Consider the following 56,291-nt stretch of genomic DNA (forward strand, 5'->3'; position numbering starts at 1 on the left):
TGGTAAGGAACTCAAACGCTGCATCCATTTTGTCTTTAGCACGCTCAACCGGGTCAGATTTTTTGTTCCATTCAAAAATGTGTGTAGGCTCACCAAACGGATCGGCACCATTGCCCACAAACGAATGCCAGTAAGCGCCTGCAAAGCGCAAGTGATCTTTCATTGGTTTACCCGCAATCACTCTGTCGGCATCATACCAACGAAAAGCCAGCGGATTATCGGATTCTAAACCCTCGTATTTTATTTGATCTATTCCTTTAAAAAATTCTGTGTCGCCTTTTAATACTTTCATGATTTAAGTTTTATTTTTTTTGATAATGACCGGGCTCGTCAAGACGCGTCAATCATCTGGTAATTAACTGGTTTATATTAATTATTTAGCTGGTTTATTAACAGGTTCAACTAAGATAAGTTATAGGCCGAAATTAAATTTATTTTTTGATTTGCGCAATCGATTGCCAAATAAAATTGTAAATTTTTTGGTATCATTACTTTTAAAATGGATTTGAAGAAGAAAAGAGTAACTATTTACGACATTGCCCGGGCGCTAAACCTCACGGCTTCCACGGTGTCGCGCTCGTTAAATAATAACTCGCGTATTAATGAAGACACCCGCAAACTGGTGATTGCCAAAGCGCGGGAGATGAACTATCGCGCCAACAGTTTGGCATCAAACCTGCGTAAAGGCAAATCTCAAACCATTGGCATTGTGGTACCCCGTATTAATCAGAATTTCTTCTCTAATGTTATTGCAGGCATAGAAAGCATCACCAACGAAAAAAACTATAACCTGATTATTTGCCAGTCGAACGAATCGCATGAAAAAGAGATCAAGTGTGTAAATACCTTGATCAATCAGCATGTAGATTGCATTGTTATTTCTGTATCTGCCGAAGGCGACGATTATACGCACCTGCAAAATGTTATTGATCATCAGATCCAACTAATTCAGTTTGACCGTGTGGTTGAAAAAATAGAATCGCTTAAAGTAACCAACAATAACGAAGAGGCATCGCGCGAAGCGGTTGAACATTTAATTGCCTCTGGTTACCGTCGTATTGCTTTATTAGCGGGGCCGCAGAACCTGGATATTTTCCGGGATAGAAAAGCCGGGTACCTGAAAGCGTTAAGAGCCAATAAAATTACTATTGCAGACGAATTGATTCTGGATGCTGACACCAATAATGAGCATGATGCAGAACTTATCCGTCGCCTGTTTGCTTTACCTAACCCGCCCGACGCAATCTTTGCTTCGAGGGATGATTTTTTAGCACTGGGTGTATTGGAGGCTGCCAATGATCTGAATCTGAAAGTGCCGGAGCAGCTAGGTATCTGCGGTTACTCGAACGAACGGTTTACCCGTATTACATCGCCATCAATAACCACTATCGACCAGTTTGGCGTAGATATGGGTAAAACCATAGCCCAAACTTATTTTGACGAATTAGACGGTAAAGATGAGGAGACTGCTGTCGCTACAAAAACCATCAGCATCAAACCCAAGTTAATTGTAAGGTCGTCTACACAAAGAGGTAAATAATTATTAATTCAGCTCAACTATTGCTTTGATTACCCCATTTGCCGCGTCTGTCCAGTTGTGAAATAGTTGGTGCAAGAAATACCGCGATATTCAATAACAAAGGGAATATCCTGATGATCCCTATCCATTTACCCCAAGATCGCTAATCTGGCTATTCGTGCTCTTTTAGCTTCATCATCTTAAATAGCTGTCTGGCCGTCAAAATGAACGGGAACCTGGCTACCAGTATAATAAATGCCGCTATCGGGAAAAAGAATGAAAGCGCTAACGAAATAAGCGAATTGATCATAGCTACATTACAAGCACGGCGGTAAAATATAATGATACGCTCCTCCAGACCGGGCTTCAAAAACTCCGGCCGCTCTGACGCATAATCCCAAATATTATTTTGAAAAATATTAATAAAAAACACATTTAAACAGTACACCATCATTGCCGCAGGGTCTCTAAAGTGTGTAGCAATGAGTGTAGTACTAAATGGCAGCAGCACTATAAAAAGCAACCAGGCCACATTATTCCATAGCAGTGTATCATTAACGGCCCTGATGTAAAAAAAGAACTGATGATGCACTTTCCAGAAAAGTGCGATAATAAAGAAAGACAGTAAAAACGCTAAAAATTTGGGCCAGGCCTGCAGCAAATTGCTAAACAGGAGATGTTTGCCTTCATCGCCTGTAATTTTCAAGTTAAATACCAATATGGTGATGGCGATAGCCACAATGGCATCGCTAAAGAATACCAGGCGTTCCAGTTCAAGGTTTTTTTCTTTCATGACAGGATATCAGTTTATAAAAATAACATTTTCAAGTTGGATACCTACTGTCCAGTGAGTTCGCTTTTAACATGTAAGGCGATAAAAATATTGCGTCGCCATTAAATGTCTCCAATTATTTTAAAACTATTTGTTTATGAATATTTTTTACGACCTTATTCAAAATTTAAACGGATTTCGAGCTTATTTTTGAGTTAAACACAAACTATGGCCCGACGATTACGTTACAATTATTGATCTATTAATATAAGTGACTAATTATATACGATTTAGCAGGAAATTATTACTGAGCTGTGTGTGCCTGCTCTTGTCAAAATTTTGTTTTGCACAGCAAACCACAGTTAAGGGCAGGGTTAGCGACGCGGCAACCGGGCAACCGCTGCTGAAGTGCAGCGTGTTTTTCTTGAATACCCATACCGGGACCAGCACAGACAGCCTTGGCAAATTTACATTGACCGGCAACGGCACCTTCTCTAAGATTGTTATTTCGGCAATCGGCTATCAGTCCCTCACCCGGAACATTGTCCCCGGGACGCAGAACAAGCTGGATCTTAAATTAGGGAAAAGCACCACGCAACTTAAAGAAGTGGCTATCTCTGCACGCCGACGTTACCGCAATAAGGGCAATCCGGCTGTCGAGCTTATTAGGCAAGTGATAGCGCATAAGGATGATAACCGCCCGCAAAGCGCAAATTATGTACAGTACGACCAGTACGAAAGGATTGGATTGACCCTTTTTAGCATCCCCCCTCCACTGGTTAATAACTTTTTGTTCAAGCCTTACAAGTTTATGCTGGACACCGCTGCCGATGGGAAGCTTTCTGCTGAAGTGTATCTTGCCGAAAAAAAATACAAGCAATATTCGCGCAGGGACCCTGAAAAATCAATCAGCGTATTGCAGGCCCAAAAAGAAAGTAACATAATTAAATTTGTTGATACCGCCGGCGTGAATATTTATGTAAACCGTATCTATGGCGACAAAATAGACATCTACGAGAACAATATTTTCATTATCAGAAATCAGCTATTAAGCCCCATAGCCGACCACGCGCCTGATTTTTATAAATTTTTTATCAAGGATACTATCCGGACAGCAAAAGATACCATGGTTGAGCTAAGCTTTACGCCCCGCAATAAAACTGACCTGCTTTTTGAAGGACATTTAATGGTTTCTTTAAACGGATCATATGCCGTTACAGCTTGCGAGCTAAATGTAAATAACCAGATTAATATTAATTTTTTACGTAACCTTAACGTCAACTTAGATTTTCAAAAGCAGGCTAATGGCCGCTATTTCCTGGTGAAAAGCGATGCAAAGGCTGATTTTGGCATATTAAAAAACAAAGGTTTCGGTGTGAAAGGCGAACGAACCATCTACTATTCTAACTACTTGGTAGATAAGCCACTTGCCCCTACCTTTTATCAAGGCAAAGACGAGCAAGTTTTACCGGATTTTAACCAGGCAGACAGTAGTTATTGGGCCATGGGCCGACCAGATACCTTGTCGCAAACAGATGCCCGCTTTTACCACAAAGTTGGCCGGCTTGAAAACATGAAGTCGTTTAAAAGAGCAACCTGGCTAGCCACCACCTTTACAGGCGGCTTTGCCGATGCTGGCGCTTTTCAGTTTGATTTGGGTCAACTTGCTGCTTACAGCCCATTAGAAGGCCTACGTTTAGGCCTTGGCGGGCGCACTACTCCTAAATTCAACAAGACGATTTATTTGGAGGGCTATGTTGCTGAAGGAACACGCGATCATCAATTTAAGCATCAGGCCACCGCTTATTATTCTTTTAACAACACACCGCAATACCGTTATCCAAATAACTATTTAAAGCTTACCCAGAAATACGACATTGGTTTGCCGGGCGATGATCAGGCAGGCAGGAACTTCCATACGCCGGTATCTTCCTTTCAGACAGGCTCAAGCCGATACTATTTTTATACGCACATAGTTAGGATAGATTACGTAAAAGAGTACGATAACCATTTTTCTTTTGACATTGGATTTTACAATCGGAATCAGAGTGCAGCCGGCACATTAAAATATACATTGAATGATCTGCAACAAACAGTAGTAAATCATATCACCTCCAGCGTATTAAGCGTATCATTACGCTATGCGCCGCATGAGCAGATTTACCAGAATAACTTCGGTCGTAATACTATAAAATACAAATACCCAATTTTCACCCTGGTATATAATCAGGGTATTAAAGATGTGTTCAACAGCACCAATAATTACAGCTCAATTACCGCGTCAATAACGAAGCGCTTTTACCTGTCGCAACTTGGGCGTATGGACTTCACCCTGACTAGCGGCGAAATTCTGGGTAAAGTTCCTTACCCTTTGTTAAATGTAAGTGCTGCTAACCAGTCTGTTGTATATGAGCCTGATGCTTATAATCAAATGCATTATTTAGAATTTGTAAATGATCATTATGCCGGGCTTAATATCACTCAAAACTTTAATGGCTTCTTCCTGAACAAAGTACCGCTGATCAAATACCTGAAATGGCGCGAATACTTAACGTTTAAAGTGTTATATGGCGGTTTACGTGCCGAAAACAACCCGGCGCTGAGCAGCAACTTGTATAATTTCCCCGCCCCGGCAGCCAGCGGCTCCGGAACTTATGCATTAGGCAATACACCCTATACCGAAGCTGGTGTGGGTATAGGCAATATATTCAAAGTGCTAAGGATAGATGGTATAGAACGCTTCACTTACCTTGACCACCCCGGGATTTCTAAATATGGCGTAAAGTTTACCGTTAATATTGATCTGTAGTAATAAAGTATAAAAAAAGCCCACCTCTCGGTGAGCTTTATGGATAATATCGGAGTCGAACCGATGACCTCTTGCATGCCATGGGGCTTTCAATGTAACTTCAGATAAACCGGGGATCAGCAAAAGGGGAATAATAAAAGTAGCGTAGAAGCTAATAGACACCGGGTGTTCAAGCTCTTTCAATAAAACAGACGAGTTTCGTTTGAATTTAATTATAAAAGCAATAGAAAGAATGATGAATAATATTATGGCTATTCAACCAATAATTTTACTGATCTTAAAATCTAAATGCCAAAGTTCATTAGCCAGCCGCCATGCGAAACTAAGGCCTGAAAGGCCCATTACCGCACCGAAGATACTGACCAGTAAAAATTCCAAAGCGGGGTTCGATTATTATTTTCCATAATGATTTGTATTAAATGATGCTTTATTATTTAGGGAGCTTTGCCATAAATTTTAAAATATCCTGCCCAATCTCTTTGCCATGTGTTTCCAGGGCAAAGTGGCCGGTATCATAAAATTTTACGGTCGTATTGGGGTCATCTTTTTTAAATCCTTCGGCACCCGGAGGAGAAAAATAAGGATCTTTGTCTCCCCATACCGCCAATATCGGCGGCTTACGGTCACGGAAATATTTCTGGAAGACCGGGTACAATTTGATGTTGGTACGGTAATCCAGTAAAAGGTCCAGCTGCTTTTCTACATTGCCGGGGCGGTCCATTAATTGCTGGTCCTGGAAGATTCCGTCAGGAGACACCAATGATTTATCAGTTACGCCCTCATGATACTGGAAATTAGTACCTTCAGGTGTAAAGAATGCTCTCACTTTATCACGGTTTTCCTGCGTGTCATGTTCCCAATAAGCTTTGACCAAGCCGTGGCTCCAGTCCAGCAAGCCCTGCTCGTAAGCATTACCATTTTGCGTAATGATACCCGTGATCCGGTCAGGATTTTTCACGGCAAGTCTTAAACCTACGGGCGCGCCGTAGTCGAAGATGTAAATCGTGAAACGTTTCAGGGTCAGCTCATCGATAAAGCCCTGCATGGTATTGGCAATATTGTCAAATGTGTATGCGTAATTCTCTCGTGCAGGTGCATCCGAAAAGCCAAAACCAGGCATGTCTGGTGCGATCACATGATATTTTTTACTCAAAACAGGGATCAGGTTCCTGAACATAAAAGAGGATGTAGGATACCCGTGCATGAGTAAAATTACAGGCGCATCTTTAGGGCCTGCTTCGCGGTAAAAGATGTTAATACCTTTGACCTTAATGTTGCGGTAATGAACTGCTTCGTCGTTTTTCATGATGGTTGGTTTTTTAAAGTAATAAGTGATTTCCGCCCTTAGTGGGTGAAAAAATAGCAGGAGTACGATGACCAGTATTTCCGGCAGGTGTTTGATTGTTTTCATTGATTTATGGTTAAAGCTTTTTCGATTATTGGCGTGAGATCCAGGCTGGTTACCAGTTTTGAAGACAGTGTATACCTGTTTTGAATATAAACCGGATCATTAAAAGCTATCCGCACGATTTGATCTTCATCTTTCCAGGCTAATATTTTCAAGGGAAGGTCAAGCGCAGCCATCGGGTTCGCCGCCATGATCGCCCCGCCGGTGGCTGGGTTACCGAACAGTATGAACTCCATTGGCAGGATTTCCCGGCCCGAATGGCGAACTTCATTTTGTTGATCGATCCGGCTGTAAATGGTTGCCCCGTTCTTTTCCAGGAAAATGACCAACCGGTCTATTGTTTCCTTAACCCCAAATGGACTTGTGCGGGTGATAATTCCTTGTGTATTCATCGTTATTTTAGTTTAGTGGTTCTGCCAGTGGGAAGTCGATCGGAACGTTGGTCAGCGCAAACACATAATTGGTAAATAACCTTACCATCACTAGTCCGATCAGTTCCATCACAGCGCCTTCATCAAAACCGGCATCATAAAATGCAGTCAAGTATTCGTCGGCAGATTTCCCCTTTGTTTCTGCAATTGTTTTGGCCAGTTGAATGATGCTGTTTAACCTCGCATCTGCTACTTTGCCTCTTCTGATATCATGCGTTTCTTCTTTCGTGAAGCCCCGCTTTATGGCCAGTATGGTGTGGGCTGCCAGGCAGTATTCGCAGGAATTTACTTCTGAAACTACCAAGGCAATCGCTTCCCTTTCCTTTGCGCTAAAGACACCGCCGTTAAGCGTTTCTTCCAGGTTCATAAAACCTTTAAGGGCGAATGCGGAGTGGCCCATGGTGGCATACAGATTAGGAACTTTGCCTGCACGCTTTTGCAGAACATCGAACAATAATTGAGATTCAGGACTTACCTGATCGCGGGTTGGGACAGTTATTTTTCTCATAGCGGATTATTGGTTTTTACGTTTTAAATAAAGTGTGGCTGTTTCACTCATGGTGATAATTGCGCCGCCCAGAATAACAATGTCTTTGATGACCAGGCGGCCACGGCCGGATAGAAAGGGAAAGCCCCAGTTTTGGTCATTTAGGTGTGGCACCCAGCTTTCCGGTGTTGTTACAAGAAAAGACAGCGTGCCCAGCGTCATGATAAAAATGAGGATGCTGGCAATCATACTAGGTATTGGAAATACTTTATATAAGGCGATAAATACCGCGAAGGTTACCAGCATGATGCCAAGCGCGGTTGAAAAGCCGTAGGTGTTGTTCGCTTCCTGCCATAGGTGATTGGCAGGGATAAGTTCACCTTCGCGATTTATATGTTTTTTATATTCTTCCGGATGGCTATAGTAAAAAGACATAAAAGGACTGTTGGCTACAAAGGGTACAATACCGTCAGCTTCATAAGTAAAGAATTTGAGGCCGCCGATCCAAAGAAAGACAACGATTATACCAAAACGGACGGCATTTTTACCAAATTGGTCGAGCCCGGCAATAAACTGAATAAAGGAATTTTTCATGATCTGATTTTATTTTTGTGTTAAGCAAAAATACCCCGGATCAAGACGCGGTTTTGTTAACGCACTGCTAACGAGTGTTAACTATTCTTAACTGCAATCAGGAAGGAGAGAGAAAACGGGAATTTTAGTTATGATGTACCCTATCGGCTATAACAGGGATTTTGGTTTTTTGGAAAGCGTTGTCCGCTGCCTTTTGAAGCGTCGCGGGCATTTGTTTATCGGCAGTGCTAAAACCGTCATAAGGTTTCACCTCATTATCTTTTTCCCGTGGTTTAATAACCGCCCCGGGAGGGAGTTGTGCCGCCTGGTCTGTGGTAATCACGCCCGCCTGAAATTCATCCGTCCGCTCTACGGCATAGCCGTCTGCTTCTGTGACCGAATTAAACTTGACTGCATCTAAAGCCCATTGGTTTCCATATTTCCGGTATTGTATAAACGAGGTGAGCTTGTTGAGGTCTATGGCACTGTTGATCTTTACATTATATTTAGTATTCAGTACGCGCACAAATGCATATGTCGCGGTGTCAATATACAGGATGCCGGCATTGGCATCTTTTCCATTAGAATAAAAGTTTACCACGTAAGTTTTTCTGCCATCGATCAGTTCTTTTCTGTTCAGCTTATACTTAAATCTGGCAGGGTTCCCCCTGAGCGGAACGGCATTCAAATGTACATCATCATGGGTCAGTGCGAGCGAATAACCGTTGATAAAGGCGACCTTGCGAGCCTTCGGGTTACTTTTTATTCTTTCGTCCTTTTCCATTAAACCAACCTGCGTCACTGCCGGTGTATCTGCATAGGCCGACATATAAATTTTGACTTTGGCGTTGTTGACATAGTAATATTGATAACCAAAGGTATCACGTACGCTATGGATCATGTTTTGCGTGCCGGTAATGTTAAACCCTTTATTCAAATAGTTTTGCGCGATCTGCCGGTAGGCCTTCTGCACAATAAATTCCGCGCCGAGGGGAATATTTACTTCCGCCAACTCTTGTATAGCCGGTTTCAGGGTCACATTAAAATTATCGGAGAAATCCGAGATATGAATGGTTTGGTAACCTATGCTGCTGATCGTAATGCCGGACGCTTCGGCAACGGATTGCTGCACATAAAACACGAAGTTGCCGTTACCATCGGCAGACGTCCCGAAAGAACCCGAAAGGATCGAGGCGGCCGGCACAGCTGCACCTGTTTTCGCATTAGTCACTTTGCCTTTTAAGGTCACGATCTGCGCGGTTGCGGTAACGCTGACAGCAAGTATAAACAGGCTTAAATAAAGTTTGATGCTCATCAATTCCGGTGCTCAATTAATCGGTATCCTAGCCCCCGGACATTTTGAATTTCAACGTTTGGGTCTTCGGAAAAATACTTGCGCAGCCGGGTGATATACACATCCATACTCCGCCCGTTAAATATATTGTCATCATTCCATATTTTCAAGAGCGCGGTGCGTCTGTCCAGCAGGTCGTTTTTGTGTTGCAGCAGCAGGTCCAGTAATTCGGCTTCCCGCTGTGACAGATAGGCTGTTTTCTGATCATGCGTCAGCTCCAGCCTGGAATAGGTGAAATGATAGGTGCCGATCGTAGTGATCTTTTGCGCCGCGATATGTTCTTTAGAAGCCTCGGGAAGTTTGCGGCGGATCAGGCTTTTTAACCGGTACACCAGTTCTTCCATACTGAAAGGCTTTTTCATATAATCGTCAGCGCCCATTTCAAAGCCTTTCAAAACATCTTCGTTCTGCGTTTTTGCGGTCAAAAAAATAATGGGGACCTGCCCGTCGATCTGCCGGATATCATGCACCAACGAAAACCCGTCTTTGCGGGGCATCATCACATCGATTACACAAAGATCCGGTTTGATCTGATGATAAAGGGTCCAGCCCTCTACGCCATTGCCGGCCAGGGTGATCAGAAAATCACGGGTTTCCAGCGCTTCTTTGATGATCGACGCCAAAACCTGTTCATCTTCAACCAGCAGTACCTTAATTTTATTCATGTGCCGGAAATTTAATGATAAACTCCGTACCTGCGCCTAATTTGCTTTTGGCGCTGATACTGCCATTCAACGAAGTTACTAATTGCTTCACATAACTTAAGCCTAAGCCGTAACCTTTTACATTGTGCAGGTTACCTGACCCGACCCGGTAAAATTTATCGAAAATATAGGGAATATTCTGGTCACTAATGCCTATGCCGTTGTCAATAACCTGCAATTGCCAGCCATCGCCGGATAAGGAAGAGGTGATGATGCTTATTTCAGGAGGTCGTTCGGCATATTTGATCGCATTGTCTACCAGGTTGCTGATCACCGTATCGATGATGTAAGCATCCGTGGTGACCAGCTTATTTGTCAATTCGGATTGATAGTGAACGGCCAGTTCATTGTTAATACTGAACCTCCCCAGGATACCCTCAATGAGCTGGTCGATATGGATCAACTCATAATTGATTGATTTAATGCCGTGTTCATAGCGGGTAATATCCAGTATCCGGTCCACATTTTTATCGAGCTTATCCAGGATATCTAGATTGATGTTTAAGTGGCGAATGGTTTTTTCCGTGTCCTTCAGATCCCCGAATTTTAACAGCGACTCGCTGGAGGACCTGAGAATGGCAATGGGGGTACGCAATTCATGGGTAATGTTATTAATAAAATCGTTTTTCAGTCCATCCAGCTGCATCTGCCTGTTGATGATCAGTCCCATGTAGATCAGGCTGCCGCCGGATAAAATGATCAATAATAGTGATACCAGGGCAGGCATAATATTTTGCGACAGTAAAAATTGGAAAGTATGCGCCATTTCCACTGCTACCAACCTATCGTCCTTTGTAAATGGGACATTTGATGCTATTTGCCTAGGTGAAGCATGTTCATGAGGTTTCAAGAGGGTAAGTTTGAATGGCAGCTTGATTTCTTTTTCCAGCAGCTCTTTTTTAAAGAGTCTCGTCAATGTATCCAATATGATCGGTTTCCCATCCTGTTCGGTGAGCAACTGGGCGACCAATTGTTGGACGGCTAATAGATTATCCGAAGAAACCGGTAGCAGCGAAACGCTGTTGCCGCTGAATACCTGGTCACTCTTTTTTACCGTAACAGCGTCTCCGGTTATACTTTTATATTTTGATGCAGCCGGGTTTGACTGGTGGATCAGATTGATCAGTGGCAGATACGGCGTCTTTGATTGCAAGCCATAGGGTAGCTTACTTACCGACAGGGGGTATTTATCTATGCTCTTATATAAGGCATTTAAAACGGTGGTATTAAAATTCCGTTCGCCGGTTTTATAAGTGTTATAGACCCAGTACACCTGAAAGACCAGGATACCGAGTACGGTGACTGCGGCTAACCAGGCTATTATTTTAAATCTTCTTTTCATTTTATTTCCTTGATCTACCCTTTTTGGATGCTTCACAAAGCATTTTAACCGGGTTTCATTGTACGAAGATAGCCATATCTGCAAAGGCTGTCTATACAGTTAACACTAGTTAACAATCCATTTCAAGAGTGCTTTCCGCTGTTACAGCGCGATTCCGCTTCAAAAACAGCTTAAATACCTGAATCCGAATTAAGTTTAGTTAACACTCATTAGCAATCAGTTAACGAAACCGGGGCTGTTTTCGAGGCAAATTTGCTCAACGAAAAAACAAAAACTATCAAAACTTTAGAAATCATGAAGACAACACTTTTAACAATCGCAACACTATTATTAATGCTCACTGCAGCCAACAATTCATTTGCAGCCAATTCAGGAAACCACCAGGAATACACCGAACTAACCTGGATCAATCATTTCTATAAGATCGAGGTACATGGTAATGTCCAGCTGCATCTATTATCCGGCGAAAAAAACAGGGTGGAAATGAACAGCACTTATTATGATCACAACGCCCTGGTACAGGTAGAGAACGGTGTGCTGCGCATTACCTGCTACAGAACGGAAAGACTCCAGGTCTGGGTAACAGTAGACGACCTGCGCGCACTGTCTGCTTATGATAACGTACTGGTGCAAACGGAAGGCAGATTTTCGACCCTGGAAATAGATGTCGAATTATTCAATAAAGCAAAAGCGGATCTGAACCTGGATTGCTTTGCCACCAACATCAAACTGAATAACCAGTCAATGGCAAATATCAGTGGCACAGCTATTGAAAGTGAATTAATCAGCAACTACGCCGCCACACTTAATGCAGCAAATTTCACTGCCGATGAAACAGTCATGAAACGTATCGCGCCGATATGGGAAACACGAATTGCTTTTGTTGACCCTGACCCTGACCCCTTAACCGATATGGCCGGCACCAAAGAGCTGCGCCTTTTTTCCAATGCAGCAAACCCTATAAAACTCGATATCCCTGCCGGAGTAAATACCCTTTACATCACTCAAAACCTGATCAACTAATTAACTAATCACTGTTCCCGGACGCTAAGCTTAAAATTAAAAAATGGAAACGTACCTGTTCTATGCCACGCACCTGATCATGACGGCGTGCATTGCAGTCGTTATCTCGGCATCGCTGCCGGAAAACGGAATCGCTTACATGAAAAGAATATTTGACCTGACAAACGGCCTGTTCTCATTCGAGAATTTGAAAGAGCGGTTGGTTTTCAAATCGCTGATCATCAACATATTGACTATCGGCTTGCAAATAGCTACCCAATTATTAAGATAATGGAAAAAATAATCTTCAACTCCAATGGTACGCTCAGGTTAACCGAGCTGTTTTTTGAACTGTTGGAAAAACAGTTCCCCGTTAGTTCACCCTACAGTAAGATGAATTGCAGATATCCGGTGGATTTCGCAGCAGCGCTTTCCATACATGTGAATCACCTGAACAGGTGCTTAAAAGATAGCACCGGTAAAACGACCTCTCAGCACATCGCCGACAGGATCACCCGGGAAGCCGGTAGGCTATTACACAGTTCCCTGTGGAATGTCTGTGAGATCGGCTACTGCTTCGGTTTTGAAGAAGGCCCTCATTTTATCAATTTTTTTAGGAAACATACCCAAATGAGCCCGAATGCTTACCGCAAAATGACCAGGTCTATGCTGGCTGCTTAAAACAACTCCTATGAAAACAAAACGCAAATTTACACTGGCTTTGATAACCTTACTGGCGGTTGCAATAGCCATTCAGTTTAAGCATCCGGTTATCATCAACTCCCGGCCGGTAGCTGAAATTCAAGTACCGACTGCGGTAAAAGCTATTTTTAAAAGGGCCTGTTATGATTGTCATTCCGATGAAACGAACCTTCGGTGGTACGATCAGATCGCGCCGGTTTACTGGCAGGTTGCGGCGCATGTCAAAGAAGGACGGGAAGGACTCAATTTTTCCACTATGGAAAAGATGATGCCCGCCGAGCGGAATGCGAAATTCTGGGAAGCAATCAACCAGGTTGCTGCCGGAGCGATGCCTTTGAAAAGCTATGCGTTTGTTCATCGCGACGCCAAAGTTTCCACACATGACCTGGCTATTTTAAAAGCTTATATGTCGAGCCTGGTTCCCAAAAACAAAGCCGGAGATACCGCGAAAATAAATGCTTTAGCAACACAGCTCAAAAATAAGCAAGCGCCGCTAAACCAATTACCTGTTGCCTTAAACGGTATTAACTATATGCCTGACTATAAAAACTGGCAGGTGATCAGCACCACGGACCGGTTTGACAACGGCACCATGCGCGTAATCTTCGCTAACGATATCGCGGTTAAAGCCATTCAGCAAAACCATATCCGTCCCTGGCCGAACGGAACCATATTGGCGAAAGTTGCCTGGGATCAACTGGAAGACAAGGACGGGAATATAAAAACCGGTGCCTTTAAACAGGTTGAATATATGATTAAGAATGACGGGAAATATGCAGCCACGAAAGGCTGGGGCTTCGCGCGGTTCAAAACTGCCAATTTAGTACCCTACGGTAAAACCGCCCTGTTTGCTAATGAATGTCTGAATTGCCACCGCCCACAGAAAAAGGAAGACTTCGTTTTTACACAACCGGTAGGATTCAATGATTCGCATCTGAAAATGATGGCCTCTTTTATCAATAAAAAGTCAAGTACGATGTCGGTCCTATACACCAACGGCAATACCCGGACTTTAGTCACCTGGAAACAGAAAAGCGATGAAAACTGGTTTGGGGCCAACGTTCCCGGGAAACTTCAATCCATTAAGTTGATTAATAAGCCGAACGCCCTGCAACCTTCATTTATGCCATAAAAAAACACGCTATGAAAACTAATAAAGAACTCATTAAACAAGCTTTCGCCGGATGGGTGAATCAATAATTCACATACATATATTCATTAACACTAAATTAAATTATTATGCCTTTTGTAAATGTAAAACTGGTTGACGGTGTCTTCACCACTGAAGAAAAACACGCACTTGCAGCCGCACTGACCGATGTGATGGTGAAAATTTGAAGGATATGAAGCTTTCCGCGAGGTAGTTTGGGTGCTGATAGAAGAAATTGCACACGGATGGCTGGCATATGGGTGGCCCGGCTTTTGCAGGCCCGAAATCGCTGGAGGGAAGCTTGAGACGTTCAAAAGAAATTGTTTAAACACTTAACGGACACACGATAACTCGTTCTGAATGGGGCCAGGCCGTTCCTGTTAAAGCTTAACTTCTTTAAAACTGCACTTTCAAACCAGGCAATCGGCTGGTTTTATTTATGGTCGAAAATATGGTGGTTAGGGCATTCAGAACGCATCGTTTATCCATAAAAAAGCCGCTGTAAAGTACAGCGGCTTTCATCAATTAAATTATTGATCTTAACCAAGATTGATAATTACTTTCCCTTTCGCTTTTCCCGATGCTACCGCCTGATAGGCTTCTTCGATATTTTCAAAGGTGTAATGTGAAGGATCAATGATCGGCTTCAATTGACCCGCTTCAATAATCGCGGTGGCTTCGCGAAGAATCTCGCCATGATGTGCCCGGTGTTTTCCGGTGATAAGCGGCAGCAAGGTAAACACACCTGAGTAGGTAGCACCCCGAAAAGATAAGGGAGCGATGCTGTGCGTTCCCCAACCCAAAATACTCACCACATGACCATGGTAGGTTTTAGCTGCCTTAAAGGAATCGTCCAATACTGCGCCACCTACGGTGTCAAAAACAATATCAAAACCTTCCCCGTCTGTGTGTTTAGTCATATAGTCCTCAATTGAACTGGACGTGTAATCTATGGAAGTCGCGCCAAAAGCTTCTGCCAGTTCTTTTTTTGCCGGGCTATCTGTTGTAAATACTTTTGCACCTTTGGCAACGGCGATCTGCGTCGCCATGTGGCCTACGCCACCGGTGCCGCCATGGATCAGCACCGTTTTACCTTTTTCTATTTTTGCGCGGTCTACTAAACCTTCCCAGGCAGTGATAAATCCAAGCGGGATAGCTGCGGCTTTGCCCATGATCAGGTTTTTGGGTTTCAAAGCCAACAGATCGGCATCAACTGCAGCGTATTCGGCAAGCGATCCCTGTACACCCGCTATTCCGCCGGTCATTCCATAAACCTCATCACCTGCTTTGAAGTTTTTCACATCTTTACCCACTTCGACAACTATCCCGGCCATATCAATACCGAGGATAGCAGGTAGCTTGGTTTTTGCATGGCCGGCATTGCCGGTCTTTATTTTGGTATCCAGTGGATTAACGCTGGCGGCTTTGATCTGTACCAATACTTCGCCGTCTTTCGGGACCGGGCGTTCAATTTCTTTTATTACAAATGGAGAACCATAGTTCTCTAAAACAAGTGCTTTCATATTTTCTTTTTTTTGATTAGTTAATAAACTTTATTTTATACACAAAAGATGCCCGACAGCTTGTTGCCGGCATCTTCTGCTTTTCTATTTATTTCTTATCCATTTGATCAGCTAAAACCGAATTGGGTAAAACCAGGTCTTTTAAATCGGCAAATGGAATAACCAATTGTGTGGTGCCGGCAGCGAAAGGTTTTATCTCATAATAATCATAAAAGAATAGCAAACCCTGATCGGTAATCGTAAAATTGGCCGGCAAATTGAATTGATCATCTTTAAAGAAATACCCATCTAGTTCCTGCGTTGAAGCCAGTCCCTCATTTTTACGAAAGATGCGCTCGGCGATCACTTTTAACTCATTTTGCATATTTGGTTTAAACTGTGAATTTAATGTGATTAACTGGTGATTACGATTATCGTAATTAAGGTAAATGTGATCATACAGATCATGCAGGCCACCCGTAAAGTAATCTTTCTCACATAACAGGGCGGTATAATCTTGTTTTTCTGCGAGTACTTTAACATGGATGTCCGCATACCAATAAGCTTTAAAATCATCTTGTGAGGCTTGGGCTTCAAATTGCTGTAGAAAATTATGACCCAGCTCTGGGTAACCTGCAGCGCCAGTGTTAATTGCGTCCATATTAGAAAGTGTCGGATGTTCTGCTGCAAGCGTATTTTGAAAATCATATTTTACTTTCAAGGGCGAAAGCACGGCACTTGTGATGATATTGTTTAGTTTATTATCCCGGAAAATGGGATAGACAACGCGAGCAAAAGCCTCCGCAGCACCCGGGGCCGGATGATCGAACTTATAAGTACTCGTCAATTTAACCGAGCCATAGTGATAGGATGCTGGAGTATCCGCTGTGTTACCACTTTTGAATGACAATAAACCGAAAGAAAGCGTTAAGCCTAAACCGGCTGCGATGCTTAAAAATAATTTATTTTCCATGATTGCTTAAAGATTGCGTAAGACATTAATTGATTTGAATAAGCAAAATTAATAAGGCAGGGGCGCAGGAGATTGCGGAAATCAAACCAAAAGATGCGGAAATCAAACGTTTGATATATGCAACTTATCCTTTGATTTTTGCATGTTAGGTTGCAGCAGGTGCATTTAGCTTTGTACCAGAGTTAATCAAACAAAACAGATCATGAAAACACTATTTATTACTTCGGCTATAGCTATATCAGCCTTATTGTTCTCCTTTAAACCTATCGCCCCGGGTAACTGGACTGTTGATAAAAACCATGCTAAGGTTGGTTTCAGCATCACGCATAATATGACCAGCGATGTGGAAGGTTCATTCAAATCTTTCGATGCCACCATTACAACGCCAGGCGAAGATTTTTCGGGCGCAACTTTTGATTTTAGCGCTGATGCGGCAAGCATCAACACGGATAACGAGCACCGGGATAAAAATATCAGAAACGCAGATTTTTTAAACGTAGACAAATTCCCAAAAGTGGTTTTCAAAAGTACATCCGTAATCAGGAAGAATGCTTCCGCTTATCAAATTAAAGGCAATCTAACACTGCACGGCGTTAGCAAATCTATCGTTTTAGATGCGCTGGTGCGCATCCCTCCGGCAGCGGCAGGCTTGACGAAGACTGTAGCAGGGTTTAAGGTTAGCGGCGTTATTAAGCGTGCTGATTTTAATATCGGGGCAGGTTTTGCGGATATCATGCTTGGCGATGAGATCACTTTGAATGTTAACGGCGAATTTTTCAAGAATTGATCAGCATTCCCATTATTTTTGCGCCATGGACTTCTCAGCTCAGTTTCCTGTACTGGACAATTACGCTTACCTAAATACGGCTAATTCCGGCATAATCTCCCGTGACCTGGCCGCCTGGCGCAATGCGCATGATCAGGTATTTCTGCAAAATAAAGGATGTAAACTGAATAGATCATAAAAAAAGCCCACCTTTTGGTGGGCTTTGTGGAGAATATCGGAGTCGAACCGATGACCTCTTGCATGCCATGCCGCACACCAAGTATTTAAAATGACCCCCAATAAGTTATAAAACCCTTTAATAAGGGGCCTTTTGGCAGTTTCAAATCCGATGAAAAGTCATTTTTAACTAACTTAAACCATGTTTGGAGGTTACTGGGAGGTTACTGTGGTTCCAAGAGTAGGCGTTGCACGCAATTTTCACATTTATTAATATTTGTATTCAGGCCTTTGACTTAAGACAATTCTTCGCTGAAATTTTCCATAATGGAGTTAAATTCCATTTCATACGATTTTATCAATGACTTTCCATCTTCCGAAGTATTGTCGACAATAAAAGATCCATTTAAATCACTACCAGGAAATTCATGTTTAGGTTTTAAAAGTCCGAAATGAAGTTTGCAATTATCAATAATCATAAAATGTAGAATGCTGTCAAAAGGATAAGCATAAATATGTAGCTTATTTATTTTTCCTTGTTCCAGCAAAGACTTCCAGCCTTTTACTAATTGTTTTGAATTATTGGCAAAATCCATTTTTCCGGTTTCGGATGTTGGAAACTGTATTGACTTAGCGTCACGAAAATCCCTTATCAACAAATAAACAGAGTCAATCCTTATATTGCTTTCCGAAATAGCGTTGAAATATTTATAACTGCTATTTGCAAATATCTTTACCTCGTGAAGATTTGGCGTATTGAACAGAGAAAGAACATCCGTTGTAAATCTTTCAACTGCTTTTAGTCCTGTTTTTTGTGCAAACGAAATATTCTTATCTAGGTATCTAAAAATTGAAAGAAGGATTAATGAGATTAATAGCAAACTGCCGTGTGCATCCATGAAATCTGCCAACCCTTTCATGAAAACTGAAAGCAGTTCTGTCGCTATAAAAACTACAAGAATAAAATAGATTACTCCTTTTTCAGCTTTTTCCCAAATCTCATTGATCCTCATGTGATTTTTTGAATTTAATTAGAACATTATTTAACCATTTCTTTGTTATTTCTTTCTCGCTATCTACCGATAGAGAGCCCTGCCAGTTATTTCGATTAGGGCGTCTTACCGTTTCCGCTATTGTTTTTCGCAAGAATTGCTTTATTCCCCAGTTATCAGCCCATTTATATGTTCTCCCGCTAATCTCAAAAGAGAGATAGCTTTCGTTTTCGACGAATAGGTCAGAACCATCATTTATTTTATCCACCTTTAATTGCAACTGCCTAATTTCTTTTTTTTCTAACGGCAAACAATGTAAATGCGCATGATTTATACATGCTGATCCGGTTATGTTACATGATCCATGCTCAAAAAATATTACTTCTTTATCGGGCATATCAAGATAAAGATTCTTAATGAACTCCCTGGCATCAGCTATATATATATCCGAATCTATCGGAATTTCTGAAATGGATTGATAATGAAGCTTTGGAATTATTAAAACATGATATTCCACAATTGGACTGATGTCTGGGATAATGACAAAATACTCATTTTCATAAAGTATTATACGATTAAATGATATTAAATCTTTTGGGATGGCATTTATCCAGCGAAAAATCTTTTTTTCCGTCGTAATGTCACAAAAGGGACATAAGGGGTCATTATACATCAGATTCTTTAATTCCTTCTAAAATTAGTTTCTTATTAAAAGAGCCATTTGTTTTGGCTTTTTCTTCTTTTATGGCAGAAATCGATTTAGAATCGTAATTATATTCTCCGACGATAGCATCAAGTATTTCATAAATATCGGCCAATTCTTCTTCCGAGGGGGCGCTTAAAAACTCATTAACCTCCTCCAGTAATTTTTCATTTAATAATTGCCTTATTTCATGCTCGTTAGCAAGGTGAAATAATGGTATCTTCCCTGACCTACTTATAATTTCGGGTATATTATCTCTAACGAGTTTCATTGGAATTAATAATTAAATACTTTAAAAGCTTTTATCAAATAGGTGAAAGAAAATCATTTTTTAAATACTCTTTATATGCGTCTAATCCATTGCTGAAATAGGAATTAGAATTAAATCTTTTACTCCCGAAATCCTTTATTGTATAATCCACATCTTCTTTATGAATTCTCACATGACCATCGCCGGCAATAACTTTTCCTAAAATATGGTACGGATTTTCCTTGAACACTTTTTGAAACTCTGGCAACATATTTGGAGAAATCGTGGTCACTAACTGCCATTCTCCCCAACTTAAGGCTATATTGACGAGATGATTAATTCCATAATGTTTTGCTGAATCAATAACACGCTGATCCAAGGATTCCAAAATCAGGGAAAAATCAAGATAAAAATCAACCCCACTTTGCCCGGCAATTTCATAAAAACAACTGATTAAACCATCAGAACTGTCCATTCCACAGGATGTCAATCGGTTTTCAACGAGTAACAATCCTTCTTCGACTCTAGGTATCGGGCGATTTATTATTTTGTAAATTTCGTTATCACTAAAATACAACCTATCATTATAGTCTAATATTGCTGACCAGAAAAGCCCCATTGTGCCTATAACAATTATATAATCTCCATCGTGTGCCTGATTCCTCAACAATAGTTTATGTTTGCTCGTTTCACCGAAAATTGTTCCTGTAGATAGAAATCGACTGCCATCTTTCACATTTCCACCAATTATGGGACAGCTAAAGAGTTCCGATATCTCTTTTACACCGGATAAAAATTTCTCAAATTCGATAATGTGCATATCCTCGGGCATTTCCACAGATAATTGTATACCTATTGGCGCAGCCCCCATTGATGCCAAATCGCTTAAGTTGATTAATACTGAATACCAGCCATAGATTGAGAAATCAAGGTCTCCTAGTAGCCAAGCAACAGGAAGCGGGCAGGGATCAGTAGATGCTATTACTAAATTGCTATCCTCTCTCAAGGAAAATGCAGAACAATCATCGCCTTTGTCAATATATATCTGGGGAAACTTGTCATTTTTAAACGCTGGAAAAATATATTTCCTTACTATGCTCGTTTCGCCAATCTCGTTCAGCTTCTTAGATATTTCCGTATTTGATCCATATTCATTGCACAAAAAAATCAATGAGCTAACTAGGCCTCTTTTATCCACCTCTTCAAAGTTAGAAACGCCTAATAACCCCGTAGTCATTAGAATAACCGATCTCAAATATTCTGATTGAAATTTGCTTTCAGATATTGGAAGTTTTAATTTTTTGCAGGCGGACATATATTCTTCAAGCGCCAAAGCTCTGATATTTGATATTTGAATATAAAGTTCTTTGATTCTACGGTATTTAAATGGAGGGTTTGGAAGGTGGTTATTTAAACATTTTTCAAAAGTAAATATTTCATTATCTACCATTAGTGAAGTCAAATATTGAAATTTAATCGAGCACTCCAGAAGAGCATAATCTACAAGAAAATGCATATCACCTTTAGTCCATTCAAAATCTATGATCCAAGGTTGCTCTACATGGTCTTTTCCGTTTAATAGAATATTTCTTTGATGTAAATCTCCATGTATTACCCGTGTTATAAAATCGTTAGTCTCTGATTTTATTTTCGTTATAACATTTACCGGATTATGGAATTTCCGTTCATTGTAAAAAACATATTCCTGATCTTCATTTTCGCAATTTAGAATAGATAATATTCTTTTTTTTGATCTTTCCCACCTCAAATACCAATCGTATTGAGAATTCCAGTCGGTTGAAATAATTTGATAATCATTCATCCACTTTTTCAAATTCACTTTATAAACAGCGGTAATTACTGTTTTTATCTCATTATAAATCTTTTCTTCTGCATCGGGCACTCCCGAATTTTCCTCAATAAACGCCTGTTGGAAAAGTTCGTGGAGATTTAAAGTGTTGGCCTCTGCAAAAGATTTATATGGATAAGCTATCCCGGCATAAGCGGAATTTTCGTAAAATTCGATTGCTGTAGGTGCATGATCCAACGTATTATAAACATATTCTTTATAGCTTGCTTCTTCATTAGTCAATTTATCAATTAACTTACTCCCCCCTTTTCTTCGAGCTATTTTAAAAATTACTTTTTTCTTCTTTGCTCCAGTTGCGGTAGTTAAATAATCGATGATATAAATGCTAACACCAGAATACCCAACCCTACTGAGTTTGTTATATGTAATCTCATTGATTGCTCCTAATTTACTTTTGAATTTTTTATTTAAAAATTCTTCGACAAATAGAAGATCATCATTGTCTACAGGTATAATTACTCCCATAAAGGTTATGTTTTGATAATGTCTTTAATAATTTCCTGAATAGGTCTTTGATCAAATTTGACTCCAGGTAATGGACAGGAAGTTCCATATCGATCAATCATTATATTTTCACCCAAATTATTTACCTCTCCGATAACTATTAGTTTCGAGCCTATTTCACTAAATAGTCTCTCACATAATTCTTTATTTTCTTTGGCTATAGTAAATGTCAACTCGAAGTCAACGGATGCACTTATCGCTATTGTTACCGGATTGATATTTAGAAATTCGGCAAGCCTTCTTGTTGCCGATTCGATGGGAATATTATTTTCGAATATAGTGAAGTATTTGCCACTTGCTTTGGAAAGCTGATCAATTGTCCCTTTCAGTCCATCGGATACATCCTGACAGGCGTTACCGATACTATTATCTGCCAATATCAGCCCTTCCTTAATTCTAGGTTCCGGACGCTTCCAGGATTGAAGAATAATCTCCTCTTCTTCTTTAGTCAACGTTAGTCCTAGTTGCCGAATTTCTTTGAAGTAAAGTAAAGCAGTAATAGGTTTACCAACAGTTCCGGTTAAACATAACAAATCACCATCTCTCACATTTTTTCGCAACAATGCTTTTGCAGTATCTACAATACCCATAGCAGTGGCTGCAAAAACATCTGCTTTATAACTCCCTATGTCTCCTCCAATAATCTGCACATCAAATCTATCGGCCGAGTCTTTCATTCCCTGAAAGACGGCCCTAAAATCTTCATCGTCCATGTCGGCATATCGCACTATCGTAGTTAGTCCAATAGGCTTTGCACCAACGGAGGCCAGATCACTTAAATTTGCGGAGATAAGATAGTAGCCAACGTCATAGTAATTCATATGACCTAAATGGAAGAGTGTAAAACCCGAACCCCGAACAAAATCACTAGAAACAGCCATTGATCGCTCTGAGTCGATTTTAATTAGTGCACAATCGTCCATGCTTTCAACACCTACAGGTAATAATTGAGATTTAGGGTAAGAGATAATTTGACCTATTATTTTAAATAAAGCTTCTTCGTTAGAAATGGATTTCATGTGATGTAAACTTAATCAATTATATACATTTTTCTAAATGAGTAAATTAATAATAAAAAAAATTCCCGCCATATAAAAAGGTGTTTGTCACGCAACATCGTATGTCACTATTCTCTTGATAAGTGAGTATGCTAACTCGGGAGTGTCATAAATCCTTTCCATTTCACCATCTAAAATGGCGACAAATTCTGTTTTGACACACAGATAATTCTCATCAAGTTCCGACTACGTAATTTCCCTGATCTTTGGCATTGTCACATAAGAATTTTCTACCGCTTTTAATGCCTCTTAATCGTTAATGATCTCGCAATGAAAGGCTTTTAAATCGATCTTTTCGCTTAGATCGTGAGTAACACCACTTACAAATTTCCCGGAAGATAGCAAAGCTATCCTTTGATGGAGGTATGGCTATAGGAGGTTACTGGAAATTACGCCTCGGTGGCCACTCAGTCGTTTATTAAACCGTCAAACACCCTCGAATCGGCATAAATACTTATAAATACAAATATCAAAGGTTTGGAAATCACAGCTTTTTTCCCTTGCTTTTTCCTTTGTTTTTTTTGGATGGTAATTTCAAAAGCGCCCGGTTTACTTCATCGGCCACCGGCTTGTCGTCCAGATCGTCCAGATATACATTGGTCTGCTGTTCGATTTCATGACCCAGTGCTTCTTTAATAATCGAGATATCGACACCGTTGTTTCTTAGATGCGTGGCAAATCCATGCCTTAACGAATAGCTGGTGAATTTTCTTTGCCATCCAACTGCTTCCGCCATTTCCTTGAGATCCTCATTAAAATCCTGTAACGCTGATTCTACGCGTTGGTCTATCTTTCTGGGCGTATTGTGGATAGCAAAAAGAAAAGGGAAAACATACCCCGCATCGCTTTTTACGGGGTATTCTTTCAGGAAGTAATTAACGACTTCCATAGCCTGCGGATGCAATATATAATCGTATTCCCGATGGTTTTTTGAACGGGTATAATGGATAGTTCCGTTGCCAATGTCTTCCTTCTTCAGCTTGCACAGGTCGCCGAAGTTAATACCCCTGGCATAATAGGTAAACTGAAGAAGCTGATGGGAACGGAATTTACGGGTGTGAGGTTCAAAATCCAGCTCCAGTATCTTTTCCAGATAATCTTCTTTAATAGAACGCTTTTTGGTTCTTATCCGTTTGTACGGCTGGTATTTGATAAAATTGGAAGGATGATGTTTATCCCGCGTGCAGTAGCCGTCTTTGATAGCCATGTTCCATATCCGGTAGTAGGTTCTTAGATACAGGCTCTTTGTCGATTCGGTAGTGCCATCTGATATGAGCCATTCATATCTTTGGTGATCTTCTTTAGTGAAGCTGAGAAAAGATTTGTCCTTTTCTTTTTCGCGCTCTTCTTTGGAGATGAATTTACCGTTATTTAAAATCTTGCTCACTTTCGATCTCGTGCTATCGAATACATCCGCATAACCCGGATTGCCGGCCTCTTCCAGTCCGTTGATCACTTTATCAAAGTATTCCAGTATTTTTAACTGGCCGCGCTGCGTTAAAGGTACGTTCTCGCTGTGCGTTACTTTACGTTTGATGTCAAGGCAGTTCGGGTAATGTCCGGCTTTTTCAGCCACTTTCAGCTCAAATTGTATATCCTCCAGGTACTTGTTAATCTTGGCTGTTAACTCCCTGTAGTAGGGATGCGACGGATGAGGCAGCCTCAGCGTTTCATTCCAATTTTCAGGAGTTGAACTGTACCCAAGCGGTACGAATTCCTTTTCCTTCAATTGGGAAAGGCGTATTCGAACTTCGTATTCGCCTTCCTTAAATCGCAGTCCTGTTTTCTTTACAACGCGATATGTAAAAAGCATTGGGGTTACTTCCATGATCGGTATTCGTTGTGAACTCGCGCTTCACTTATAGTTGGTTTAAGGCATTTTCTATTTCTTCGATGTTATAATAGCAGACTCCTCCAAGTTTGCGATATGGAATAATGCCTTTGTTCCTGAGCGTCTGCAAGGTGACTTCCGACATATCGAGCAATTCCATAACTTCGTGCGTTTTCAGCCATTTTTTTGGCTTATTTGTTCCTATAAGTTTTTCGATGTCTCTCAGCATTTTCAGACGGAAATCTTCAAGGTCCGCCACCGTCAGTATTTCTATTCCCATGATGTTAAAGTTTAATTGATGAACTGATTCGTTCTTCCGCCAGCTGTATATAGCCAGGGTTGATCTCAAATCCGATATATTGCCGGTTGAGCCTGGTGGCAGCCAATGCCGTCGTTCCGGCGCCCATAAAAGGATCGAGAACAATGTCACCTTCACGGCTTCCAGCTTTGAGGCATAGTTCGGGTAGCTCAGGCGGGAAAGCTGCAGAATGAGCGCCTTTAAACGGTACGGTAATGATGCTCCAGACCGATCTGCGGTTGGCGGTATCGTAAGGTCCTCGTTCTTTGCGGAAGCAGTTGACCAGCTTATTTTCCGGTGCTTTCCTGGCCATGCGGGAGGTTCTGTCTGCAATTGTTTTTCCTTTCGCCGGAGTTTTAATAGCGGTGTGATCGAAGTAATACTTTGGGCTTTTGGAGAACAGGAAAACATATTCGTGTGCTTTTGTGCAGCGATCGGTCACGCTTTCGGGCATATGGTTCGGTTTATGCCAGATGATGTCCTGCCGGAGATACCAGCCTTGTTTCCGCAAAGCAAAGGCGACCATCCAGGGCAGGCCGATCAGGTCTTTGTTCTTGATCTCGGCATGTTTGCCGGTGGTGGGCTGGCCAAACCGCGCGATGTTTTTAGATGATTTGCCAAACTCCCGGTGTTTGGCCTGGTACGCCGAGTTTTTACCTGCCTTGCCGGAGCCCCAATAGGCATCCCCGAGGTTTAGCCAAAGGGTGCCCTCGGGTTTTAAGACCCGCTTGACCTCGCTAAATATTTCTGTTAACGCTTTTATGTATTCTTCCGGAGTATCTTCGGAGCCCAGTTGTCCGGCAACGCCGTAGTCGCGCAGCCGCCAGTAAGGCGGGCTGGTGATACAGCATTGCACAAAGTCATCCGGCAGGGATCTTAACCCCGTCAAACAGTCCGAATGGTATATTTGGTTTACTGCAATCATTCTCTCTCACTTTAATCTTTGCTCCATTGCAGCGGCAGATCACCGCAATCCTTTGCCGCGTCTTTTTATTTGTGTTTTTTTCTTCGGCAGACTATGATGATAGCCTTTCGATATGATGGACGCGACCTGTCTGTACGCTTCCTTCTTCGCTTTATCTTTCTCGTTCATTACATGGTTCCGGATGATCTCGCGGCAAAACTTCCCGATAAACGCATCATCTTCGATCCGGAATTTATTGCCATCGGCAGGATCGCGTAACAGCAGGGCGAGGATCAGTTTACCATCCTGCTCACGGTGTACCAGTTTCTGCTGCACGATCTCGACCGTTTTCAAACTCCCGTCACCGGCGCCATTGTAGATGCCGGGGTCAATTTTTACCGGCAATCCCCTGTTATAATCAGAGCGGCCAATATCTCCGAGAGGCAGTTTGTCTTCGTCCGGAAAGGGGAAGCGGAAACAAAAGCCCGAATCCGGCCGTGCATATTCTGCCGGTGCTGAGCTACCGTCCAGTTTGGACAGCAGCCCTGCTGCTAAGGCCCTGGAATATTTTTCGTAGGTTACATAGTAGAGATTATCCATCGTGCCGACTTTGATCTCGTTACCTTTATAATTCACATATTCTCCCATAGTGTTAAATAGGTTTGTCCAAGGGATAGTTGGCAGTCAATACTTCCGTCTTCTTTTTGGGGTTACCGCCTTTGGCGTTGACCGTTACAAACAACTCTCTTTTTATCGAATGCCAGCCATTTTCCTTGATGTACCGGTCGAGTATATCAGTTGGATAGGACGACAAGAGGAATTTGCCTTTTATGCCCGCTAAGAGGCGCAACAGCGCCTCGTAATCGGCATCCGTGTAGCCTTTGTAATGACCGCAGTTGGAGCCGATATAGGGCGGATCGCAGTAAAAAAATGCGCCTTCGTGATCCCGGCTTTGGATGATATATAAGGCGTCGGCATGCTCGATCTGCACCATTTCCAAACGCCTGGTATATTCCTCCGTAAAATTGTTCCGCTTGTTGGCGATGCGCTTGGAGGTGGTGTTGTCGGTCTTGTCAAAACCGAAGGGGCCGTCCATCTTGGCCGAGAAAGCCTGCGCGCAGATCACCCAGACGGCCCAAGCCCGTCTGACCTCATCGAACAGGTCGGGGTTGTTATAAATGACCTCAGCCTGCCGGAAGGAGTTCCGGCAGTGCAGGGTTCGCTGAATCATCTTTTGCAGCGGCGCGAACTGATCCCGGGTGACCAGGTAGAAATTCATGAGCTCGCCGTTGGTGTCATTGATCACTTCCGTTTTTGACGGCGGCTTGTGAAAGAATATGGCGCCGCCGCCCGTAAATGGCTCGGCATAAAGGATGTGCTCGGGAATCAGCGAGATGATTAAAGGCGCTAGGTTTTGCTTTCCGCCGTAATAGGTTAATGGCGGTTTCATTTTCTTTTGTTCCATACTTCACGTTATCTTGTTCACGAAAATGAGAGGCGGTCAGATCGACCGGCCTTTATTTTTGCCCGGCTTTCGCCTTGGGCCGGTTATTTTGGGTAGCAGTTTAACCTGCCGGGGTTGGTTTGGTAAAAACTCGTTCAGTTCAATCTTCTCCAGTTTACTGTTATATAGCGCCAGCGATTGTTCACGCGGATTGGCTTCTATAAAGGCAGACACCAGCAGGTTGTCTTTGAGGAGGCTGACCGGGGAACGTTCTCCCCGGATCAGGTCGTAGATCAGTTGCGGCCCGGTGCGGTCCAGTTGCATTTCCGTTATTGGCAATTGCTTCAGCAGCTTCATAAAATCATAGTCAGGCAACTTTATAAGCTTTCCATTGTCAATTGCCTTCCAATGGGTATAAAGATTCGTAGGCTCATTCTCCTTCTGATAGAATTTCAGCACACCTCTGCCGGATAGCAGGTTATAAGCCTCTCTGGCAGAGATATCTGAAAAGTCGCCTTTGAGATCGAAGTGCCGCGTTTTTTCATAATCGGGCGCATAGGTTGTCACCTGCAAATGCTTTTCGATGGGCGTATTCAGCCAGTAACGCAGTTTCAATCGCCTGGCAATATCTTTAGCCTGATGACTATGGTTCAGCGACAGCTCGAAAACATCGTCGAAGATTTTGCTGACCTTCGAATCACCTGCCATGACCTGCTGAACGTAATTTTGCCAGTCAGTGCCCTTCATCCGTTTTTCCAGCTCCGATGTATCGATCTCACCGAATTTCCCATGCGGTATGGGATGTGTTTTTAACAACATCGCCTGGTAGGATTCCGGGAATAGCTCTCCGGTTTCTTCCCGTCGTTTAATGGTCAGCTGATAGTTCATCAGGTCATCGCCGATCCTTTCCTGCTGCCGGAGAAGAATAATATCAGTATCTCCAAAACTTTCCAGGTAACTATACAGATCAGGCCGGTGAAAGCCTAACTCAACCAAGCTGGCCATCAGCCTGTCGAGATTTTCGGCTTCGTTCATGACTTATTTTCAATGAGAGGCTTTGGCTTTGCCGGTTGTTTTTTGGCGGCGGTGCCTGGCATTTGCTGCATGGCTCTTTCAAAGCCGATCCACTGGCCCTTATCATTGACCCCCCGTTCGCGCAATTGCATGCGAACAAGCGTGGCGAGGTTGAACTCCTTGCCTAATAATTTTACCAGCAAGTTGGTGCTGGTGGTAGAAAACAGGAAAAGCGGGTTTTCCTCGTTGGGCAGGCTGCCGTCTTTGGCTGCCTGCTTGTATTTATTGATCTGTTCCGTTGTCATGGTTCATTTATTAGAGTTACAAATGCTTCCCTTTTTTCCGGGCAGGCGTTTTCCTGCCCAACTGCCGGTTAAAGCCGACCCATTCGCCTTTCAAATTCAGCCCACGATTTTCCAGTTCCATTTTTGCCAGTTCCGCAAAGCTGAACTCCTTATTCAGTCCCATAACCAGTAACTTGGTAGAAGAAATAGAAAAAAGGAATATGGGATTGTCATAGTCGGGGATAGTACCGTCTTCGGATGCCTGCGTGTATTTTTTAATTTGCTCCGGTTTCATCGGCTGCTGGGTTTAGATCGACATCCCCTTCCGCTGGTTCTTCGACTCCCAGTTCACCCGCTGGTTCTCCCAGGGCTTTTTTTTTAGATCGTCCTGGTTTTGTCCGGGCGTTTCTGCTTTGAGTTCGGCCTTTTGCTGCTGCCTTTCCACGAGCCGCATGTCCTGGTCATAAAGATCGACCCGGCCGATCTTAGGGTTAACGGCCAGCGTGCCGCTGGTTTGCTCGCCGTTAACCATAATCGTAACCGGCACCAGGTTGGCCTTTTTCAGCGATTTCTCTATCCTTTCCAGCGTTTGCGGATTCTCCAGTTCCTTCACAGGTACGGACAGTTTTTTCAGCGAATCCTTCAGTTCAAAAGGCTGTTTCTGGTAATAGTTCTCGTGGTAGCTGTTGACCGGATAATTGTTATAATCGTCCTTCTTGCCGGTTGTGTCGATGCTGATCCAGGTATTGTACTGCTGGCCTTCCTTATTGTAGAGGTTCTTGTTAACGGCCACCAGTTCGCCGTGCGTAAGCAGGCGGTAAGCCTCCATAGCGGTGATCAGCTTCTCGGTCGGGAAAGTATGCTCGGTTACCTTCCTGTCCGGGTTGGTAATGGCGACATCATATTTATTAAAATAGACTTTGTCGCGTTCATCGTCCCGGCGGAAATGCAGTTTATAATTGACATCGTCTTCGCCGATCTTTACTGCATGTTCCAGTTGGAATTCCGGCTTCCCGGATTTGATCGCTTCATCTAATTGGCTGTTCAGGCTTTCACCGAATCCTTTGCGGTATAAGCCTTCTTTTAATTCTTCTGTGTTCATAATCCCTTGTTTTTTAGTTTTTAAATCGACCGGCCTTTCCGGTGCTTTTTTGATCGGTTGTTTTTCTGCCGGTTGTTTTGATGCGCGTATTTGGACACGGGCGTCATCTGCCTTACAGTAGCCTGTTGTTGCTGTTGCTGTTCTGGCTTCGTGTCGCGTCCCAGTGGCGGCAGGTTAACGGCCTGCCGGTTAGCCTGCTCGCGGTTGATGGTTACGTTTTCCCGGTTACCGGTCCACATGGCCCTTAACCTTGCGCGTCCCCGGTGCAGTATTCTCCGCAATAATCCCGGATACAGCGAACGTTCCATTTTTCGACGCTGGAAGCGCAGCATGGTCATCATGGCCTTTTCATCGGGCGTTTGCGCCTTGCCGTTATATTTGTAATAAAGCTGATCGTAGTTTTCCAGCTTCATCTTCAGGAACTCGCGGTCTTTGAGTGCCTCCTGCCCGAACAGCGCCCCGAACTTGTTCTCCTGCTGATTCCAGTTACTGAGTTCGCTCATCAGCGTTTCCGGCCTGGACGTTTGCAATGCGTTTTCCATAGGGCCCGGTGTTTAGTGCACAAGCGTTTTTGCCTGCAGGAGCTTGTCCTGGTCCAGTTTGCAGGTTGGGTTACGGTCACCGCCCTGTTCCATCAGTTCGGTCACGAAGTTCTTATTTTCGGCTATAGTGAACTTTGCGAAAGCCGCCACGATGGTTTCTCCTTTATCATTTTCGGCAGTTCCCGTATGTTGTACATAGAGCGGCGATATTTCCTTATCCTGTTCGGCGGTTCTTTTGGCTTTATCCTTGTCGCGGATGTAGAAGCGGAGAGAACCGGTATCGTAGCGGATGGCGGTGGTATTCTTTACCTTGTAGCTGAAGAACAGCACATCGTCCTTGATATAGATACCGTCCAACCTGAAATCCATACCGTGCTTACGGTAATGAACACCATTTAAAAACGGATAGCTGCCGGTTACGATGCCCGCATAATCTTCCAGTTGCCTGCTGTTCAGCGAAACGCCATCAAACGTAGCAGCCGCAAATGGCGGCTGTTTGCGCAAATCGACGGTCTGGTAAGCGGGCTGATCGGCATAGCTCACATTAAAATCGTAAACGTTGCCCTCAGCGGTGATCACATGCAGGTTGCTCGGCTCAAATCCTTTCTGGCCTGCTTTCACTTTAAGTGCGTTATCCACACCTTTTACCTTCTCGGCCAGTACATATTTGTCGCCGCGGTCTGCGCTTTGAATGGCCGCCGGAAAGATCAGCAAGGTCGTTTTATGCGTGGTGATATCGAGGTGGTAAGACGGCAATACAGCTTTGCTGCTGATGCTGTCGGTTTGCTGCGCCGTGGCGCTCAGGGAGGCGCATAGCGCCGCTATAATCAGTAAGTATTTCATGTTTAAATGTTTAATTTGATCAATTGCCTGAATCCTGTTTCGCTTTGCCGTCGAGCAACAGCACCGGGTAACCGGCTTTTACCGTTACCCTGACCAGCTTGACCTTTTTACTGGCAAAACCTTTGACCGCTTCCAGACCCGCGCTGGCGGCCTGCGCGCCCAATGAAGGGTCAAGGCTCATGAGCTGCATGCTCTGCACGCCGCGGTCTGCACCTTCTTTACTGGCATCGCGGCCAATGGCACCTGGCACCCGGATGCCCTCCAGCGCATCCAGGTCATAAACAGACAGTCCGACTGGAAAGACACTGTTATTATACCGGATACCCGTAATGCTGATCTTTAGCCTTTCGCCGTCGATGTTACAGCTGCCGTACACAAAGTTGTTTTTGGGGATCAGTGTACCGTTGACCATCACGTCTTCGGTCAGGCGTAATTTGATGGTGGCGCCGGTTGTGACCGTTTGCGTTTCCTGTACTACGGCAGGTATCGCCGGCAATGCGGATGAGTCGGCAACGGCGTTATCATCCAGGCCATAAAAGCCGGTCGTTGTAAATCCGCTATGCGGTATTTCGTCCGGGCCGGTGACCGGGTAAACGCGACCTTTATTTTTCAGGGATTGCTGGCGTAGTTGCTGCTGCAGGCGTTCCGGATGCTGGATATCGAGCACTTTTTCCAGCATGGCGTTCATCTGCTGCATTTGCGGGTCCGGTTCGTTATTTCCGCTCAGTTGCTGCATGGATTGCTGCAAACGGGCGAGCTGCGCGTCGATGGCGGGATCATGGGCATTATTTACAGGAGTAGGTTGTGACTGTGGCTGATTTAAACTTTGTTCTAATTGTGCCAGCTTTGTTCGCACCTTGGCTTCATTAGGGTCGGAATAATTAGGGCCTGTTATACCGCCATGCTTCAGGTGGCTGGTATCGGTCTTGCCGGGAATGGTATCACCGGCAAACGGGTCGCGGCTCAATTGGTTTTTTAAGTTTTGAGAATCGATGGCGGCCTTGTTATACAAACTCATCTTGTCCAGCGAAGCGCCGGAAAGTTGTGGGGATGGCAGGGATGTGTTAATGCCCGGCTTTTCCTGCGCCTGGGCCTGGTTTACGCCCTTCCCGCCGCCCAGCGACCAGAATGCCAGCGTTACGAAGGGTAAGGCCAGCAAGGGTAGTACCAGCAGGGCTTTTCTTTTTTTGAGGTATTTTTCTGAATGTTCCATAAGGATTTTTATTGGTGATTAAATTTTTGAATGCTGTCTTTAGGGCGCACGGTCGGTGGCGGCTTGGTAACCGGCGGAACGTGGCCAAAGGATAGCGGTATATTCGCTTTTCCGGACAAGGCATGAAAAAACAGATGGCTGCACCAGGCGCTGCATAGCATACAGAAGAGCAAAAACAAGATTTTCTTCTGCGCAACCGAATACCGACGTTCGCATTGTTGCAGCAAACGCACTATGCATTGCTGCAGCGCAATGATCTTTTCCGCGATTATCCGGGCAATAGCATCCCTGTAAGGCCGCGATTGCTGCTCCTTTTTAGTTTTTAATTTCCACATCGCTTTATCTTTTTTGCAGGTCTTTGTCGTTGTTTTCGAGTATGCGCCAGCGTTCTATCAGGAAGCCGTGCGCATTGTTTTCGCTGCGGCTGACGTTACGCAGGTAGCCCTCTGTGACCAGGCTCCGCGTGACGATGGCCGTGGGCCGGACGATCTTTTCGGTCGCATAGTATTTGAAATAATAAGGATAGTTCTGCAGGTTCAGCTGGACGCTGTCTATATCCACCTGCTGGCTGATATTTCCCGCGATGACCGATGAATAATAGCCGTTTTCCTTCAGGTCTTCGTATTGCTTTTGCGCAGTAGCGTCCGCGAGATAAAGCGCCTGTTTAATATTGTTGTCGATCACTTTATCGTCCGGGTCGAGCGTAAAGAAATAGTAGTGGAACATCTTGATATGATCGCGCGCTTCCACATCCACGTTATCCTTGCGTTCGGCCGATAAAGCGGACAGAGCTTTTCCGTTAGCCAGCAGATAAATCCGTCCCTGCGCTTTGCTTACCATTTTGTAGCTTTCGGTTACCGTATAGCAACAGATGGCCATAGCAGCGGCGATCAGCACAAAGGTGAACAGCCTGACGTGCTTGAATGCGGTTTCGATATTTTTGAATTGTTGAAACATACTACCTCCTTTAAATTAATGCTTTTGCTGCCGTGCCTGCCGCCGAAGCGCCTGCGGATGCGCCCTGGCCGGACATATTGGAAACTTTGTGCAGCAAGGTATCCTTGCCACCGGGTTGTATAATATAACCGGCTACGGTCGGCACGGTAAAATAGCCCACAATGGCGATGATCATAAAGACGACATAGACCGAACTTGAATAGAAATCCTGGTCCTGCGTGATCATATTAGCCAGAATCGTAGAGATAATGCCTCCGAAGATATTAGCTACCGGCAGCCACATATAGACATGTACGTAGCGGGCGAACCAGCTGGCAAGCGTATGCTGGAAACCATCGAATACGCTCAGGCCCAAAACCAGCGGGCCTAAGATGGCCAGGACGATTAAGTAGAACGTGCGTATCGTATTAATGCACAAGGAAGCCGCTTCATACAGTATCTGCACCACGTTCTTAATAAAGCTCTGAAACATGCTCTTTAACCCGAAGAATCCGAAGGTGCTGCCCATGTCATTTGACTGGCCATTGGCGGCCGTCGTGCCGTCCGGCTGCTGGTATTTCTCATAGTTATTATCCTGCCCGCTATTATAAATTCCGGGCGGTGTTTGCGTTGCAGCTTTGGCTTCCTGCTGCAAATGCCAGGTGATCGCATCCTGGCTGTGCTGTCCCATCGCGGCGGTAGCTGCAACGGTCGGTGACAGTACACCATTCATCAAATTGATCAGTGCAGGAAAACCGGCAATGGCGATGCCGATGGCAAATGGCCGCAACAAAGGATAAAAGTCGATGGCTTCTGCACGCGCCAGATGTTTCCATACCCGCAGGGCGATATACCATAGGGCGGCAAAGCCTGCTATGGCGCGTCCTACGTCAATCAGCTGGCTGCATAAGGGCAACATCTGGTTAAATAGCTTATCCAACTCACCGTTCAGACCGGTGACTTCGGCGCCAAATCCCTGCGCATTTGAGAGCATCGGCACCAGCAAAAAAGCTACGGCTAAAACCATGATCTTTTTCATACTATATTCTATTTAAATGTTTTACTCCGGTTTATTTTAAGGCTTATTACTGCGGAACATATAGTTGCTGCAGACTTTTCGAATCCTGCTGCTGACGCGCCCGCTGTGTGTCCAGGGCGGCCTGCCGGTTATTGAAGCTCCGTAAAAAGGAAAGCTTATCCTGCATGTCCTTGTCGATCCCGTCAATTTGCCGTAAGCGCTCGTCATCGCTCATCCGCAGCTGGCTGGATGTCATGACCATGGTCAGCGCACTTAAATTGTTGACGCTTTGGTTGAACAGGTTTTTATAAACCGTTCCCATATAGCTGATCTCTGTCGGCGTAAACCGGCCGCCGTTTTTGAAGCTGCTGTAAGCCGATTTGTATTCCGACAAAATGGTTTCCTGGCAGGTGATGATCTGCGCTACCCGGCTGTAAGCTTTTAAAGGGGGACTTATTGCCAATAGTCCGTTCAGGAAACTCTGGTGCAGGTTGAACGTGCCCTGCGAAATGCCGCTGATCGTGGAATAACCCGAGCTGATAACGTCATAACCCTTTTTCATATCGGCCAGTATCTGCTTGAACTGGGCCAGCTTTTCAATGTCCAGCGTCAACTGTTCAATGTCCTGCGCCTGACCGAATGCTTTATCAGAAAGCCCGAGACCCAGCATAATGATCAATACATAGATTAACTTTTTCATATCCTGTTTTAATTGTCGTTCCCATCCACGCCGCCGTCCGGCGGCATCCAGTTGTAGCTGCATATTGCAGCCTGGCCATTACCTTATGTTATCTTTTTTCATTTGTCTGCATTCCGTTCTTCCCAAACCCGCGATGCGGGTTTGGGAAGATTTGTTTCGCTTTCGTCCTTGCCTTTAGATATGGCAGTTACCGGAACATTCACCCCATTCCTCGTCCTGTTTGATATTAAATACTACCTCGGATAATGGCCTGCAGGAACGGTGCAGGTAAACAGGGTTTTTGATACCCTTGCGGGTGCTGTTCCTGATGGCCTCGTCCACTTTAACTGCGGCTGCGAAATCTTCGGGCGCGTTCTTTTTCTTCATCGCCCACGAACGGTCTGACTGGTAAGGACAGAACACGCAGCTTGATTTGGGCGGTACCGGCAAACCGTGCTTTTGATACCACTGGACAATCTCATTCCTGTCCATCGATTTAGCCCAATCCAATTTATCCGTATTCCCGTTCTTATGCACCGCATGGCCAAGGAAAGGATAGGTATTGATTTTCCAGGCTTCCCGCGGCTCGGACATGCGTTCGATCTCATCCAGGGTGATGCCATGCCATACCGCGGTTTGGGGCCGTCTTGCACCTTTGGGCAGCCGATATATGTGATCCCTGATATAATTATCCACCACGGTGATCTTGTAATCGGCTGTACATTGCCGCCGGAGCATACCCACCGAGCCATTCTCATTTTGGGTAAACGCGGGAATGGATGTAAAGCGGCCGTTACCTTGTGTGTTAAGCAGATCGGCGTACAGATTCCGTTCCCTGAGCACGATGATCGGTATCCCGCTATTTTTTTCTTTCCAGTCCAGCAGGAAATCCAGATAGGCATACGTTTTTTTACCCTCTTTCCCCGTATCTGAAAAAATAGCGAAGTCTGCCCTCGGTAATTCGCCCATACTGGACATCAGGTAAAGGGCTGTGCTTTGCACACCAAGACCCAGTGATATTATATTCATCATATCGCCTTCACTTATTGTTATCACTATTTTTATACCGGCTATCCGCTTATTGTCCGTATAAGGATTTCAGCGTTTTATTGTCCTTGCTTTTGCGGCTGCGTTGCGCCGCCAAAGCAAGCGCCTGGTTATTCAGTCTTTGTTCCTTACCGTATAAATTCTGCATTTCCTTGTACAGCTTGTCGATCCTGGAGATCCGTTCATTATCGGTGAGCGACAGTTTACCGTTGGTGATGACCAGCTGCAGTTCTTCCAGATCGGTTTGGGATTGCTGCAGCACCGATTGATAAATCGTATTAAAATTAGTGAGCTCGGCTGGCGTAAACTGTTTGCTTTTGGTCAGTTGCGGATAAACATTATTGTGGGCGGTAATAATCTGCTGCTGTAAAGTTGTAATGCCCTTAACGCGAGAATAATTCCGGACGCTACTACTGACGATCTTCAGACTATCGATATGACCGGTATGCAGGTTGAGGTCGCCGTTTTTGATTGTACTGATCGCGCCCGTGCCTTCTTTGGCAATCGAATAACCTTTTTGCAGATAGCCGTCATAGACCTGGAGAGCGGCGATCTGCTGTTCCAAGTATTGATTTTGCGTTGCGCCCTGGCTAAAAAAGCCACCTAAAAACTGCGCATGTGCGGAGGTAACCAGTGCTGCCAGTAGCAGCAGGAGGATAATACCGGTTTTTACATAATTTTTCATTGTCTTAACTTTTATTGTACACCATATAATTGTTTCAATTCCGCAGCTTGCTGCTCGTCGTTCGCCCTTGCCAGGCTGAGGCGGATATTGCGGTCGTTGAAGCTGCGCATATCGCTGACGTTCTTATCCAGGCTTTTATCAGCGCGATGGATCAGCTCCAGCCGTTTGCCATCGGTCATCTGGGTGGTCAGGTTGGTCACCGCCAGATCAAGCTGCTCGATATTTTTCAGGCTTTCCGAAAGGATACCGGAATAGACACTATACATATATTGCAGCTCCTGCGGAGTGAAGTGATTGTCCTGTTTGATTACATTCCAGGTGGTATTATACTCGCTGATCAGTTGCTTTTGCCGGTTGATCATGTCTTTTACTTCCGTATAAGTAGTAATAGCCGTTTTTACCTTTTTCAGTTCGTTGAAGTAATCTGCGTACAGTTGTTTCTGCTTATCCGCCCATTGGGAGATATCATTCAGTTTTAGTTGCGACATCGTATTTTCCAGCGTCTTTTGCGCGTTCTGCAGCCAGATCACCTGGTTTTGCTGTTTTTGAATCTGCAGGTCGATGGCCCTGATGACTTTGCTGATGAGGCCCGTAATAATACTTACGCCTGGTATCTGCGCCTGCACCTGCGGTACGGCGCAGCAGCGGAGCAGCGTGATGATAAATACGATTATCGTGATGATCTTTTTCATGGTCTTATTATTTATGCGGCCAGATCCCTTGCAAGCGCGGTTAAGCCTTTGCGGATGTCGCCATACTTCCTGGTATATTCCTGTACTTTCAACTTTTCGGTTTGTTCGGTGGAATAGGCGTAGTATTCCTCTACTGATGGCTCGTAACGGTAGACTTTCATCAGCTGGTTGCCTAATTCAATATAGAGCTCGCGGTATTTCCGGTCGGGGTCGTTGGCCTTATTGATAGAGAGCACCTGCTGACGCCCTTTATCTGTCATACCCATCACAGCCTGCACTGCGTCAAACTTATTCTGGAACTTTTTCATGTCCAGCAGTATCTTGCAGTCGGCGTTGTTAATGATCGCCTCTTTAATGATCGGCGAGCTGATCAAATCGTCGATCTCCTGCGTTACGGTGATGGCTTCCCCGAAGTATTTCCGGACCGTTTTATACAAATACTTCATAAACTCAGCCATACCGCTGCGGGCAATGGCTTTCCAGGCTTCCTCGATGCAGATCACTTTGCGGACGCCTTTCAGCTTGCGCATTTTTGATATGAACATCTCCATAATGATCAGGGTCACGACCGGAAACAAAGTAGGATGCCCTGCTATCGTGTCGATCTCGAACACGATAAAGGGCTGCTCCATCATATCCAGGTTTTCGGTCGCGTTCAGCAGGTAGTCGAATTCGCCGCCTTTATAATAAGGCCGCAGCACATAGACGAAATTATGCAGGTCGAAATCCCGGTCTTTGACGCCATCCGATTCCAGTTCCTTTACAAAGTCGTTTTGCAGGAATTCAAAGAAAGTATTGAAGCAGGCAAACACGTCCGGATTGTTGTCGAGGTAAACGTAATAGGACTGCAATGCATTGGATATCGCCACGTATTCACTACGCCGGAACGTTTCGTCACTATGTTTCCATAAGGCGACCAATAGCGTTTTAATACTCTCTTTCTTCTCAGTGTCTAAAACGTCACCCGGCGCGATATAAAATGGGTTGAACTTGATCGGGTTTTCCTCGCTATAAGTAAAATAATAACCGCCGAGCAGTTGGCAAAGCCCTTCATAACTGTGGCCGACATCCACCACGATGCAGTGGGCGCCCTGCTGTACGTAGCTGTGCAGCAAATGGTTCATGAACATCGATTTACCCGAACCCGAGCCGCCGATCACGATCTTGTTTCTATTGGTAATAATACCGCGCCGCATAGGTTCGTCGCTGATGTCGACATGAACCGGCACCCCGGTCAGCCGGTCGCCAAGCCGGATACCAAAGCTGCTGTTGGAGGATTTATAGGCCGTTTCCATATTGAGGAAACAGGCGGCTTGTTCGGCGAACGTATCAAAGGTTTCATTTTCCGGCAGGTCGCCCTCGTTGCCGGGCAGGCCCGCCCACCATAATTGCGGTGCGCCGTGCGTTTCCTGGTGCGGTATGGCCTCCATCCGGGATAATGCCGAGGCGGTCTGGTTGCGGAGCTCTTTCAATTCATCTTTTTTATCCGTCCAGCAAAGCAGGTTAAAATGCGCCTTGATCGGTTGCCTGCCCTGCGAGATGGCCTCGTTCAGGAAGTCAGCGACAGCATCCCGGCCAATACTATTTTCCCGGCTGTACATGGACAGCGACTGCAAACGGGCGCGTTTGCTTTCCAGCCGTTTAATGGTCTTTGGCGCGTCGCTGATGACCATATACTGGTTATAGATATGATTGACAGGTAATAATTGGCCGACAGGTGTGGCGAAGCCCACCGAGAACTTCGTTTTGTCGGATGAGTATTTATCATAATTGACACGGGGGCTGCAGGTTCCGGGCATGTGTTCGGTATCGGCCAGCATATAGAGCTGGCAGTAATTCTCGCCGATCTTCCAGTCAGGTTTAAAGACAATGTCTTTCAGCACAGGGGACTGCTGCCTGTCCAGCAGAAAGAGATAACGCTCCAATAATCCCGGTTGACTATTCATTCCGGTCAGTTCTTCCTGTTTTACCCTTTCTGTTTGCACAAAACCGCTGTCGGCCAGAATCCGGCGAAACTGCCCCACGCTGTCCTGGAGCTGCTGAAGGAGTTTGCGGTCAAGCGTTTCGGGCGGCACGATGTTTTTGCGCAGCAGGTTGGAAAACGCTGAGCTGGCCGGTTTCCGGTCTTTGGGTTTTAGCGTGACCATTAAATAGCATTCATGATCGAGATAAGGCCGTTCGTTAAAAAAGCGTTCGCTGCTGCCCATTAAGAAATTGGGGCTTTCTTCCGAGAAATTGGCCTTGTAGCTGGATTCAATGAACCAATCCTGTTTATGCACTACCGCGCCGGTCGGTAATATTTTGATCGCCTTTAACCAGGCGAAATGCAGGGCTTCGTAGTCCTCATTGGACAGTGAAAATATCTCTGGCAATGTAACTTTCAGCACTACCGTCACATCACCGTTCTTGGATAGAATGCAGTCCTGCTCCGTTTTCCAGACAGGCAGCAGCTTTTCGAGATCACGGCTGTTATCCGCCGCATCCCTGCTCTGCAACATGACTGCTGCCAGCACAATACCTGCTATAATGAGTATGATCGTCATTTCCCTAATCGTTTAAATAGTTTCCTTGTTCTGCATTTAATGGCCGCGGGCACCTGCCGGAACGAGATGGCTTTCATCAGACCGTGTTCACCGTATTTGTGACTGTAGCGGTACACCCCGAAGAATAAGCCTGACCCGGCGAGGCCAACCACGGCTACACAGAGATACACAGGCAGCTTACAGATATACATGATGGCGAAGTCGACGAGCAGGATAGCGAGTCCAATAGCCAGGTAATAGATATACTGCGCTTTCAGTCCGCGAAATTCTATCGGACGGTTGATGCCTTTGTTGATACCGTAGGTTAGTTCCGTCATAGCAAGTCATCGTTAAAACCATCGTCATCTTCCTCATCCTCGTCTGAACCGACGCGTTCCGGGCAGAGTATTTCCAGCGGTATATGATACTTCTGTGCGATGCCCTCCGGATCCAGCTCCATGAGTGCCGGAAGCGTTACCCATTGGAAGCTGTCTTCCATCTGTTCGCGGTTTTCCGGGACGTTCTTTCGCTTGCGGTCATACAGGAAGGTATAACCGTCTCCGTCCTGGTCGAAGACGTTAAAGGAGAACCGGTTCTCCGGGTTATCCTTTTGCCGGAGTTCCTCGTGCAGCACATCTACATAAAATGCGGTGCCTGCAATATCCACTGTTGGTAATGGCCTGTTCATCGTTCATCATTTTTTACTATACCCCGAAAAAGCTTTTAAGCACCGTAGCCACCACGACCAGGAAGATACAGGCGCCGAACCAACTGCTGGCTACCTTGGCTGTGTCCGGTTCTCCCGCCGACCACTTGTTATACACTTTCACGGCGCCGACCAGTCCCACAATGGCACCGATGGCGTACATTAAACTGGTGCCCGAGGCGAAATAACCTTTGACCGAGTTGGTAGCTGCTGAAATACCGGCGTTCCCGTCACCTGTCTGGGCGTAAGCTTTATAAACATCTGCGAGCATTTCGCAAAAGCAAATCACAAGGGTAATCAGCCATGCTTTCCCTACTAATCTTTCATTCTTCGTTGGCTTCATCTGTTCTTTTTTTATTGGTTCGTTAATTTATAAGCGGTGCCCGGATCGTGCTATCCCGCCAGTTCCTCTTCGCTGATCCGGATCCCGCTTATTTCTTCTGCTTGTTTGATAATATGATTAAAGACAGCAGCCCGGTAGGCAGGCTGGCGTAGCCCGCCGTAGCTTGCCAGCTTTGCCTTCAGCTGCGGGAGCAGCTGATCTTTCGTGGCCTGGTTGCCTGCCTGTTCCAGGATGCTGTCTATTTCGTGTACCAGGGATTCGAGGTTTTCAAAGGCGGCGGTTTTGTCGCTGCCATCTGTCACAGCATATGTTGCTGCTTTCGCTTTGGGTTGCAGCAGTGCTTTAAATTCGGTGCGATAAAAAACAGCAGCAACGCAGGCGTAATAAATGGCGGTCACTATTATTGCTGCTTCCAGGTACGCGCTCCATGATATCCCTTGTAACATATGCTTTTGATTTGCCGCCGGTGATCCATTTCCCCGGCGATTACAGAGGCAAAGTTGCACCGGCCGGAATTAGGTTTTTGCTACTGCGGTATTAGCTAATAGTTTTTTTTTCATTCATCCGTATCGTCCATACGGTTGTCAAGGGCGTCTTTCAGCTTGTCAATATAGACCGTGCGGCTTTTTTTGCGGATGCGGATATTCTGCTGGAAAACGGCGTAATAATTACCGGTGCTGATATTAAAGGCGTACTCCAGGGCGGTCATGACCAGCTTGACATCGGCCTTGCCGTTATTGACCGAACCGCGTGATTGAATGGAATAGCCGAGTTCGATCAGGTCGACCTTGGAATCCGTCCAGTTGGCGTCTGGACGGTCATTCAACTTTGTCAGGGAGGGATTTTGCAGGGCGTAGAGTTTGGAGTGCAGGTATTCGCTGAGCATTTCGTAAGCCTGGAGTTTGGCCAGCTTGAGGCTGTGTACGGTGCAGAACTGTTTGTCGATTTCCAGCGAATATTCCGGCAGGACTTCGTAGCCGTCCGCTTCGCGGGTAAAATAACGCTCGTCCTTGTCGCTCCGCGACAGGCGGCAATAGAGGTGGAAATGATGATTTTGCTGGAAGCACAGGTTAATATGTTCGATCTTTTGCTTATACCAGGCTTTCAGCTCTTTGCCGTCTTGCCGGAGTTTCTCAGCCTCGATATGGAAAAGCTTCCAGTAATAGATCAGTTGTTTTAAGAATTGGGGTTTTAATACTTTAAAGAAGCGGATCTCTTCCGCCTGGTCGTAAAAGGTATAGGTGGTGATAAACTCCTTGATCTTTTGCAGGCTTTGCTGCGCGGCGTTGTAGGAGCGTTCCGCGCATTGCAGCGGAGTTTCGGAGGTCAGGGCAATCTCGCCCAGCGTTTCCTGGAGCCGGGCATGTTCATGGTTCATAAAGTCTTCCATAGCACTTATCTTTACATTGTTATAAACCCTGCCGTAGCCTGTTCACCGGCGGTTCTTTTACTCGGGCAGGAATGCGTCAAATTTTCTCCATAAGCCTTGTTTTTTTAACCAATGATTAAAGGCAAAACTGGAAGCTATTTTGGAAAATTCCAATCAGCGCAGGGTCGGAAATTGGATCATACAGGGGTCGGAAATTAGTTTCCCGCAGGCGGCGGGGGTGGGGTCAGAAGCCGGGCAAGCAGTTCTTTGCGGTCGTGGCAGCCGGTCTTTTTCAGGATAGCAGTGATATGGTCCTTGACTGTATTCGGCGCGATAAAGAGGCGCTCTGCCATCTGCGCGGTGGTTAGTTCTTCGCGGAGTAAAAGCGCCACATCCAGTTCCCGCTCGCTGATGGGCAGGGCGCGGCAGGCCGCCTCGTATTCTTCTGTGGTGATCTGACGGGTCAGTTCCTTTAGCTTTCGGTCACGATGGTGATTGGATCTTATTCCTTTTTCAAATTGGAGAATGGTAATTACCAGCCAGCCCAGGTTGCTTAACCCAATTCGCAACCATTGCGGAGCGGGATAGAACGCAAATACGGACATTGCTTCCCAGGGCAACACGGTGAACCAAACCAGCAACTCACAACGGTATTGCGCTATATCGCCTCCATCTTTGTGCTTCTTTATAATGGCGCGTAACATGACAGCCAGAACAACAAGCCCGTAAGTCCCCGGAATGAGTACGCCAAGTTCGCGGTCAGGTATCAATTTGTCGTTTAAGGCATATAGTATCACATCAAAGAGCAGGTAGGGCAGGATTAAGAAAAGAAATACGCCCCAGGTCGCATGAAAGCGCAGTTGTTGTAACCTGTAAGCCTTATAAAAATAGAACGGGAAGTAAGCACCCATCAGGTAGGCAAACCCGTAGGCGATCATATTCTGAAGCTTAATATCCATTCGCCATGAAGGATCAGGGAACAGACCGTTGGCGATATTAAACTTGATCAATAAGCCCAATAAAATAAGATACCATAAGCGCCGCCGGTCTTGCGGCTGGTTCAGAAAGTGAAAAAGCTGTACCGCAAAAAGATACGATTCAATAATAATGAATACGGCGGTAAGCCAGTGCATTTGCGTGTTAAATAAGTTCATATAGATAGATTTGAGGTCGATCTCCGGGGAAAAGACCGTGGTCATTAATTAGTTCGCGGAAACGCGGGCGATGACCAGGAGGCTCTCTTACATCGGCCCGGCAAGGTCAAGAATAAGGTAGCGCAAATCATGCCCACGTTTTTGCGGACTCTAACTTGCTTCCACCTTATTCTTTTATAGACCTTGCCGGTATGATGTTATGGAGGGAAGCTTTAAGAAAGCATATATTTTAATTTATCTTTTTTATTTTTTCATTCTTCTAAGTTAAGTTCATCCTTTTTTTCATCCTCTTTTTGAGGCGTTTCTTTATATTTCATGTACTTGATAATGCCATAATCCTTCAGGTATTCAAAAGGGTCAACATGTTCGTACCATTGACTGCTGCGGTAAAACTTCTTCCCGTCTTCCTCGTCTTCGACCAAGCCGCCGATCCGCATCATTTTGATGGGCGGCAAAAAACCTTCGTGCTCACTCATCAAAAACACTTGGTAATGTTTACTCTTGCCATTCTCACGCGTAATCGTTCGCGGTTTCAACAACCCCTTTTTGATCCATTCCCGCAAGGCTTTTCCCTTCAGGCTAAAATAATGCTCTAGGTCAAACTCAGAATAAAACAAAGTATCGTCCTGCGTGATCTCACCCGGCACAATACCCTGCTCAACTGCATGTTGACAGGGCATACATTTCAGGCCAAAACGGTCATACCACATCCGCCCGTCACCGCCATGATGACAAAGCCAGCAGGTAAAACTTTTCCCGCTGAGCGGATAGCCTTTCGGGTACCGCTCCAACTTATTATCCCGCCTCACCTGGCGCATAGCCTGCTTAAGGGATATCTGCGCCATCTGATACATAAAGTCCGATATCTTTTCGGCATCTTCTTCTGAAAGCTCCGTTCCCTGCTTTTTGTATGTCTCGATGACCTCCTTTGCATTTATCGTGCGCTTCGAGCGGTCGAGATTATACAATGATGGAAAATCGTCGTCCTCTTCCTCATCTTCAAAAACCAATTCCCCGGCAGGGATACTCTCCTCATTAACAGGAACCGGTTCCGTAATGACCGGCGGAGTTTCAACCGCTTCCGGTGAATAATTTAGCCAGACATCCGGTTTAATATCATAATACCGGCATAGCGTCAGCAAATGCTTTAAACTTGTTTCGGCAATGTCACTTTCCATCTCCTCGTATAAACCGACCGGAATGTTCAACATCAATGCCACATCCTCACGACTCAAATCATGTTGTAAACGATATGCTTTCAATTGTTTTCCGAGCTTGTTCATAATACAAACATTGGCATCCAAAAAAGTAATCTCCCGTATTTCCGGGACTTTACCTATTAAAAAGCTACCCGCCGCGCTACGCCGGGCGCTCTTCTCAAATTTATTAATTGATCTTATCATTAACGTATGACGACGATAAAGAACAAGCGCGTATGTAAAAGCATTAGTGACCGTTTTTCTTAAAGTCTTTGATCAACCAGGCGATAAACCGGATGATAAAAAGAACCAATAGAACTAAGCCAATTTTTAATGCTGTTTTCATTCGTTTTAAATAAAAGCAGCCCCGCACAGGGGCCACCTTTACACTTTTTAACTAACTGTCAACTACTTACTATCAACTTCCTTTTGCGGTAGTCCGCAATTTCTTTAATTATACATTCTCTCTGCCGGTCGCTTTCGCTTAGAGGAACCCTTGATTTAATACAATTACTGAGTGCTTCATAAGCCTTGCATATTTCCTGAAGCTTAAACACCTGATCTAAATATTCACCGTAGGTTTTTATAAAAACTTCTCTGATCTCCTGTGCCTCGTCAAAAGGCAGAAAGTCGATGCGGTAAAGCAGCAAACCGTGATCGGCAGAAGATATTTCCAGGTTGCGCATAACGCTTAATTTGTTTTTAAAGTCCTGCATTGTAATAGTTTGACTTCCGGGCTGATGTAACCGTCTTTTTCCGGTTCATCATCAAATAAATCGGTACTCAAATATTTTTTATTACTATCAGGAAGTACGGTAATTACTACGCTGTCCTTGCCCAAATCCTGTTGTATCTTAATCGCGCCGAGCAAATTGGCACCGGATGAAATACCGACCGGGAGTGCCAGTTCCAGGGCCAGCTTTTCCGTCATCAGTATCGCATCGCCGTCGTTGACCTGAATGATCTTGTCTAAATCTTTGAGGTCTACAATAGCGGGTATAAATTCATCGCTGATCCCCTGTATGCGGTGGTTGCCTGCTTTCACACCTGTTGATAGTGTAGGGCTTTCCGCAGGCTCCAGGGGATGCGCTTTCATTCCGGGATATAAGGATTTTAAAAATTTACTTACCCCCATTATAGTGCCGCCTGTCCCGACACCCGCCACAAACGCATCGGGTTTGATTTGCATAAGCAGCAGTTGATGCCCGATCTCGCGCCCGGTGGTTTCCCTATGCGCTTCCACATTATATTCATTCTCAAATTGCCGGGGTAAAAAAACGCGTTCATTATGCTGCATCAGCTCAGCCAGCCGGATACAGGTTAAAAAGCCGCCTTCTTCCCTGCTGACCAATTGTAATTCCGCCTTATTGCCTTTAATGAGTTCAACTCGCTCCCTGCTTAACCAATCCGGCATAAAGATCTTAACCGGGTTACCTAAAACACTTCCTATAAAAGCAAAGGCAATTCCGGTATTCCCTGAAGTGGCCTCCACGATCATATCACCCGGCCTGATCAGTTGCTGCTCGTAGGCTTTCTGGATAATATAAAGCGCCATTCGGTCTTTGATGCTTCCTGTTAACGTATTATACCGCTCATCCTTGGCCAATATTTTTTGCTCAGGGCCGCCGCGATAGCTATAAGTTATCTCGATCATAGGAGTATTACCCACACGCTGCCAAAGGGTATTTATTTTATCTTTTATTTTGGTTGGAGTAGAAAGCATTTGCAGAAATTAATAGTGGTTTATTGTTATTTTACAGGTATTTCAAAGTTGATATCTTCCGGCGGCAGGCACTTTTTTTTATTGCACACCATAAAAGTGAGCGTTCCTTTAACTGTCGGATGCGGCGATTTTAAACTGATCTTTTGTGTGAAAATCACCGCGCTTTCAAAATAGCTGACCTTCATGTTAAAGACTTGCTCGAATTTGGTTACTGGTGTCGGTTCGGTGATTTTTCCTATAAATCCATAATCCTTTGATACATCAAAAACAAACGAAGTTTTAACAGGCCCACCCGGCTCCTGGTAAGCACTATAGATATGCCAGCCGTCCTCGATGGTAGCTTTTAGCATAACTGTTGCTTCGTTTTTCCCGGCGCGCTTAGCGGCATAAGCCCATTTAACAGGATGCTCGATCTGTGCAAATACTTTTCCTGCAACAAATAGGCATAAAATGATCGTTAATAATTTTTTCATAATTATCTATGGCCGTTAGGCGGCCAGCCGGTTAATGACCGATGACTGATCTTCACCAATTAGTTTAGTATCTGTAATTAAACCTGTTTGACTAAAGCCTAATAAGTGCGGGCCGTCCAGGTCATTATAAAGTTTCAGTATGGTTTCATCTGTGCCATATTTGGCTAATAGAATTGCTTCCGGGTAAAACTTGACAATAGTCGTGTCGTACTTCGACATCGCTATTGCTTTGGGGCTTTCCAGGAAAGTTTTATCCACTTTAAAATAGGCGGCGCGTAAACAAACATAACTGCTGTACCGGGATACTTCTACGGAAAATACCTCAATAATATTTTCCAGCTTGAAAGCCAGTTGCGCTAAGACACTTTCTTCACCATTCACCTCAATGGTAATTAATATCATACCGTGAATATCCGTTGGTGCTGAACTTAAACTAATGATCTTTACTAAGCGTTTTTCTATTACGCCGGTGACCAGGTGTAACAGACCTGGTCTGTCCTCTGCTTTGAGGCTTACCACAAATTGCTCTTTCATATGATTCTTTTATTTATATTGATTTGTTTGACTTCAATCTTTCCGTAAACCACATTTAAACTGGCTTTTCCATTTTTATAGCGCACATTACCAAAGCCGGTATCCGTAGATAAAAAACTGGTGAAATCACCAACCTTGCTATTCACAAATAAAGTTTGAGTTACGGCATCATAGCGAACGCCGGTTAAAGCTTCGATCAACGCATAGCTGGCTAAAGCCCTGGCATACCAATGCCCGCATTCATATTCATCATACGGATTTCTGACGCTGCCGTCATAGCGCTTGCGAATGGCTTTGACAATGTTAAGGCCCTCACTGACCTTGCCTTCAAAGATCAGGTGGCTGGCGACTTCATATTCGATGCCCGACCATACTTCATCGCTGTGGGTAAAGGGCAGCGACGGCTTATCGCCTTTCGGCCAGGTGCATAATAAGACACCGCCTTCTTTTCCGATGGCGTAAGTAACCCGTTGCGGGTTGCTGTGTTCGGACAGGTCAGTATGAAAATTATTGTTATAGACGGATTGCAGGTGTGACCTGACTTTGGTTTCGTTTATGGGAGAAGGCAGTCCGCAATTCAGGGCCAGCCAGGGGCCGATCATGCCGTCACTCAAACAGCCGCTGCCATACTGGTATTTCGGGCCTTCCTTTTGTAATATATCCAAGTCATCAGGCGCATAGCGGGTCAAGAGCGAAGTTTTAGAGGCCGCTAAGGGATCAGGCGCTTGTAAGCCTGTCCATTGGATATGCTGCTGGAAATAGCTGCCATTATATAAATTAGTTTCGAGGTAGTGTTTGCCATTAACATATAGCGTTTGGTATATACTGTTATCTTCTTTCAGGTAAGCGGACATTTGAATAAAAGCTTCCAGCGCGCCTAAGTACATGCCGGTACACATCGGTTCCGGTCCCCAGAACTCGATATCATAGGTATTATGATGCGGTTCCTCGATGATGCCTTTGCCTGTCGGGTCCCAGGTTTTGATACAATAGTCGAGGCTTTGCTTGATTTTTGGATAGAGCTTTTTGAGCCAGGCATCATCCCCCGAAATGCGCCAGTCGCGGTAGGTTTTGATGATGCCGCCTAATTGCCCGTCCGCGGCGGCGGCTACGTTATGAACGGCAGGCCGGATGGGTAAAGCGGTACGGAACATTTGATGCCCGGTGCTGTCCTGGTTCTCGTTAAACTCGTTCTCGCGCAGGCTGCGGGAGAATTGGGGGAAGAGGTGCGGCAGCGCCTGGTCATAGTTCCAGACGTGGGTACAGGAACCGGGACAGGAACCGGCATTATCCTGTCCGCCTTCCCAGGCCCAGAAACGGCCATCGTATTGGCGCAAAATGGTGGGTGATTTCAGGATGCTGAGATTAGCTGCTACCGCCTCGGTAACTTCCGGTGGCAGGGTACTGCTATAAAATGCTTTGGTGAATAGTTCTGTTTTATGTTTGAGGTCGTTGTAATTGTGTTTCCAGTAAGCGATCACCTCGTCCATATTTTTGAACATGGAACTGTACCAAGGCCGGTAGGCATCTTCCGGTTTAATAGGCTTTCCCGGCTCTTCGCCCATTAAGCGCAGGTTACTGTTCGGTACATACCAGCAGAACAGGACGCGGACGGTTTTACTTTCATGCGGTTTAAGGTTAACAGGTACGCTGATCGTCGCCCCGGTGCCGCCTTCCTGCGGTTGGGTTTCCCTGACCATACCTTGCTGAATATGTTTCCAGGCAACGGTCATGGGATCGACCCATTCGCCGCGGTACCAGTAACGGTCGGTTTGCGCGCCTGCATCATCGGTAAAGATAGCCAGCGAAGCGCCGGGCTGGCGGAAGATAAAACCGCCGGGCGCAGCTAACATATATTTAAAGCCGTTGAATAGCTTGGCGCTGTAGCTGAAGGTGTATTGGCGTGTTTTGCTGCTGTTATTGGTAAAGGCATATTCCAGCGCGCCCGCGGGCAGGCCGGAGTTATCCTGGTCTGTCGGGATAAAGGGGCTCCAGCCGGTGATTTTAACCTGTACCGGCCAGTCTTTATCGTTTAGTTTAACTTCTCCAAAGGGAAACCGACTTTGAAAGCTTTGCAGGTTTCTGAAACGGGGCAGGCCCCAGGTCGTATAATACACACCCATCGCAGCGTTGGGCGCTCCGAATTTCTTCCTATTGGGTACCGGGCCTTCTATTACTTTCGCTTTGTGGCCGTCCGATAAGGTGGCAAAGACCGGCGGTTCATTAAAAACTGCCGGGTTGTGAAAGATCGAAAAATTACTGACTGTGCCCGTTCCTTCCAGGCAGAACATACCTGCGCCGATACCGCCAATAGGGAAAGCGATATGGTCGGTGTTTGTGCCAGAATAGCTGGTATTCAAACGATGCTGGGCACTGGCAACCACACTAGCGGATAAAAGGAACAGGATGATCAGTTTTCGCATGAATAGCTTATTGCTTTGGTTTTACCGATCTCAGATATTCGGCTATTGCCGGTTGTTTATTATCTTCCGCATAGGTGATTGGGTTTTTACCATCAGCAAAGCTGTAATCGCCGTGATAAGTATAGCTTACGTCGGCGCCTTTGGCGACCAGGGTTTTTACCATGTCCAGGCTGCCGTATTTGGCGGCATGCATCAGCGGCGGCACATAACCCTCGCAGGCATGGTTCACATCCGCGCCTTTTTCGATTAGCAGGTCAAAGCATTTTTTGGCGCTGGAACGGATAGTAATGGATAGCAAGGTATATGACCAGCTGCCTTCCAGGTAACAGTTATTGATATTGTCTTTGGTGACCAGTTTTGCCAGTGTGGCCGCATCATCGCTTTTGATCGCTTTAAAAACATCGGCAGGGACGTCCTGTGCAAAAGCTAAACGACTGAACGCGGTTAATAAGAACATTAAAAATAGTTTTTGGATTTTCATGAGTTGTTGATTTTATGGTGTAGTAATTCCCGGCACGGGTTTCCCGTCCGGCGTTTGAAATTCAAGGTTTAATAGTTTTGAAATGAGCGGGGCCATATCTACCAGGCGCATTTCTTTGATATGGCCGCCTTTGTTAATGGTTGGCCCGGCAATGATAAAGCCGGTGTACATCTCGGCAATGTTCGGATCATAGCCATGATGCCCGCCGCTGGTGGGTATAAATAAACCATCAAGCTTGTTTTGTTGGATCAGCGTCCCTGGCCCGTGATTAGTGGTTTGCGCTGAACCCACCGAACCACTGAATACCAGGCCGGGTTGTGCGGTCAGGGCCAATAAGGCATCTTTATCGGCACCCATTTTATCCAGTTCTCTGCGGTCAATGATCCGGAACAATTTGCATTTATCCTTGGGTAGCGCGTTCAGGCTATCGGTCACCTCTTTAATGATGCCTGGGACGTCACTTGCTTTAGTTTCCGCATAGCGGTAAAGGAAAGCGCTGCCGCCGGAAGCGATAAATTTGGCGGGTACTTTTTTGATTAGCCGGTTTGGGCGCATAATCTGGTTGATGGTCGCAAAGCCGTGATCGCCGGTAACGATGACAACCGTGCTATCTTTCAACTTAGCTTTGTTAATAGCTTCCAAAATGTCACCGATGGCCCGGTCATTGGCGGCCAAAGCCAATCTTACAGAATCCGCGTCCCTGCCAAACTCGTGTTCCTCGCCATCAACACAGGCAAAGTGCACGGCCATAAAGGCGGGTTTCCGGGTCTGGAAAATATAGGCAGCGGCCCTACCGGCGTTTTCATCCAAACTGAAATAGTTGTCATTAAAGTTGGTGCTGTCCAGCTTGCCGGTGGCATTTTGTTCCACTTCGGCTATTAAACCAGGGGTCGCATGGTTTCGCGCCTCGCTTACCCGGTCGTCCGGATGATCGTCCGCCCATACCTCCGGGATATTATAAGTCACCGGGGCATTAACGCTGACCGGCCATTCTACTGCTGCGGTGGTCATTCCTTTGCTTTTTAGAACCTGCCATAAGCCGGGAACCCGCACGGCATTATAATCCCAGAACCATTCACCCTTGCTGCCGATAGGCTGGTTAAAGTTAACGCCGCTACTGGCCGGAAAAGCGCCGGTGATCATGGCGGTATGGCTCGGATAGGTATAGCTGGGAAATACGCTTAAACAATGATCCGCATAAGTGCCACTTTTCATCAATGCGCGCAGGTTAGGCGCGGGCCAGCTTTGATCCAGATACATATCTGGGTGAAAACCGTCTATAGAGATCAGTATCACGTGTTTGATCTGTGCGCTGACTGGTAAAGCGAACAAACAGAGCAGAGCTATCGCTAAAGCCTTTAAAAAATGCCTCATTTTAGGTAGTATGTTAGGTTAGATGATTAGTATTTATGGATGGGTTACTAAAGTGACGCCTGCTGCCGGGGAACCACCGACTAAACCACGCAAAACAATGGTGACGTTATGAAAACGCGGTGTAGTCAGTGTATAACTGGTGATCGTTGTTCCGGTCGTAGCATCCTTGATCTGGAAGGCATAACTGGCATTTGCTTTTTTGGCCGGGTATTGTTTAAAGCTACTGTATGCTTTGTATGCCAATGAGCTTACTTCGGAACCGTTTGTCTGCCCGGTGATATTCACGCTAATCGGACTGCTGTTGGGCGACAGGTTGATGAAACGTACGCCGCATAAGCTATCTGTTGGGTTTATATAACTTTCCTTGATTAATACCGGATCTATGGCTGTAAGCGAGGTGCCAGCCAAAAACAATGAGTATCTGTCTGAATTGGTTATGGTCAACGGTTGCTTATAATAAGTTACTGCCGGTACTGTCGAGGTTGCCGCAGTGTATAAATTAATTTGATTCATACCAATAGAGAGCGGATACTGTCCTATACCATTGTTACTTATTGTTGAATTGTCAGAATTGAAAGTCAACGTCCCACCATTGGTCACATTATTGGCGACTAGTAAGCTGCCAGCGGGAATGAATACAGTTGCAGATTTTTTGCAAGACGTAATCGCAATTATTGCGATCATAATTAAAGGGATAAAGATTAATTTTTTCATATAATTTTTTTGTCTTAGATATCGTGTTATACTAATCGTTAAATATTTCTTAATTGGGGGGGAATCAGTGCTGAATAACTTGTTATATCATGGGTATTCATTACTTTATTTTCTTTTTATGTTCATTTGTTTAGTATTTAGAAAGCAAAAAAGTGAGAGGCTGCTATTAAGGCTGAGTTCCTGTTGTGTCCAACTCTAACCCAGACAACCTGCCCTTTGATTCCGTTGGAATAACAGTTGTCATCCATTTTGCGGGTGGAGCGTTTTTTAAATAGCAGTCGAAAAATTGCTGTAATCGGGTTGTATAATCTACTTTATTCTTTTCCTGTTTTAATGAATGCTGCTCGCCATCATATGATAACATCCATACCTTTTTTTCCAAACTATTCAAAGCATTGAACCATTCCGACCCTTGACTATAAAGCACAATAGGATCCTGTTTATTATGAAGGATAAGGAGTGGGGCGGTTACTTTATCTGCGCTGAATATTGAGGAATTTTCAATATAGAGATCTGGTCGTTTCCATACTGAGATGCCCATCCGGCCTTGACCACTTTCATAATACTTCCAACTATTGTTATCGCGATTGTAGGTATTGATCAAATTGCTAACACCTTCTGCGGTAGACGCAGCTGCGAAAATAGATGAATGACTTACGATGTAATTCGTTTCAAATCCTCCGTGACTATGCCCCTGCAATCCTAAACGTTTAGGATCAACCCACTTAAATTTAGTGAGGTAATTTGCTGCAGAAACAACTGAATTGAAAGCACTTTTACCAGGATAGCCGGATTTATTGTATATATCTGGCACCACCACTAAATATCCCCTACTTACAAACCATGGAATATTCAGCGACCCATTAGATAATTCCGGGAATATAAATGCATTTAAAAAAGCCGAAGCCCTTTCATAATAATAAAAAATAAGCGGGTATTTCTTACGTTTATCAAAATTTTCCGGTTTATACAATATGCCATCAGCGCTTTTACCGTTTGGCAGCTTCCAATTAATCAGCTCCGAAGTATACCAATTATAATTTTTTTGAGGTGCGAACTCAGTCATGGGAGTAAAATCGATGAAATCATGAGTTAAAACCAGATTAGGATAATCTGTCGACGTCATAAAGGTTAATAAATAGGTATTTGCCAGGCTTGCCTTCAATGGCAACATCCGATTTGCCAAACCAGAAATTGCAGGGATATAGAGGTCATCAGGCAAATAATAAAGCTTAGATTCTATTTTTAATTTCTCATACTTAAATTTATTGTGCAGGCAGATTTTTAAAAAACCATTTTGCTTAGTATGAATATTAAATGCCGAAAAGATCAGAGTATCATTTAGGTTAATTGGATCCTTACTGCTATCATTGAAATTTAAATATCGCAGTTGAATATTATTCCGAACTCCGATTCCCAAGGTTATATTAACCGGCCATCCAATTCCGGTGGGATCGACCGACCATATATCAAACCGATCTTGGATTAATACTGAGGCATCGTTTTTTGTCCATCCAATTATATTATAAGGACGAGCAAATGATGGAATATCTGATTCCTGATAGGTAGGTAGGTTTAGCCGTTTACTTATATTTGTTACAGCTTTGTTTTTAAGATTATAGGTAAACCAAGCCTTTTTTTTGCTATCAAACCAAATCGCGTATTTCCCATTTAAGGAAAAAGAGGGATAATATCCAAATAATCCACACATAATTAAAGTCCTTGACCCATCTGTGGTGGAAACAAGTTGAACCTTGGCATGCGCAGTAGTCTTTGAATCATATTCAGGGTAAGTCCATGATATATTAGTAACCAGCAAGTATTTTCCATTATTATCAAGAACGATATCTGAATCCTGGCCGAGCCTAACAACTTGTCTTGATGGGCTGTTTAAATCATAAGATGCTAAAAACGACCCGATTTTAACCTTGGAAATATGTTTAAGATTATTTTTGTAGTTTAAAATATCAACTTTTGCAAATGTATCCGGCATTTGCGGGCGGGTGGAAAAATTCCTGTTTTGAATATTAAAGAAAATCTTGTCACCTGAAGTGTTGAATACAATACTTGCTTTTGATAATTCCATTTCATTCATTCCGGCTGTCGATGGGCTAATTAATATTTCAGCACTATCTAGGGTTGAGTTGAAGTATCGAATCGTCCTTGCGCTTTGCGAGTTAACCGACATTTCATCAATAAAAGCAAGTGAGCGCCCCTTTTTGTCTAAGACAAAATTGGAAGGATTACAATTGTTGGCGATGATAGACGATTTACTTGTTGAAATATTGCTAATGGATACATCGTATCTTTTGGTACCATTTTGTACCAAGCTATTTTTAGTAACCAAAGTGACTCCATCTTCGCTGAAAAAAAAATCATCCACATTTGCAAAGACTTTATTTTGCCTGTTATTCAAGTTAAATAGCACTAATTCATTGATGGAATTGCTTTTTTGATAGACCAGCCATTGATCGTCTTTTATACTCAATAATCTGAATTTCCCTAATCTTATTTGGCTTATGTAAGTTTCCGTTTTAGTGTTTATGTCAATTATCCCAATAGTATCGCTTGCTTTATTAAAAATAAGCCAACGGCTGTCATCTGAGAAGGAGAGTTTCTGAGTAGAACTTGCATTTACAGAAACTTTCTTGTTCCATGATTTGTTGGCTGCTTGTATTACTATTTCATTTTTTTTAGCAGAATCAACGACATAAGCTATATAACGGCCGTTGTTACTAATAGCTGGAGCAATAATATTCGGCCAATTGGAACATGCAGCAACGTCAATTGGCTTATTTTGCGCGGTAGAAAAATTTGCCGTCAATGTTAAAACCAACAGTAAAAACATAAAAAGTGAATTAGTTTTGCAAACAGTAAAAATCAGCGGTATATCCAATGGAAGATTAAATTTAGGATGTTTGACATAAATTAATTTATTTGCGACCATGTCGGTTCTCCTTTCTTCATTTTAATTAGCGTATTTTGAAATTGGCTAATGAATTTATCCGGATCACTACTTGAAACCATTTCAATCGCCCTATTTTCCCATTGAATAGCCTCAGATACGTGGCCTATTTTATATAATAAATTTGCATAGGTATCCACATAAGCACTCTCTTTTGGATACTGAATAAGCGCTAACCTCATCCATTTGCTCGTTTCTTCAATAACGTTTACATCCGAGGCGTGCAAGAAAATAAAATACCAACCCAAATGATTTAATAAAGGAGGACTTATCTTATTACCATACTTTTGAAGTAACAGGAAAGTAAGTCTTTCACATTCCGGCCACTTTTCCTTGCGTGCGTAATAATTCATTTGGAACACTAATAAAGGAAATTGATAGTCGTAGCCAGGGAATCTTACCGCCAATTTTTTTACAATACTGTCCCAATCGGTCACTGAGAGCGATTTTTGTTTGGTCATGTCACCTATTTCTGATATAGTTTGACCCATAAATTTTGCGTCAATAGCTCCCCTCAGTGTTGTATCGAGATATTGAAATTTTCGGCGGAGACTGGTTAGTAATGCGTTATAATTGATAGGGTCAGAAGTGTTTGAAAAAAGAGGTGCTACCTCTTCATTAACAACAACACGGCTCAAAATAGTTTCGACGTAGTTCTTCCCAATAGTTTTGTTAGCTTTTAGCCTATTTTTTACCAGCCATTGGAAGCCTTGGTCTTGTGAACTTGTTAC

General features: G+C 44.3%; 63 protein-coding genes (2 of these 63 cut by a window edge). 9 read left to right on the forward strand and 54 right to left on the reverse strand.

Going from position 1 to position 56,291, the window contains the following annotated elements; translation table 11 throughout:
- Positions 1–292 carry the 5' portion of a xylose isomerase gene (gene xylA / locus HB679_RS13635; protein WP_214072555.1) on the reverse strand. Its footprint begins 1,037 nt before the window's first position, so the window shows 292 of its 1,329 coding nt (coding positions 1–292); the start codon lies at positions 290–292; its stop codon lies beyond the left edge, outside the window.
- Positions 293–499: 207 nt separating this feature from the next.
- Here xylA and HB679_RS13640 point away from each other — a divergent pair, with 207 nt between their 5' ends.
- On the forward strand, positions 500–1,540 hold the full coding sequence (locus HB679_RS13640; protein WP_214072556.1) for a LacI family DNA-binding transcriptional regulator: 1,041 nt from the start codon (positions 500–502) through the stop codon (positions 1,538–1,540).
- Between the two features lie 151 nt (positions 1,541–1,691).
- Here HB679_RS13640 and HB679_RS13645 read toward each other — a convergent pair whose 3' ends face one another.
- The gene (locus HB679_RS13645) at positions 1,692–2,312 is read right to left on the reverse strand and encodes a TMEM175 family protein (protein WP_214072557.1); all 621 of its coding nucleotides are present in this window, start codon (positions 2,310–2,312) and stop codon (positions 1,692–1,694) included.
- Between the two features lie 307 nt (positions 2,313–2,619).
- On the opposite strand from HB679_RS13645, the gene HB679_RS13650 reads away from it, so the two are divergent.
- Positions 2,620–5,100 carry a DUF5686 and carboxypeptidase-like regulatory domain-containing protein gene (locus HB679_RS13650; RefSeq protein ID WP_214072558.1) on the forward strand — a complete coding sequence of 827 codons (2,481 nt, stop codon included), beginning with the start codon at positions 2,620–2,622 and terminating at the stop codon, positions 5,098–5,100.
- A gap of 255 nt (positions 5,101–5,355) precedes the next feature.
- Here the strand turns inward: HB679_RS13650 and HB679_RS20645 are convergent, their stop codons facing one another.
- The 8 genes from HB679_RS20645 to HB679_RS13690 form a co-directional block, all read right to left on the reverse strand.
- A complete protein-coding gene (locus HB679_RS20645; RefSeq protein ID WP_255547613.1) occupies positions 5,356–5,478 on the reverse strand; it encodes a hypothetical protein in 123 nt (40 codons plus the stop codon).
- A gap of 52 nt (positions 5,479–5,530) precedes the next feature.
- Complete coding sequence (locus HB679_RS13660; RefSeq protein ID WP_255547614.1) at positions 5,531–6,511, reverse strand: alpha/beta fold hydrolase; 981 nt, start codon at positions 6,509–6,511, stop codon at positions 5,531–5,533.
- A complete protein-coding gene (locus tag HB679_RS13665; protein WP_214072559.1) occupies positions 6,508–6,900 on the reverse strand; it encodes a DUF302 domain-containing protein in 393 nt (130 codons plus the stop codon). The genes HB679_RS13660 and HB679_RS13665 overlap by 4 nt, the downstream gene beginning before the upstream one ends.
- Positions 6,901–6,907: 7 nt before the next feature.
- Positions 6,908–7,447 carry a carboxymuconolactone decarboxylase family protein gene (locus tag HB679_RS13670; RefSeq protein WP_214072560.1) on the reverse strand — a complete coding sequence of 180 codons (540 nt, stop codon included), beginning with the start codon at positions 7,445–7,447 and terminating at the stop codon, positions 6,908–6,910.
- A 6-nt stretch (positions 7,448–7,453) separates the two neighbouring features.
- A complete protein-coding gene (locus HB679_RS13675; RefSeq protein WP_214072561.1) occupies positions 7,454–8,020 on the reverse strand; it encodes a DUF417 family protein in 567 nt (188 codons plus the stop codon).
- Positions 8,021–8,144: 124 nt separating this feature from the next.
- A complete protein-coding gene (locus HB679_RS13680; RefSeq protein WP_214072562.1) occupies positions 8,145–9,314 on the reverse strand; it encodes a carboxypeptidase-like regulatory domain-containing protein in 1,170 nt (389 codons plus the stop codon).
- Positions 9,314–10,018 carry a response regulator transcription factor gene (locus HB679_RS13685; RefSeq protein WP_214072563.1) on the reverse strand — a complete coding sequence of 235 codons (705 nt, stop codon included), beginning with the start codon at positions 10,016–10,018 and terminating at the stop codon, positions 9,314–9,316. The genes HB679_RS13680 and HB679_RS13685 overlap by 1 nt, the downstream gene beginning before the upstream one ends.
- Positions 10,011–11,399: a HAMP domain-containing sensor histidine kinase gene (locus tag HB679_RS13690; RefSeq protein WP_214072564.1), complete on the reverse strand. Its 1,389-nt coding sequence runs from the start codon at positions 11,397–11,399 to the stop codon at positions 10,011–10,013. The genes HB679_RS13685 and HB679_RS13690 overlap by 8 nt, the downstream gene beginning before the upstream one ends.
- A 294-nt stretch (positions 11,400–11,693) precedes the next feature.
- Here HB679_RS13690 and HB679_RS13695 point away from each other — a divergent pair, with 294 nt between their 5' ends.
- From HB679_RS13695 to HB679_RS13715, 5 genes are all read left to right on the forward strand, one after another.
- Positions 11,694–12,422 carry a DUF2807 domain-containing protein gene (locus tag HB679_RS13695; RefSeq protein ID WP_214072565.1) on the forward strand — a complete coding sequence of 243 codons (729 nt, stop codon included), beginning with the start codon at positions 11,694–11,696 and terminating at the stop codon, positions 12,420–12,422.
- Positions 12,423–12,465: 43 nt separating this feature from the next.
- Positions 12,466–12,693: a hypothetical protein gene (locus tag HB679_RS13700; RefSeq protein ID WP_214072566.1), complete on the forward strand. Its 228-nt coding sequence runs from the start codon at positions 12,466–12,468 to the stop codon at positions 12,691–12,693.
- A complete protein-coding gene (locus HB679_RS13705; protein ID WP_214072567.1) occupies positions 12,693–13,082 on the forward strand; it encodes a helix-turn-helix domain-containing protein in 390 nt (129 codons plus the stop codon). The genes HB679_RS13700 and HB679_RS13705 overlap by 1 nt, the downstream gene beginning before the upstream one ends.
- 10 nt (positions 13,083–13,092) lie before the next feature.
- A complete protein-coding gene (locus tag HB679_RS13710) occupies positions 13,093–14,235 on the forward strand; it encodes a heme-binding domain-containing protein (protein WP_214072568.1) in 1,143 nt (380 codons plus the stop codon).
- Between the two features lie 107 nt (positions 14,236–14,342).
- On the forward strand, positions 14,343–14,441 hold the full coding sequence (locus HB679_RS13715; RefSeq protein ID WP_214072569.1) for a tautomerase family protein: 99 nt from the start codon (positions 14,343–14,345) through the stop codon (positions 14,439–14,441).
- A 351-nt stretch (positions 14,442–14,792) separates the two neighbouring features.
- On the opposite strand, the gene HB679_RS13720 is transcribed toward HB679_RS13715, so the two are convergent.
- Complete coding sequence (locus HB679_RS13720) at positions 14,793–15,776, reverse strand: zinc-dependent alcohol dehydrogenase family protein (RefSeq protein WP_214072570.1); 984 nt, start codon at positions 15,774–15,776, stop codon at positions 14,793–14,795.
- Between the two features lie 88 nt (positions 15,777–15,864).
- Positions 15,865–16,728 carry an RsiV family protein gene (locus tag HB679_RS13725; RefSeq protein WP_214072571.1) on the reverse strand — a complete coding sequence of 288 codons (864 nt, stop codon included), beginning with the start codon at positions 16,726–16,728 and terminating at the stop codon, positions 15,865–15,867.
- Between the two features lie 202 nt (positions 16,729–16,930).
- Between HB679_RS13725 and HB679_RS13730 the strand changes: the two genes are divergently transcribed.
- Both HB679_RS13730 and HB679_RS13735 read left to right on the forward strand, forming a co-directional pair.
- The gene (locus tag HB679_RS13730) at positions 16,931–17,515 is read left to right on the forward strand and encodes a YceI family protein (protein WP_214072572.1); all 585 of its coding nucleotides are present in this window, start codon (positions 16,931–16,933) and stop codon (positions 17,513–17,515) included.
- 25 nt (positions 17,516–17,540) lie between these two features.
- The gene (locus HB679_RS13735) at positions 17,541–17,693 is read left to right on the forward strand and encodes a hypothetical protein (RefSeq protein ID WP_214072573.1); all 153 of its coding nucleotides are present in this window, start codon (positions 17,541–17,543) and stop codon (positions 17,691–17,693) included.
- A gap of 274 nt (positions 17,694–17,967) precedes the next feature.
- Here the strand turns inward: HB679_RS13735 and HB679_RS13740 are convergent, their stop codons facing one another.
- From HB679_RS13740 to HB679_RS13945, 42 genes are all read right to left on the reverse strand, one after another.
- Positions 17,968–18,684 (reverse strand): hypothetical protein, encoded by a 717-nt coding sequence (locus tag HB679_RS13740; RefSeq protein ID WP_214072574.1) that lies wholly within the window; start codon positions 18,682–18,684, stop codon positions 17,968–17,970.
- The gene (locus HB679_RS13745; RefSeq protein ID WP_214072575.1) at positions 18,671–19,336 is read right to left on the reverse strand and encodes an HIT domain-containing protein; all 666 of its coding nucleotides are present in this window, start codon (positions 19,334–19,336) and stop codon (positions 18,671–18,673) included. Before HB679_RS13745 ends, HB679_RS13740 begins: the two co-directional genes overlap by 14 nt.
- Positions 19,329–19,637 carry a nucleoside triphosphate pyrophosphohydrolase gene (locus tag HB679_RS13750; RefSeq protein WP_214072576.1) on the reverse strand — a complete coding sequence of 103 codons (309 nt, stop codon included), beginning with the start codon at positions 19,635–19,637 and terminating at the stop codon, positions 19,329–19,331. Before HB679_RS13750 ends, HB679_RS13745 begins: the two co-directional genes overlap by 8 nt.
- A gap of 34 nt (positions 19,638–19,671) precedes the next feature.
- Entirely contained in the window at positions 19,672–21,951 is a 2,280-nt protein-coding gene (locus tag HB679_RS13755; protein WP_214072577.1) for a thiamine-phosphate kinase, read from the reverse strand.
- A gap of 5 nt (positions 21,952–21,956) precedes the next feature.
- A complete protein-coding gene (gene thiL / locus HB679_RS13760) occupies positions 21,957–23,009 on the reverse strand; it encodes a thiamine-phosphate kinase (RefSeq protein ID WP_214072578.1) in 1,053 nt (350 codons plus the stop codon).
- 523 nt (positions 23,010–23,532) lie between these two features.
- Positions 23,533–24,876 carry a tyrosine-type recombinase/integrase gene (locus HB679_RS13765; RefSeq protein ID WP_214072579.1) on the reverse strand — a complete coding sequence of 448 codons (1,344 nt, stop codon included), beginning with the start codon at positions 24,874–24,876 and terminating at the stop codon, positions 23,533–23,535.
- A gap of 31 nt (positions 24,877–24,907) precedes the next feature.
- Positions 24,908–25,159, reverse strand: coding sequence for a helix-turn-helix domain-containing protein (locus HB679_RS13770; protein WP_214072580.1), 252 nt, complete (start codon positions 25,157–25,159; stop codon positions 24,908–24,910).
- A 4-nt stretch (positions 25,160–25,163) separates the two neighbouring features.
- Complete coding sequence (locus HB679_RS13775) at positions 25,164–26,102, reverse strand: site-specific DNA-methyltransferase (protein ID WP_214072581.1); 939 nt, start codon at positions 26,100–26,102, stop codon at positions 25,164–25,166.
- Positions 26,103–26,141: 39 nt separating this feature from the next.
- On the reverse strand, positions 26,142–26,729 hold the full coding sequence (locus HB679_RS13780) for a hypothetical protein (RefSeq protein WP_214072582.1): 588 nt from the start codon (positions 26,727–26,729) through the stop codon (positions 26,142–26,144).
- 4 nt (positions 26,730–26,733) lie between these two features.
- Positions 26,734–27,546: a DNA adenine methylase gene (locus HB679_RS13785; protein ID WP_214072583.1), complete on the reverse strand. Its 813-nt coding sequence runs from the start codon at positions 27,544–27,546 to the stop codon at positions 26,734–26,736.
- A 36-nt stretch (positions 27,547–27,582) separates the two neighbouring features.
- Positions 27,583–28,530, reverse strand: coding sequence for a hypothetical protein (locus HB679_RS13790; RefSeq protein ID WP_214072584.1), 948 nt, complete (start codon positions 28,528–28,530; stop codon positions 27,583–27,585).
- A 26-nt stretch (positions 28,531–28,556) separates the two neighbouring features.
- The gene (locus HB679_RS13795) at positions 28,557–28,844 is read right to left on the reverse strand and encodes a hypothetical protein (RefSeq protein ID WP_214072585.1); all 288 of its coding nucleotides are present in this window, start codon (positions 28,842–28,844) and stop codon (positions 28,557–28,559) included.
- A 16-nt stretch (positions 28,845–28,860) separates the two neighbouring features.
- The gene (locus tag HB679_RS13800) at positions 28,861–29,118 is read right to left on the reverse strand and encodes a hypothetical protein (protein ID WP_214072586.1); all 258 of its coding nucleotides are present in this window, start codon (positions 29,116–29,118) and stop codon (positions 28,861–28,863) included.
- Between the two features lie 12 nt (positions 29,119–29,130).
- On the reverse strand, positions 29,131–29,925 hold the full coding sequence (locus HB679_RS13805) for a hypothetical protein (protein ID WP_214072587.1): 795 nt from the start codon (positions 29,923–29,925) through the stop codon (positions 29,131–29,133).
- Positions 29,926–29,945: 20 nt separating this feature from the next.
- Entirely contained in the window at positions 29,946–30,467 is a 522-nt protein-coding gene (locus tag HB679_RS13810) for a hypothetical protein (RefSeq protein ID WP_214072588.1), read from the reverse strand.
- A 12-nt stretch (positions 30,468–30,479) separates the two neighbouring features.
- Entirely contained in the window at positions 30,480–31,310 is an 831-nt protein-coding gene (traN, locus tag HB679_RS13815) for a conjugative transposon protein TraN (protein WP_214072589.1), read from the reverse strand.
- 19 nt (positions 31,311–31,329) lie between these two features.
- On the reverse strand, positions 31,330–32,523 hold the full coding sequence (gene traM / locus HB679_RS13820) for a conjugative transposon protein TraM (protein ID WP_214072590.1): 1,194 nt from the start codon (positions 32,521–32,523) through the stop codon (positions 31,330–31,332).
- A gap of 8 nt (positions 32,524–32,531) precedes the next feature.
- Positions 32,532–32,858: a hypothetical protein gene (locus tag HB679_RS13825; protein WP_214072591.1), complete on the reverse strand. Its 327-nt coding sequence runs from the start codon at positions 32,856–32,858 to the stop codon at positions 32,532–32,534.
- Positions 32,859–32,862: 4 nt separating this feature from the next.
- Positions 32,863–33,480, reverse strand: coding sequence for a conjugative transposon protein TraK (gene traK, locus HB679_RS13830; RefSeq protein ID WP_214072592.1), 618 nt, complete (start codon positions 33,478–33,480; stop codon positions 32,863–32,865).
- 10 nt (positions 33,481–33,490) lie between these two features.
- On the reverse strand, positions 33,491–34,498 hold the full coding sequence (gene traJ / locus HB679_RS13835) for a conjugative transposon protein TraJ (RefSeq protein WP_214072593.1): 1,008 nt from the start codon (positions 34,496–34,498) through the stop codon (positions 33,491–33,493).
- A 46-nt stretch (positions 34,499–34,544) separates the two neighbouring features.
- Positions 34,545–35,177, reverse strand: a complete 633-nt coding sequence (locus tag HB679_RS13840; RefSeq protein ID WP_214072594.1) for a TerB family tellurite resistance protein — start codon at positions 35,175–35,177, stop codon at positions 34,545–34,547.
- A gap of 174 nt (positions 35,178–35,351) precedes the next feature.
- Positions 35,352–36,188 (reverse strand): hypothetical protein, encoded by an 837-nt coding sequence (locus HB679_RS13845; RefSeq protein ID WP_214072595.1) that lies wholly within the window; start codon positions 36,186–36,188, stop codon positions 35,352–35,354.
- 46 nt (positions 36,189–36,234) lie between these two features.
- The gene (locus HB679_RS13850; protein WP_214072596.1) at positions 36,235–36,888 is read right to left on the reverse strand and encodes a hypothetical protein; all 654 of its coding nucleotides are present in this window, start codon (positions 36,886–36,888) and stop codon (positions 36,235–36,237) included.
- An 11-nt stretch (positions 36,889–36,899) separates the two neighbouring features.
- Positions 36,900–37,580, reverse strand: coding sequence for a conjugal transfer protein TraI (locus HB679_RS13855; protein WP_214072597.1), 681 nt, complete (start codon positions 37,578–37,580; stop codon positions 36,900–36,902).
- Positions 37,581–37,591: 11 nt separating this feature from the next.
- Entirely contained in the window at positions 37,592–40,078 is a 2,487-nt protein-coding gene (locus HB679_RS13860; protein WP_214072849.1) for a TraG family conjugative transposon ATPase, read from the reverse strand.
- Between the two features lie 41 nt (positions 40,079–40,119).
- A complete protein-coding gene (locus tag HB679_RS13865; protein WP_214072598.1) occupies positions 40,120–40,440 on the reverse strand; it encodes a DUF4133 domain-containing protein in 321 nt (106 codons plus the stop codon).
- Complete coding sequence (locus HB679_RS13870; RefSeq protein WP_214072599.1) at positions 40,437–40,790, reverse strand: hypothetical protein; 354 nt, start codon at positions 40,788–40,790, stop codon at positions 40,437–40,439. The genes HB679_RS13865 and HB679_RS13870 overlap by 4 nt, the downstream gene beginning before the upstream one ends.
- 16 nt (positions 40,791–40,806) lie before the next feature.
- Positions 40,807–41,079 carry a DUF4134 domain-containing protein gene (locus HB679_RS13875; protein ID WP_255547623.1) on the reverse strand — a complete coding sequence of 91 codons (273 nt, stop codon included), beginning with the start codon at positions 41,077–41,079 and terminating at the stop codon, positions 40,807–40,809.
- 122 nt (positions 41,080–41,201) lie between these two features.
- Positions 41,202–41,597, reverse strand: a complete 396-nt coding sequence (locus HB679_RS13880; RefSeq protein WP_214072601.1) for a hypothetical protein — start codon at positions 41,595–41,597, stop codon at positions 41,202–41,204.
- A gap of 110 nt (positions 41,598–41,707) precedes the next feature.
- Positions 41,708–42,541, reverse strand: coding sequence for an RteC domain-containing protein (locus HB679_RS13885; RefSeq protein WP_214072602.1), 834 nt, complete (start codon positions 42,539–42,541; stop codon positions 41,708–41,710).
- Between the two features lie 194 nt (positions 42,542–42,735).
- A complete protein-coding gene (locus HB679_RS13890) occupies positions 42,736–43,674 on the reverse strand; it encodes a helix-turn-helix transcriptional regulator (RefSeq protein WP_214072603.1) in 939 nt (312 codons plus the stop codon).
- A gap of 251 nt (positions 43,675–43,925) precedes the next feature.
- Positions 43,926–45,077: a helix-turn-helix transcriptional regulator gene (locus tag HB679_RS13895; protein WP_214072604.1), complete on the reverse strand. Its 1,152-nt coding sequence runs from the start codon at positions 45,075–45,077 to the stop codon at positions 43,926–43,928.
- Positions 45,078–45,277: 200 nt separating this feature from the next.
- On the reverse strand, positions 45,278–45,589 hold the full coding sequence (locus HB679_RS13900; RefSeq protein ID WP_214072605.1) for a hypothetical protein: 312 nt from the start codon (positions 45,587–45,589) through the stop codon (positions 45,278–45,280).
- Positions 45,565–46,596: a PLP-dependent cysteine synthase family protein gene (locus HB679_RS13905; RefSeq protein WP_214072606.1), complete on the reverse strand. Its 1,032-nt coding sequence runs from the start codon at positions 46,594–46,596 to the stop codon at positions 45,565–45,567. The genes HB679_RS13900 and HB679_RS13905 overlap by 25 nt, the downstream gene beginning before the upstream one ends.
- Positions 46,597–46,622: 26 nt before the next feature.
- Positions 46,623–47,069 carry a protein-disulfide reductase DsbD domain-containing protein gene (locus HB679_RS13910; protein WP_214072607.1) on the reverse strand — a complete coding sequence of 149 codons (447 nt, stop codon included), beginning with the start codon at positions 47,067–47,069 and terminating at the stop codon, positions 46,623–46,625.
- Positions 47,070–47,084: 15 nt separating this feature from the next.
- Positions 47,085–47,603: a hypothetical protein gene (locus tag HB679_RS13915; protein ID WP_214072608.1), complete on the reverse strand. Its 519-nt coding sequence runs from the start codon at positions 47,601–47,603 to the stop codon at positions 47,085–47,087.
- A complete protein-coding gene (locus tag HB679_RS13920) occupies positions 47,600–50,026 on the reverse strand; it encodes a GH116 family glycosyl hydrolase (RefSeq protein WP_214072609.1) in 2,427 nt (808 codons plus the stop codon). The genes HB679_RS13915 and HB679_RS13920 overlap by 4 nt, the downstream gene beginning before the upstream one ends.
- Positions 50,027–50,033: 7 nt before the next feature.
- Complete coding sequence (locus HB679_RS13925) at positions 50,034–50,507, reverse strand: ankyrin repeat domain-containing protein (protein WP_214072610.1); 474 nt, start codon at positions 50,505–50,507, stop codon at positions 50,034–50,036.
- Between the two features lie 12 nt (positions 50,508–50,519).
- Positions 50,520–51,881: an ectonucleotide pyrophosphatase/phosphodiesterase gene (locus HB679_RS13930; RefSeq protein ID WP_214072611.1), complete on the reverse strand. Its 1,362-nt coding sequence runs from the start codon at positions 51,879–51,881 to the stop codon at positions 50,520–50,522.
- 33 nt (positions 51,882–51,914) lie between these two features.
- Positions 51,915–52,595: a DUF4397 domain-containing protein gene (locus tag HB679_RS13935; RefSeq protein WP_214072612.1), complete on the reverse strand. Its 681-nt coding sequence runs from the start codon at positions 52,593–52,595 to the stop codon at positions 51,915–51,917.
- 166 nt (positions 52,596–52,761) lie between these two features.
- Positions 52,762–55,542 carry a prolyl oligopeptidase family serine peptidase gene (locus tag HB679_RS13940; RefSeq protein ID WP_214072613.1) on the reverse strand — a complete coding sequence of 927 codons (2,781 nt, stop codon included), beginning with the start codon at positions 55,540–55,542 and terminating at the stop codon, positions 52,762–52,764.
- Positions 55,524–56,291 carry the 3' end of a thioredoxin fold domain-containing protein gene (locus HB679_RS13945; protein WP_214072614.1) on the reverse strand. Its footprint extends 1,035 nt past the window's final position, so only the last 768 of its 1,803 coding nucleotides appear in the window; its start codon lies off the right edge, out of view; it ends in the stop codon at positions 55,524–55,526. Before HB679_RS13945 ends, HB679_RS13940 begins: the two co-directional genes overlap by 19 nt.

It is taken from the genome of Mucilaginibacter sp. dw_454 (assembly GCF_018449775.1).
Taxonomy (GTDB): Bacteria; Bacteroidota; Bacteroidia; order Sphingobacteriales; family Sphingobacteriaceae; genus Mucilaginibacter.

Excerpts from the sequence above, each read along its gene's own strand:
- HB679_RS13865 (WP_214072598.1), bottom strand. The coding sequence starts at position 40,440 with ATGACGGAACTAACCTACGGTATCAACAAAGGCATCAACCGTCCGATA.
- HB679_RS13800 (WP_214072586.1), bottom strand. The coding sequence starts at position 29,118 with ATGAAACCGGAGCAAATTAAAAAATACACGCAGGCATCCGAAGACGGT.
- HB679_RS13805 (WP_214072587.1), bottom strand. The coding sequence starts at position 29,925 with ATGAACACAGAAGAATTAAAAGAAGGCTTATACCGCAAAGGATTCGGT.
- HB679_RS13810 (WP_214072588.1), bottom strand. The coding sequence starts at position 30,467 with ATGGAAAACGCATTGCAAACGTCCAGGCCGGAAACGCTGATGAGCGAA.
- HB679_RS13765 (WP_214072579.1), bottom strand. The coding sequence starts at position 24,876 with ATGGAAGTAACCCCAATGCTTTTTACATATCGCGTTGTAAAGAAAACA.
- HB679_RS13660 (WP_255547614.1), bottom strand. The coding sequence starts at position 6,511 with ATGAAAACAATCAAACACCTGCCGGAAATACTGGTCATCGTACTCCTG.
- HB679_RS13740 (WP_214072574.1), bottom strand. The coding sequence starts at position 18,684 with ATGAGGATCAATGAGATTTGGGAAAAAGCTGAAAAAGGAGTAATCTAT.
- traK (WP_214072592.1), bottom strand. The coding sequence starts at position 33,480 with ATGTTTCAACAATTCAAAAATATCGAAACCGCATTCAAGCACGTCAGG.
- HB679_RS13875 (WP_255547623.1), bottom strand. The coding sequence starts at position 41,079 with ATGCTCGCAGATGTTTATAAAGCTTACGCCCAGACAGGTGACGGGAAC.
- HB679_RS13880 (WP_214072601.1), bottom strand. The coding sequence starts at position 41,597 with ATGTTACAAGGGATATCATGGAGCGCGTACCTGGAAGCAGCAATAATA.
- HB679_RS13705 (WP_214072567.1), top strand. The coding sequence starts at position 12,693 with ATGGAAAAAATAATCTTCAACTCCAATGGTACGCTCAGGTTAACCGAG.
- HB679_RS13860 (WP_214072849.1), bottom strand. The coding sequence starts at position 40,078 with ATGTTGCAGAGCAGGGATGCGGCGGATAACAGCCGTGATCTCGAAAAG.
- HB679_RS13890 (WP_214072603.1), bottom strand. The coding sequence starts at position 43,674 with ATGAACTTATTTAACACGCAAATGCACTGGCTTACCGCCGTATTCATT.
- HB679_RS13695 (WP_214072565.1), top strand. The coding sequence starts at position 11,694 with ATGAAGACAACACTTTTAACAATCGCAACACTATTATTAATGCTCACT.
- HB679_RS13930 (WP_214072611.1), bottom strand. The coding sequence starts at position 51,881 with ATGAGGCATTTTTTAAAGGCTTTAGCGATAGCTCTGCTCTGTTTGTTC.
- HB679_RS13795 (WP_214072585.1), bottom strand. The coding sequence starts at position 28,844 with ATGACAACGGAACAGATCAATAAATACAAGCAGGCAGCCAAAGACGGC.
- HB679_RS13780 (WP_214072582.1), bottom strand. The coding sequence starts at position 26,729 with ATGGGAGAATATGTGAATTATAAAGGTAACGAGATCAAAGTCGGCACG.
- HB679_RS13730 (WP_214072572.1), top strand. The coding sequence starts at position 16,931 with ATGAAAACACTATTTATTACTTCGGCTATAGCTATATCAGCCTTATTG.
- HB679_RS13910 (WP_214072607.1), bottom strand. The coding sequence starts at position 47,069 with ATGAAAAAATTATTAACGATCATTTTATGCCTATTTGTTGCAGGAAAA.
- HB679_RS13665 (WP_214072559.1), bottom strand. The coding sequence starts at position 6,900 with ATGAATACACAAGGAATTATCACCCGCACAAGTCCATTTGGGGTTAAG.
- HB679_RS13700 (WP_214072566.1), top strand. The coding sequence starts at position 12,466 with ATGGAAACGTACCTGTTCTATGCCACGCACCTGATCATGACGGCGTGC.
- HB679_RS13675 (WP_214072561.1), bottom strand. The coding sequence starts at position 8,020 with ATGAAAAATTCCTTTATTCAGTTTATTGCCGGGCTCGACCAATTTGGT.
- HB679_RS13840 (WP_214072594.1), bottom strand. The coding sequence starts at position 35,177 with ATGAAAAAGTTAATCTATGTATTGATCATTATGCTGGGTCTCGGGCTT.
- HB679_RS13770 (WP_214072580.1), bottom strand. The coding sequence starts at position 25,159 with ATGGGAATAGAAATACTGACGGTGGCGGACCTTGAAGATTTCCGTCTG.
- HB679_RS13710 (WP_214072568.1), top strand. The coding sequence starts at position 13,093 with ATGAAAACAAAACGCAAATTTACACTGGCTTTGATAACCTTACTGGCG.
- HB679_RS13920 (WP_214072609.1), bottom strand. The coding sequence starts at position 50,026 with ATGCGAAAACTGATCATCCTGTTCCTTTTATCCGCTAGTGTGGTTGCC.
- HB679_RS13895 (WP_214072604.1), bottom strand. The coding sequence starts at position 45,077 with ATGATAAGATCAATTAATAAATTTGAGAAGAGCGCCCGGCGTAGCGCG.
- HB679_RS13670 (WP_214072560.1), bottom strand. The coding sequence starts at position 7,447 with ATGAGAAAAATAACTGTCCCAACCCGCGATCAGGTAAGTCCTGAATCT.
- traM (WP_214072590.1), bottom strand. The coding sequence starts at position 32,523 with ATGGAACATTCAGAAAAATACCTCAAAAAAAGAAAAGCCCTGCTGGTA.
- thiL (WP_214072578.1), bottom strand. The coding sequence starts at position 23,009 with ATGAAATCCATTTCTAACGAAGAAGCTTTATTTAAAATAATAGGTCAA.
- HB679_RS13845 (WP_214072595.1), bottom strand. The coding sequence starts at position 36,188 with ATGATGAATATAATATCACTGGGTCTTGGTGTGCAAAGCACAGCCCTT.
- HB679_RS13715 (WP_214072569.1), top strand. The coding sequence starts at position 14,343 with ATGCCTTTTGTAAATGTAAAACTGGTTGACGGTGTCTTCACCACTGAA.
- HB679_RS13640 (WP_214072556.1), top strand. The coding sequence starts at position 500 with ATGGATTTGAAGAAGAAAAGAGTAACTATTTACGACATTGCCCGGGCG.
- HB679_RS13750 (WP_214072576.1), bottom strand. The coding sequence starts at position 19,637 with ATGAAACTCGTTAGAGATAATATACCCGAAATTATAAGTAGGTCAGGG.
- HB679_RS13900 (WP_214072605.1), bottom strand. The coding sequence starts at position 45,589 with ATGCAGGACTTTAAAAACAAATTAAGCGTTATGCGCAACCTGGAAATA.
- HB679_RS13745 (WP_214072575.1), bottom strand. The coding sequence starts at position 19,336 with ATGTATAATGACCCCTTATGTCCCTTTTGTGACATTACGACGGAAAAA.
- HB679_RS13680 (WP_214072562.1), bottom strand. The coding sequence starts at position 9,314 with ATGAGCATCAAACTTTATTTAAGCCTGTTTATACTTGCTGTCAGCGTT.
- HB679_RS13925 (WP_214072610.1), bottom strand. The coding sequence starts at position 50,507 with ATGAAAATCCAAAAACTATTTTTAATGTTCTTATTAACCGCGTTCAGT.
- HB679_RS13755 (WP_214072577.1), bottom strand. The coding sequence starts at position 21,951 with ATGGGAGTAATTATACCTGTAGACAATGATGATCTTCTATTTGTCGAA.
- HB679_RS13735 (WP_214072573.1), top strand. The coding sequence starts at position 17,541 with ATGGACTTCTCAGCTCAGTTTCCTGTACTGGACAATTACGCTTACCTA.
- HB679_RS13645 (WP_214072557.1), bottom strand. The coding sequence starts at position 2,312 with ATGAAAGAAAAAAACCTTGAACTGGAACGCCTGGTATTCTTTAGCGAT.
- traN (WP_214072589.1), bottom strand. The coding sequence starts at position 31,310 with ATGAAATACTTACTGATTATAGCGGCGCTATGCGCCTCCCTGAGCGCC.
- HB679_RS13915 (WP_214072608.1), bottom strand. The coding sequence starts at position 47,603 with ATGAAAGAGCAATTTGTGGTAAGCCTCAAAGCAGAGGACAGACCAGGT.
- HB679_RS13720 (WP_214072570.1), bottom strand. The coding sequence starts at position 15,776 with ATGAAAGCACTTGTTTTAGAGAACTATGGTTCTCCATTTGTAATAAAA.
- HB679_RS13825 (WP_214072591.1), bottom strand. The coding sequence starts at position 32,858 with ATGTGGAAATTAAAAACTAAAAAGGAGCAGCAATCGCGGCCTTACAGG.
- HB679_RS13725 (WP_214072571.1), bottom strand. The coding sequence starts at position 16,728 with ATGGAAAATAAATTATTTTTAAGCATCGCAGCCGGTTTAGGCTTAACG.
- HB679_RS13790 (WP_214072584.1), bottom strand. The coding sequence starts at position 28,530 with ATGGCCAGCTTGGTTGAGTTAGGCTTTCACCGGCCTGATCTGTATAGT.
- HB679_RS13855 (WP_214072597.1), bottom strand. The coding sequence starts at position 37,580 with ATGAAAAAGATCATCACGATAATCGTATTTATCATCACGCTGCTCCGC.
- HB679_RS13935 (WP_214072612.1), bottom strand. The coding sequence starts at position 52,595 with ATGAAAAAATTAATCTTTATCCCTTTAATTATGATCGCAATAATTGCG.
- HB679_RS13690 (WP_214072564.1), bottom strand. The coding sequence starts at position 11,399 with ATGAAAAGAAGATTTAAAATAATAGCCTGGTTAGCCGCAGTCACCGTA.
- traJ (WP_214072593.1), bottom strand. The coding sequence starts at position 34,498 with ATGAAAAAGATCATGGTTTTAGCCGTAGCTTTTTTGCTGGTGCCGATG.
- HB679_RS13685 (WP_214072563.1), bottom strand. The coding sequence starts at position 10,018 with ATGAATAAAATTAAGGTACTGCTGGTTGAAGATGAACAGGTTTTGGCG.
- HB679_RS13850 (WP_214072596.1), bottom strand. The coding sequence starts at position 36,888 with ATGAAAAATTATGTAAAAACCGGTATTATCCTCCTGCTGCTACTGGCA.
- HB679_RS13870 (WP_214072599.1), bottom strand. The coding sequence starts at position 40,790 with ATGAACAGGCCATTACCAACAGTGGATATTGCAGGCACCGCATTTTAT.
- HB679_RS13785 (WP_214072583.1), bottom strand. The coding sequence starts at position 27,546 with ATGGAACAAAAGAAAATGAAACCGCCATTAACCTATTACGGCGGAAAG.
- HB679_RS13775 (WP_214072581.1), bottom strand. The coding sequence starts at position 26,102 with ATGATTGCAGTAAACCAAATATACCATTCGGACTGTTTGACGGGGTTA.
- HB679_RS13885 (WP_214072602.1), bottom strand. The coding sequence starts at position 42,541 with ATGGAAGACTTTATGAACCATGAACATGCCCGGCTCCAGGAAACGCTG.
- HB679_RS13905 (WP_214072606.1), bottom strand. The coding sequence starts at position 46,596 with ATGCTTTCTACTCCAACCAAAATAAAAGATAAAATAAATACCCTTTGG.
- HB679_RS13940 (WP_214072613.1), bottom strand. The coding sequence starts at position 55,542 with ATGGTCGCAAATAAATTAATTTATGTCAAACATCCTAAATTTAATCTT.